48 protein-coding genes are annotated in these 57,671 nt (G+C 66.8%); 30 read left to right on the top strand and 18 right to left on the bottom strand.

Annotation, left to right across the window (positions count from 1 at the left end):
* On the top strand, positions 1–228 hold a 228-nt coding region (locus ABE464_RS07600), incomplete at its 5' end, for a hypothetical protein (protein WP_346471449.1).
* 281 nt (positions 229–509) lie between these two features.
* Here ABE464_RS07600 and tyrS read toward each other — a convergent pair.
* Complete coding sequence (gene tyrS / locus ABE464_RS07605) at positions 510–1,721, bottom strand: tyrosine--tRNA ligase (protein ID WP_346471450.1); 1,212 nt, start codon at positions 1,719–1,721, stop codon at positions 510–512.
* A gap of 168 nt (positions 1,722–1,889) precedes the next feature.
* Between tyrS and ABE464_RS07610 the strand changes: the two genes are divergently transcribed.
* Positions 1,890–3,353: a peptidoglycan DD-metalloendopeptidase family protein gene (locus tag ABE464_RS07610; RefSeq protein WP_346471451.1), complete on the top strand. Its 1,464-nt coding sequence runs from the start codon at positions 1,890–1,892 to the stop codon at positions 3,351–3,353.
* A 66-nt stretch (positions 3,354–3,419) separates the two neighbouring features.
* Positions 3,420–4,547, top strand: a complete 1,128-nt coding sequence (locus ABE464_RS07615; RefSeq protein ID WP_346471452.1) for an anhydro-N-acetylmuramic acid kinase — start codon at positions 3,420–3,422, stop codon at positions 4,545–4,547.
* A 66-nt stretch (positions 4,548–4,613) separates the two neighbouring features.
* On the opposite strand, the gene ABE464_RS07620 is transcribed toward ABE464_RS07615, so the two are convergent.
* The 3 genes from ABE464_RS07620 to ABE464_RS07630 form a co-directional block, all read right to left on the bottom strand.
* The gene (locus tag ABE464_RS07620) at positions 4,614–4,841 is read right to left on the bottom strand and encodes a hypothetical protein (RefSeq protein ID WP_259260452.1); all 228 of its coding nucleotides are present in this window, start codon (positions 4,839–4,841) and stop codon (positions 4,614–4,616) included.
* An 82-nt stretch (positions 4,842–4,923) separates the two neighbouring features.
* Positions 4,924–6,219 carry an MFS transporter gene (locus ABE464_RS07625; RefSeq protein WP_346471453.1) on the bottom strand — a complete coding sequence of 432 codons (1,296 nt, stop codon included), beginning with the start codon at positions 6,217–6,219 and terminating at the stop codon, positions 4,924–4,926.
* The gene (locus ABE464_RS07630; protein WP_346471454.1) at positions 6,216–7,016 is read right to left on the bottom strand and encodes an exodeoxyribonuclease III; all 801 of its coding nucleotides are present in this window, start codon (positions 7,014–7,016) and stop codon (positions 6,216–6,218) included. Before ABE464_RS07630 ends, ABE464_RS07625 begins: the two co-directional genes overlap by 4 nt.
* Positions 7,017–7,222: 206 nt before the next feature.
* Between ABE464_RS07630 and pyrE the strand changes: the two genes are divergently transcribed.
* The 8 genes from pyrE to ABE464_RS07670 all read left to right on the top strand — a co-directional run bounded on the left by pyrE (position 7,223) and on the right by ABE464_RS07670 (position 16,913).
* Positions 7,223–7,882: an orotate phosphoribosyltransferase gene (pyrE, locus tag ABE464_RS07635; protein WP_046272987.1), complete on the top strand. Its 660-nt coding sequence runs from the start codon at positions 7,223–7,225 to the stop codon at positions 7,880–7,882.
* An 18-nt stretch (positions 7,883–7,900) separates the two neighbouring features.
* The gene (locus ABE464_RS07640; protein WP_346471455.1) at positions 7,901–8,563 is read left to right on the top strand and encodes a hypothetical protein; all 663 of its coding nucleotides are present in this window, start codon (positions 7,901–7,903) and stop codon (positions 8,561–8,563) included.
* A gap of 424 nt (positions 8,564–8,987) precedes the next feature.
* A complete protein-coding gene (locus ABE464_RS07645; protein WP_019183961.1) occupies positions 8,988–9,080 on the top strand; it encodes a potassium-transporting ATPase subunit F in 93 nt (30 codons plus the stop codon).
* A gap of 12 nt (positions 9,081–9,092) precedes the next feature.
* Positions 9,093–10,811, top strand: a complete 1,719-nt coding sequence (gene kdpA / locus ABE464_RS07650; RefSeq protein ID WP_346471456.1) for a potassium-transporting ATPase subunit KdpA — start codon at positions 9,093–9,095, stop codon at positions 10,809–10,811.
* An 11-nt stretch (positions 10,812–10,822) separates the two neighbouring features.
* Positions 10,823–12,874 (top strand): potassium-transporting ATPase subunit KdpB, encoded by a 2,052-nt coding sequence (kdpB, locus tag ABE464_RS07655; protein WP_346471457.1) that lies wholly within the window; start codon positions 10,823–10,825, stop codon positions 12,872–12,874.
* Entirely contained in the window at positions 12,871–13,515 is a 645-nt protein-coding gene (gene kdpC / locus ABE464_RS07660; RefSeq protein ID WP_346471458.1) for a potassium-transporting ATPase subunit KdpC, read from the top strand. The genes kdpB and kdpC overlap by 4 nt, the downstream gene beginning before the upstream one ends.
* Positions 13,516–13,552: 37 nt before the next feature.
* On the top strand, positions 13,553–16,213 hold the full coding sequence (locus ABE464_RS07665) for a sensor histidine kinase KdpD (RefSeq protein ID WP_346471459.1): 2,661 nt from the start codon (positions 13,553–13,555) through the stop codon (positions 16,211–16,213).
* Positions 16,194–16,913, top strand: coding sequence for a response regulator transcription factor (locus ABE464_RS07670; RefSeq protein ID WP_346471460.1), 720 nt, complete (start codon positions 16,194–16,196; stop codon positions 16,911–16,913). Before ABE464_RS07665 ends, ABE464_RS07670 begins: the two co-directional genes overlap by 20 nt.
* Positions 16,914–16,943: 30 nt before the next feature.
* Here the strand turns inward: ABE464_RS07670 and ABE464_RS07675 are convergent, their stop codons facing one another.
* The 3 genes from ABE464_RS07675 to coaBC are packed head-to-tail and all read right to left on the bottom strand — an operon-like array spanning position 16,944 to position 21,028.
* Positions 16,944–19,286 carry a phosphomannomutase/phosphoglucomutase gene (locus ABE464_RS07675; RefSeq protein ID WP_346471461.1) on the bottom strand — a complete coding sequence of 781 codons (2,343 nt, stop codon included), beginning with the start codon at positions 19,284–19,286 and terminating at the stop codon, positions 16,944–16,946.
* Positions 19,287–19,298: 12 nt separating this feature from the next.
* Positions 19,299–19,772 (bottom strand): dUTP diphosphatase, encoded by a 474-nt coding sequence (dut, locus tag ABE464_RS07680; protein ID WP_046272982.1) that lies wholly within the window; start codon positions 19,770–19,772, stop codon positions 19,299–19,301.
* Complete coding sequence (gene coaBC / locus ABE464_RS07685; protein WP_346471462.1) at positions 19,769–21,028, bottom strand: bifunctional phosphopantothenoylcysteine decarboxylase/phosphopantothenate--cysteine ligase CoaBC; 1,260 nt, start codon at positions 21,026–21,028, stop codon at positions 19,769–19,771. Before coaBC ends, dut begins: the two co-directional genes overlap by 4 nt.
* Before the next feature lie 194 nt (positions 21,029–21,222).
* On the opposite strand from coaBC, the gene radC reads away from it, so the two are divergent.
* From radC to ABE464_RS07700, 3 genes are all read left to right on the top strand, one after another.
* Entirely contained in the window at positions 21,223–21,912 is a 690-nt protein-coding gene (gene radC, locus ABE464_RS07690; RefSeq protein ID WP_346471463.1) for a DNA repair protein RadC, read from the top strand.
* 101 nt (positions 21,913–22,013) lie between these two features.
* Positions 22,014–23,702 carry an arginine--tRNA ligase gene (argS, locus tag ABE464_RS07695; protein ID WP_346471464.1) on the top strand — a complete coding sequence of 563 codons (1,689 nt, stop codon included), beginning with the start codon at positions 22,014–22,016 and terminating at the stop codon, positions 23,700–23,702.
* Between the two features lie 18 nt (positions 23,703–23,720).
* Positions 23,721–24,590, top strand: coding sequence for an SPOR domain-containing protein (locus ABE464_RS07700; protein ID WP_313208810.1), 870 nt, complete (start codon positions 23,721–23,723; stop codon positions 24,588–24,590).
* Positions 24,591–24,791: 201 nt separating this feature from the next.
* Here the strand turns inward: ABE464_RS07700 and ABE464_RS07705 are convergent, their stop codons facing one another.
* Complete coding sequence (locus tag ABE464_RS07705) at positions 24,792–25,541, bottom strand: SDR family NAD(P)-dependent oxidoreductase (protein ID WP_019185578.1); 750 nt, start codon at positions 25,539–25,541, stop codon at positions 24,792–24,794.
* Positions 25,542–25,638: 97 nt separating this feature from the next.
* The gene (locus ABE464_RS07710; RefSeq protein ID WP_346471465.1) at positions 25,639–26,124 is read right to left on the bottom strand and encodes a hypothetical protein; all 486 of its coding nucleotides are present in this window, start codon (positions 26,122–26,124) and stop codon (positions 25,639–25,641) included.
* Positions 26,125–26,281: 157 nt separating this feature from the next.
* Here ABE464_RS07710 and ABE464_RS07715 point away from each other — a divergent pair, with 157 nt between their 5' ends.
* Positions 26,282–26,752 (top strand): DUF1456 family protein, encoded by a 471-nt coding sequence (locus tag ABE464_RS07715; RefSeq protein WP_088432353.1) that lies wholly within the window; start codon positions 26,282–26,284, stop codon positions 26,750–26,752.
* Here the strand turns inward: ABE464_RS07715 and ABE464_RS07720 are convergent.
* Entirely contained in the window at positions 26,718–27,653 is a 936-nt protein-coding gene (locus ABE464_RS07720; protein WP_346471466.1) for a LysR family transcriptional regulator, read from the bottom strand. The genes ABE464_RS07715 and ABE464_RS07720 overlap by 35 nt on opposite strands.
* 99 nt (positions 27,654–27,752) lie before the next feature.
* On the opposite strand from ABE464_RS07720, the gene ABE464_RS07725 reads away from it, so the two are divergent.
* Positions 27,753–28,934, top strand: a complete 1,182-nt coding sequence (locus tag ABE464_RS07725) for an MFS transporter (protein ID WP_346471467.1) — start codon at positions 27,753–27,755, stop codon at positions 28,932–28,934.
* 139 nt (positions 28,935–29,073) lie between these two features.
* On the opposite strand, the gene ABE464_RS07730 is transcribed toward ABE464_RS07725, so the two are convergent.
* A complete protein-coding gene (locus ABE464_RS07730; RefSeq protein ID WP_346471468.1) occupies positions 29,074–29,772 on the bottom strand; it encodes a TorF family putative porin in 699 nt (232 codons plus the stop codon).
* A gap of 175 nt (positions 29,773–29,947) precedes the next feature.
* Between ABE464_RS07730 and ABE464_RS07735 the strand changes: the two genes are divergently transcribed.
* Positions 29,948–30,337 (top strand): DUF6165 family protein, encoded by a 390-nt coding sequence (locus tag ABE464_RS07735; RefSeq protein ID WP_259260470.1) that lies wholly within the window; start codon positions 29,948–29,950, stop codon positions 30,335–30,337.
* A gap of 21 nt (positions 30,338–30,358) precedes the next feature.
* On the opposite strand, the gene ABE464_RS07740 is transcribed toward ABE464_RS07735, so the two are convergent.
* Together ABE464_RS07740 and ABE464_RS07745 are read right to left on the bottom strand one after the other, a co-directional pair.
* Positions 30,359–31,102, bottom strand: a complete 744-nt coding sequence (locus ABE464_RS07740; protein WP_088432357.1) for a FadR/GntR family transcriptional regulator — start codon at positions 31,100–31,102, stop codon at positions 30,359–30,361.
* A gap of 89 nt (positions 31,103–31,191) precedes the next feature.
* Positions 31,192–34,083: a TonB-dependent receptor gene (locus ABE464_RS07745; RefSeq protein WP_346471469.1), complete on the bottom strand. Its 2,892-nt coding sequence runs from the start codon at positions 34,081–34,083 to the stop codon at positions 31,192–31,194.
* 281 nt (positions 34,084–34,364) lie between these two features.
* Between ABE464_RS07745 and ABE464_RS07750 the strand changes: the two genes are divergently transcribed.
* From ABE464_RS07750 to ABE464_RS07775, 6 genes are read left to right on the top strand one after another with little or no spacing between them, the layout of a single operon-like run.
* Positions 34,365–36,590 carry a polysaccharide lyase 6 family protein gene (locus ABE464_RS07750; RefSeq protein WP_346471470.1) on the top strand — a complete coding sequence of 742 codons (2,226 nt, stop codon included), beginning with the start codon at positions 34,365–34,367 and terminating at the stop codon, positions 36,588–36,590.
* Positions 36,587–38,827 (top strand): oligoalginate lyase, encoded by a 2,241-nt coding sequence (locus ABE464_RS07755; RefSeq protein WP_346471471.1) that lies wholly within the window; start codon positions 36,587–36,589, stop codon positions 38,825–38,827. Before ABE464_RS07750 ends, ABE464_RS07755 begins: the two co-directional genes overlap by 4 nt.
* Complete coding sequence (locus tag ABE464_RS07760) at positions 38,824–40,116, top strand: MFS transporter (protein ID WP_121044130.1); 1,293 nt, start codon at positions 38,824–38,826, stop codon at positions 40,114–40,116. The genes ABE464_RS07755 and ABE464_RS07760 overlap by 4 nt, the downstream gene beginning before the upstream one ends.
* 43 nt (positions 40,117–40,159) lie before the next feature.
* The gene (locus ABE464_RS07765) at positions 40,160–40,915 is read left to right on the top strand and encodes a glucose 1-dehydrogenase (RefSeq protein WP_019185567.1); all 756 of its coding nucleotides are present in this window, start codon (positions 40,160–40,162) and stop codon (positions 40,913–40,915) included.
* Between the two features lie 30 nt (positions 40,916–40,945).
* Positions 40,946–42,127, top strand: a complete 1,182-nt coding sequence (locus tag ABE464_RS07770; RefSeq protein ID WP_346471472.1) for a GDSL-type esterase/lipase family protein — start codon at positions 40,946–40,948, stop codon at positions 42,125–42,127.
* Positions 42,124–43,227: a sugar kinase gene (locus ABE464_RS07775; protein ID WP_346471473.1), complete on the top strand. Its 1,104-nt coding sequence runs from the start codon at positions 42,124–42,126 to the stop codon at positions 43,225–43,227. The genes ABE464_RS07770 and ABE464_RS07775 overlap by 4 nt, the downstream gene beginning before the upstream one ends.
* Positions 43,228–43,246: 19 nt before the next feature.
* On the opposite strand, the gene ABE464_RS07780 is transcribed toward ABE464_RS07775, so the two are convergent.
* Both ABE464_RS07780 and ABE464_RS07785 read right to left on the bottom strand, forming a co-directional pair.
* The gene (locus tag ABE464_RS07780; RefSeq protein ID WP_313208822.1) at positions 43,247–43,672 is read right to left on the bottom strand and encodes an NUDIX domain-containing protein; all 426 of its coding nucleotides are present in this window, start codon (positions 43,670–43,672) and stop codon (positions 43,247–43,249) included.
* Positions 43,673–43,804: 132 nt separating this feature from the next.
* Positions 43,805–44,377, bottom strand: a complete 573-nt coding sequence (locus ABE464_RS07785) for an Ax21 family protein (RefSeq protein WP_346471474.1) — start codon at positions 44,375–44,377, stop codon at positions 43,805–43,807.
* Between the two features lie 621 nt (positions 44,378–44,998).
* Between ABE464_RS07785 and ABE464_RS07790 the strand changes: the two genes are divergently transcribed.
* On the top strand, positions 44,999–45,358 hold the full coding sequence (locus tag ABE464_RS07790) for a DUF1428 domain-containing protein (RefSeq protein ID WP_346471475.1): 360 nt from the start codon (positions 44,999–45,001) through the stop codon (positions 45,356–45,358).
* Positions 45,359–45,374: 16 nt separating this feature from the next.
* Here the strand turns inward: ABE464_RS07790 and ABE464_RS07795 are convergent, their stop codons facing one another.
* Positions 45,375–46,055 carry a hypothetical protein gene (locus tag ABE464_RS07795; protein ID WP_346471476.1) on the bottom strand — a complete coding sequence of 227 codons (681 nt, stop codon included), beginning with the start codon at positions 46,053–46,055 and terminating at the stop codon, positions 45,375–45,377.
* Between the two features lie 72 nt (positions 46,056–46,127).
* Positions 46,128–47,075: a lysozyme inhibitor LprI family protein gene (locus tag ABE464_RS07800; protein WP_346471477.1), complete on the bottom strand. Its 948-nt coding sequence runs from the start codon at positions 47,073–47,075 to the stop codon at positions 46,128–46,130.
* Positions 47,076–47,630: 555 nt separating this feature from the next.
* Here ABE464_RS07800 and ABE464_RS07805 point away from each other — a divergent pair.
* The 6 genes from ABE464_RS07805 to ABE464_RS07830 all read left to right on the top strand — a co-directional run bounded on the left by ABE464_RS07805 (position 47,631) and on the right by ABE464_RS07830 (position 56,388).
* A complete protein-coding gene (locus tag ABE464_RS07805) occupies positions 47,631–48,728 on the top strand; it encodes a hypothetical protein (RefSeq protein ID WP_346471478.1) in 1,098 nt (365 codons plus the stop codon).
* The gene (locus ABE464_RS07810) at positions 48,725–50,200 is read left to right on the top strand and encodes a hypothetical protein (protein WP_346471479.1); all 1,476 of its coding nucleotides are present in this window, start codon (positions 48,725–48,727) and stop codon (positions 50,198–50,200) included. Before ABE464_RS07805 ends, ABE464_RS07810 begins: the two co-directional genes overlap by 4 nt.
* Before the next feature lie 24 nt (positions 50,201–50,224).
* Positions 50,225–50,668 carry a hypothetical protein gene (locus tag ABE464_RS07815; protein ID WP_346471480.1) on the top strand — a complete coding sequence of 148 codons (444 nt, stop codon included), beginning with the start codon at positions 50,225–50,227 and terminating at the stop codon, positions 50,666–50,668.
* Positions 50,669–50,684: 16 nt separating this feature from the next.
* On the top strand, positions 50,685–54,353 hold the full coding sequence (locus ABE464_RS07820; protein ID WP_346471481.1) for a tubulin-like doman-containing protein: 3,669 nt from the start codon (positions 50,685–50,687) through the stop codon (positions 54,351–54,353).
* A 381-nt stretch (positions 54,354–54,734) separates the two neighbouring features.
* Positions 54,735–55,664, top strand: coding sequence for an energy transducer TonB (locus ABE464_RS07825; RefSeq protein ID WP_346471482.1), 930 nt, complete (start codon positions 54,735–54,737; stop codon positions 55,662–55,664).
* Between the two features lie 31 nt (positions 55,665–55,695).
* Positions 55,696–56,388, top strand: coding sequence for a hypothetical protein (locus ABE464_RS07830; protein ID WP_346471483.1), 693 nt, complete (start codon positions 55,696–55,698; stop codon positions 56,386–56,388).
* A 146-nt stretch (positions 56,389–56,534) separates the two neighbouring features.
* On the opposite strand, the gene ABE464_RS07835 is transcribed toward ABE464_RS07830, so the two are convergent.
* A complete protein-coding gene (locus ABE464_RS07835; RefSeq protein ID WP_346471484.1) occupies positions 56,535–57,539 on the bottom strand; it encodes a histone in 1,005 nt (334 codons plus the stop codon).
* Positions 57,540–57,671: the final 132 nt, after the last annotated feature.

The following is a 57,671-nucleotide window of genomic DNA, read 5'->3' on the forward strand; positions in this document are numbered from 1 at the left end:
TGCTTTAAAACAATTGATATGTTGCTTGATCAAACGTCTGCAAGATGGACATACATCCTTCCTGCAGGCGCCTTCACAAGATACCTGCGCATACTGTCAAAGAACTTTGGAATCGGCCTCAGCGCCTTCTTCCGTTTGCCCCGACGTTTCCGTCGTTGCGAGCCGCCCATTATAGCCGGCTTTTCCGCCTCGTCAACACCTTTTTTCAAGGCCGTTTCACCGAAGTGAGACGTTGTTGCCGATGCTGCTTCGTCGTGCGGCCCGAAGGTCTTTTCGTCGAAGCGAGCCGCCTATTATGTCAGGCTTTTCGTTTCCGTCAACACCTTCTTTCGAAGTAGTTGAAGTCCTGTTCCTTCGCGGTTGCCGCCTTGCGGTGGCCCCTGCGTCGGGGGAGGGAAAGTATGTCCCTATCCGGGCCGTTTGTGAAGGGGGTACGTGACATTTTTTCACGTCGCCTCCCTCCCATTCATGCTGAAAGGGGTCCGGATCGCCCGAACCCCTTGTGCCACTTAGGCCGCGACCAGCAACACGCGTGCGAAGGTGCGCTTGCCGACCTGCAGCAGGCCTTCGAAACCGGGCACGAACACCTGCTGGGCATCCTCCACCACCTCGCCATCCACCTTCACCGCACGCTCTTTGAGCTTGCGGGAGGCCTCGGAGTTGCTCGGGGTCAGGCCTGCAGCCGTCAACAGGGCACCAATACGCAGGCCTTCGGCGGGAATGCTCACTTCCTGCAGCGGCAGCAGGGTCACATCGCCCTGCCCGGTCACGGCGGCGTTCCAGCCGGCAATCGCCTGTTCGGCCGCTGCAGCGTCATGGAAGCGGGTGGTCAGCTCACGGGCCAGGCGCAGCTTCACCTCGCGCGGGTTCAACCCGCCCGCCTCGACCTGCTCACGCAGCGCCTTGGCCTCGGCCTGGCTGATATCAAAGGAGAGCAGCTCGATCCAGCGCCACATCAGGTCGTCGCCGATCTTCATGGTCTTGGTGACGATGTCGATGGCCGGTTCGCTGATACCAATATAGTTGTTGAGCGACTTGGACATCTTGGCCACTCCGTCCAAGCCTTCCAGCAGCGGCATGGTCAGCACGATCTGCGGCTTCTGCCCGTAGTGCTCCTGCAGGCCACGGCCCATCAGCAGGTTGAACTTCTGGTCGGTACCGCCCAGTTCGACGTCCGCCTCCAGCGCGACCGAGTCGTAGCCCTGCACCAGCGGGTACAGGAACTCATGCAGGGCGATGGACTGCTGGGCGGCATAGCGCTTGGCGAAATCGTCGCGCTCGAGCATGCGCGCCACGGTGTGCTGGCCGGCCAGGCGGATCATGTCGGCGGCGGCCATCTTGCCGAACCACTCCGAATTGAAGCGCACTTCGGTCTTCTCACGGTCCAGCACCTTGAAGACCTGGTCTTCATAGGTACGCGCGTTGGCCAGCACATCTTCCTTGGTGAGCGGCTTGCGGGTGACGTTCTTGCCCGAGGGGTCGCCGATCATCCCGGTGAAGTCGCCGATCAGGAAGATCACCTGGTGGCCGAGGTCCTGGAACTGGCGCAGCTTGTTGAGCAGCACGGTATGGCCCAGGTGCAGGTCCGGTGCGGTGGGGTCGAAGCCGGCCTTGACCCGCAGCGGACGGCCGCTTTCCAGACGCTGGCGCAGTTCGTCGGATTTGAGGATCTCATCGGCGCCTCGCCCGATCAGGGCAATGGCTTCTTCAATCGAGGACACGTGACAACTCCCGGCAATGCCTTATTTATATGAATGACGTTAAGTACAAGTTAACCGCAGGTGCTTCACAAAAGCCAATAGGCACAAGGGTTTGACGCGGTATTTATACCTGTCTATGTTACCGACGTTTGGGCCCGCGCTCCCGGGCCAGCCAGGAACAGACCGACGATGCTCAATTCCGATCAAGGCCGCGCGCGCAAGCAGCGCTTCAAGGAACGTCTCCACGTCCTCCACGACACCGCCCTCCATCGGAAGCTCAAACAGCATCTTCCTGCGGCCTTCAACCAGCGCTGGACCCGTCGCCACTGGATGCACGCCAGCCTGTTCGCCACCATCGGCGCCCTGGTGGCCACGATCGTTCCGGGCTTCTCGCACACCATCGACTCGCCCTACTCGGTCAGCCATTCGACCCTGGCGCTGCCGTTGCCGCCGCTGTCGCTGGAACGCCAGCAGCAGACCCCTGGCGACAGCTGGCAGGTGCTGCGCGTCCAGCGCGGCCAGACCCTGAGCAACCTCTTCGACCAGGCCGGCATCCCGGCCACGGTGATGCACCAGGTGCTGGAGCACCCTGGTGTGCGCGAATCACTGACCAAGCTGCGCCCCGGTGCGGAAATCGCCTTCGACCTGCCGCTGTCCGGTGAGCTGCGCACGATCCGCTTCGACCGCGATGCCGACAACCGCGTGGAGCTGTCCCTGGCCGGCGACAAGATCACTGAAACGGTGAGCAAGCGCGAGAGTTCGACCCGCCGCGTGGTCGCCAGTGGCGAGATCACCAGCTCGCTGTATGCCGCCGCGCGCAAGGCGGGCCTGTCGCCCTCGGCGATCGCGACGATGACCGACGAGATCTTCAAGTACGACATCGACTTCTCCAAGGACCTGCAGCCGGGCGACCGCTTCAGCGTGGTGCTGGATGAAACCTGGCGCGAAGGCGAGAAGGTGGACACCAGCAAGATCCTCGCAGCGACCTTCAGCTCGGGCGGCAAGACCTACAGCGGCTTCCGCTTCGACCGCAACGGCAAGTCCGAGTATTTCGATGCCAGCGGCCGGCCGCTGAAGAAGAGCTTCATCCGCATGCCGATCCAGTTCGCGCGTTTGAGCTCGAGCTTCGGCGCACGCAAGCACCCGGTGCTGGGCAAGATGCGCATGCACAAGGGTGTGGACTACGCCGCGCGCACCGGCACCCCGATCATGGCCGCCGGCGATGCCCGCGTGCAGTTCGCCGGGACCCAGCGCGGCTACGGCAACGTCGTGATCCTGGACCACGGCCGCGGCCACACCACCCTGTACGGGCACATGTCCCGCTTCGGCAAGATCAAGACCGGCCAGCGCGTGGCCCAGGGCACGGTGATCGGCTATGTCGGCTCGACCGGCCTGGCGACCGGCCCGCACCTGCACTACGAATTCCGCGTCAACGGCGTGCACCGCAACCCGCTGTCGGTGACGATGCCGCCGCCGGAGCCGCTGCAGGGCGCCGAGCTGGCCGCGTTCCGCGCGCAGACGGCACCGGCGCTGGCCCGCATCCAGGGCATGGAGAAGCTGATCTACGCCGATGCCAGCCCCGCGCCGGATGCCAAGGCTACCGATACGGCCACGGCGAAGGCCGGCAAGCCGGTCAAATCCAACCGCGGCTGATCGCTGCGATTGACGGCGGCAACGGGTTGCGCGGAAGCTGCACGCAACCCGTTGGACCGCCTGGCCATGACCTCTGCTGTTGATCCCACCACCCCGCTCTACCTGGGCCTGATGTCCGGCACCAGCGCCGACGGCATCGATGCCGCGCTGGTGCAGTTCCCCGCCGAGGGCGGCTGCCGCTTCATCCATGGCCTGACCCACGACTGGGAGCCGGCGGTCCGTGCCGAGCTGATCGCGCTGGGCGAAGGCGGCACCATCACCTCGCTGGATGCACTGGGCCGCCTCGATGCCCAGGTCGGGATCACGTTCGCCGCGGCCGCCAACCGGCTGCTGGACAGCGCGCGCATCGACCGCACCCAGGTCCAGGCGATCGGCTCGCACGGGCAGACCGTGCGCCACCGGCCGCTGGCCGATCCCGCCTTCACGATGCAGATCGGTGACGCCAACCGCATCGCCGAACTGACCGGCGTCACCACCGTGGCCGATTTCCGCCGCCGCGATGTCGCCGCCGGCGGCCATGGCGCGCCGCTGATGCCGGCCTTCCACCTGGCGATGCTGGGCGACAGCGATGAAGACCGCGCGGTGCTCAACCTGGGTGGCATCGGCAATCTCACCCTGATCCCGCGCGAGGGCACGCCGCGCGGTTTCGATACCGGCCCGGCCAACGCGCTGATGGATGCCTGGTGCCAGCGCCATCGCGGCGAACCGTTCGATGCCGACGGTGCGTTCGCGGCCAGCGGCCAGGTGGATGCCGCACTGCTGGGGCGCTGGCTGGCCGACCCGTGGTTTGCGCTGCCGCCGCCGAAGAGCACCGGGCGCGAGCAGTTCCACCTGGACTGGGCGCAGGCCCAGCTGGGCGAGGGGCAGGTCTCCGGCGCGGATGTGCAGGCGACCTTGCTCGAACTGACGGCCGCCACCGTGGCCGATGCGCTGCTGGCCCACCTGCCGGGCGCGAAGCGGGTGCTGGTGTGCGGCGGTGGCGTGCGCAATCCTCAGCTGCTGCGGCGCCTGCGTGCGCGGCTGCCGGGCGTGGTGATCGAATCCAGCGCGGTGCACGGGCTGGACCCGGACTATCTGGAGGCGATGGGCTTCGCTTGGTTGGCGCAGCGCACGCTGACCGGATTGCCGGGCAATCTGCCGAGCGTGAGTGGGGCGCGGGGGCCGCGGATTCTCGGGGCGATCCACCCGGCCTGAGGGGCCACGGCGGCGGGCGCTGCGTGCGGCGGTGATCGCCGATGCGCGGTTCGGCGCGTGCCGCCGTTACAGCCCCTGCGCGTCCGGTAGCGCCTGCAGGGCGGCGATCGCATCGGCGAGCGCATCGACTTCGGGATCGTGGAAGCCGCTGCGGACCTCCAGTTCGCTGGCGAACAGGCCTTGTTCCAGCAGCGCCACGCAGGTCTCCTCGCGGGTCCAGCCACGCGCGACCGCAATCCGGCGGATACGTTCCAGCAACAGCGGGTCGACCTCCCGCAGCAGTAGATCAGCCATTGTTTCTCCCCGTTGGCGCAGCGCCGTCCCCACGGCCGTTGTGCCGGCATGATCCATCAGGCCCTGCCGGCACGCAAACCAGTCAGGCCGTGCTGCGGTCCCGGATCCGTGGCCACAGCCAGATCAGCAGCAGCAAGGTCGGGATGACAGTGGTGGCGCTGAGGATGAAGAAGGTGCTGTAGGAGCTCGCCTCCACGATGTAACCGGAGACGCCGCCGACGAACTTGCCCGGCAGATTGGCCAGCGAGACCAGCAGCGCGTACTGGGTAGCGGTGAAGTTGCGGTCGGTCAGCGAGGACATGAAGGCGACCAGCACCGTGCCGGCAAAGCCCTGGAACAGGTTGTCCGCACTCAGCGCCGCGTAGAACGCCCACAGCTGGCCCGGGTTGTGCGCCATCAGCAGGAACGCCAGGTTGGACAGCGCCACGCCCAGCGCGGCGACCAGCAGCATGCGGCGGAAGCCGAACGCGGCCACCGCGATGCCACCGAGGAAGGCACCGCCGATGCCCATCCACACGCCGAACAGCTTGGAGACGGTGGCGATGTCGGCCTTGGTGAAGCCCGAATCCAGATAGAACGGACCGGCCATCACCCCGATCACCTGATCCGGGAACTTGTACAGCCCGACGAAGGCCAGCAGTACCAGCGCCAGCACCACGCCGTTGGTGCTGAAGAAGCTGGCGATCGGCTGCCAGAACGCACCGAAGAAATCGATCCGGCGCTGGATGCGCACCTCGGGCTGCTCCGGCTCGCGGCACAGCAGCGTGGTGATGATCGGCAGGATCATCAATGCGGCCATGGCCAGGTAGGCCACGATCCAGCTCTCGAACTGGGCCAGGTACAACGCGCCCGCACCCGCCAGGATCAGGCCGATGCGATAGCCCAGCGTGTAGGTCGCGGCGAGTGCCGCCTGGGCGCTCTCCGGCGCGATCTCGATGCGGTAGGCATCGACCACCGAATCCTGGGTGGCGCCGGCGAACGAGGCCACCAGCACCCACAGGACCAGCGGGGTGACGCCGAGTTCGGGGCGGACGAAGGCCAGCGCGAACAACCCGCCGGTGACCGCGATCTGCGAGGCCAACAGCCAGGAACGACGGCGGCCGAGGAAGCCGATCAGCGGGAACGCATACCGGTCGATCAACGGCGCCCAGACGAACTTCATCAGATAGAAGAAGCTGGCCAGGCTGATCAAGCCGATGCTGCCCAGATCCAGGCCGACATCGCGCAGACGGGTAGAGAGGGTCTGGGAGGCGATCAGCAGGAACGGCAGGCCGCTACCGAAACCCAGGAAGGCCATCGTCAGCGCCGAGGGCGTGCCGAAGGCGCGCTTGATCCCGGCCCAGCCCTTGTAGGACACCGGCTCGACCGCTTCACTCATGGGGCGTAGTCCACCGTGAACGGCGCATGGTCGGAGAAGCGCTCATCGCGGTAGACCGAGCAGCTGCGCAGGCGGTCGCGCAGGCCCGGGCTGACGAACTGGTAATCGATGCGCCAGCCGACGTTGTTGGCGCGCGCCTGGCCGCGGTTGCTCCACCAGGTGTAGTCCTCGCCCTGCGGGTGCAGCAGGCGGTAGGCATCGGTCCAGCCCTGGCCGGCGGCGATGTCCAGCGCCTGGTCGGCGTCCACGCACTGGCCGTTGAGCCAATCGCGCTCGGGCGGCAGGCAACCGGAGTTCTTCTGGTTGGATTTCCAGTTCTTGATGTCCAGCGCGGACCGCACGATGTTCCAGTCGCCGCACAGCACGTAGTCGCGGCCGCTGGCCAGCCACCCGGCCAGGATCGGGCGCAGCCACTCCATCACTTCGTACTTGAAGCCCTGGCGCAGATCGCCCGAGCTGCCCGAGGGGATATAGAAGGAGACCACGCTGAGGTTGCCGTAGCGGGCCTCGATGTAACGGCCTTCATCGTCGAACGGGCCCCAGCCCAGCGAGGTGATCACCTGGTCCGGCTCGCGCTTGCTGTAGATCGCCACGCCGCTGTAGCCCTTCTTCGTGATGGCGTCGCGGTAGAAGCAGTGGTGGCCGTCCGGGCGGAACATCGGGTCGGTCAGCTGGTCTTCCTGGGCCTTGGTTTCCTGGATGCACAGGACGTCGGCGTCCTGGGCGCGGAACCACTCGAGGAAGCCCTTGGTGGCGGCGGAACGGATGCCGTTGGCGTTGAAACTGATGATGCGCATGCTGACCCGGGTCTGGAACGATACCCGCAAGAGCATACCGTTTCGGCCCTTGCAGGGGCTGGCTGGAAACGGACGCGATTACTGCCGCCGGGGCCTTTGCGGGTCGTCTCGTCGCCCTGTGCGACAACGGGCCACAGGGCGCGGCAAGCGGAAAAGTGCGGCCATGCATTACGATTTGCGCTCCAAATGAATTGAATTGAGTCTTGATGAGCGACCATCGCCACCGTTTCCTGCAACTGGCCCTGACCGCCGATGCCCTGCGTTTCGGCCAGTTCACCCTGAAGTCCGGCCGTCTGAGCCCCTACTTTTTCAATGCCGGCCGGTTCGATTCCGGCGCGCGCATGTCCCAGCTGGCGGCCTGCTACGCCGATGCCGTGGAAGCGACCGGTCTGAAGTTCGATGTCGTGTTCGGCCCGGCCTACAAGGGCATTCCGCTGGCCACCGCGACCGCCTGTGAATTCGCCCAGCGCGGCCGCGACCTGCCGTTGTCGTTCAACCGCAAGGAAGCCAAGGACCACGGCGAAGGCGGCAACCTGATCGGCGCCGACATGAATGGCAAGCGCGTGCTGATCGTCGATGACGTGATCACCGCCGGCACCGCGATCCGCGAGGCACTGGCGATCATCAAGGGCGCCGGTGGCACCCCGGCCGGCATCGTGGTGGCACTGGACCGCCAGGAGATCGCCTCGGAAACCGACCGCCGTTCGGCCGCACAGGCCGTGGCCGAAGAAGCCGGGATTCCGGTGGTGGCCGTGGCCACGCTGGCCGACCTGCTTGATTTTGCCTCCGGAAATCCGGAACTTGTCGGCTACCGGCAGCCGCTGGAGGACTATCGTTCCCGCTACGGCAGCCGTCCTACGCGTTGAGAGCAGGGGGCTTTCACCATGTCCAGGTTTGCCACGTTCACCGTTGTCGGCCTGTTGCTGGCCATGCCGCTGTTGCCTGCCCAGGCGCAGAAGCGCGCGGCCGATGCGACGCCGAAGAAGCTGTACTGCTGGAACAAGGGCAGCGAGCGCATCTGCAGTGATGCGCTGCCCCAGGAGGCGGTGAACAACGCGCGCGAGGAGTTCAATCTTCGCAGCGGTATGCGCAGTGGCGAAGTGCAGCGTGCGATGACCGACGAGGAACGCGCGGCTGCGGCGGCGCAGGCCACGCAGCAGCGCCTGGACCTGGCCGCCGAGCAGACTCGCCAGCGCACCGAGCAGGCGATGCTGGCCACGTATGAAAGCGAGGATGAGCTGCGTCGGGTGTTCGCCGAGCGCAGCGGGATCCTGGACAACAACATCCATACCGCCAGTTACAACGTGGCCAGCGTGCGTGATGCGCTGGTGACCCTGCTGGCCACTGCGGGCAATCGTGAACTGGATGGTCAGCCGGTGCCGGAGAAGCAGGCCGAGCGCATCCGCGCGCGGCATGCCGAGCTGGTCGCGCAGCGGCGCATGCAGGCGTCGTTCGAGCAGCAGCGCCAGGCGCTGGACGTGGAGATCGAGAGCACGCTGCAGCGCTATCGGTTGCTGAAGGGTGTGGGGAGCGATCCGCGCGGGTAAGGGTGGATGTGCGATAGCGTTGAAACGAAGGCGGCCTTTGGGTCGCCTTTTCTGTTTTTGTCCTCGCGGCAGGTACGGAGCGCGCTCTGGATTTTTCCGGAAGCAGGAGCGGTGGGTTGGTCGGGCGCTGGGCAAAATCAAGGAGGAGGTTGTCGCCGTCAGGCGGCGGCCGGGGGACATTTGCCGAGGGGCCTGCCGGTCGCTGCGGGGCGTGACGTTCGCACCAAAGACGCACCTTTTTATGCACTTTTTACGGGAGTCGCGGGTTTCGGGCGTGGAGCGTTTATGCCGGGCAGGCAGACCATGAGCGCCTGACGTGGAGTGGTTCCACCTGGACGTCCCATGAGCCCGTATCTGCCTGTGTTCCCTGCCGCCGGTGCGCCCCGCACCGCCGCCCTTCTTTCCCGCGTTTGAGGCCACGACCATGTCTGCCTGGCTTTCCCTGCTGTGCGGCGTGCTGGTGCTCGTTGCCGCCGCCTACCTGTTGTACGTCGTGCTTCGGCCCGAAACCTTCTGACCGGAGCCGACCATGACCCAGATCCTGTTGATCCTGCTGGCCAGCATCGTGCTGGCCTTTCCGCTTGGGCTGTACCTGGCCCGGGTGATGCGCGGTGGCCCGATGCGCGGCGACGCGCTGTTCGGGTGGATTGAAAAACCGCTGTACCGGCTGCTCGGGGTGAACCCGGCGCGCGGCATGTCCTGGCGTGGCTACGTGGGTGCCTTCCTGCTCAGCAACGTGGTGATCGCGGTGCTGGTGCAGGCGGTCTTCATGACCCAGGCCTGGCTGCCGTTCAACCCCGATCAGATTCCCAACATGCGCTGGGATACCGCGCTGCACACGATGGTGTCGTTCCTGACCAACACCAACCAGCAGCACTATTCCGGCCAGGCGCAGCTGTCCTATTTCTCGCAGATGACCGCGATCACCGGGCTGCAGGTGGTAACGCCAATGATGGGCCTGGCGCTGGTGGTGGCTACGCTGCGTGCGCTGTTCGGTGCACGCCCCGAGGAGGTGCCCGCCGACCAGGCCGCGCTGCTCAGTGCGGACCGCCGCGTCGATGTGGGCAACTACTACGCCGATGTGGTGCGCTCGTGCGTGCGCTTCATGCTGCCGCTGTGCCTGCTGTGGGCGGTGCTGCTGACCAGCCAGGGGGTGCCCGCCACGCTGGCCGGGGGCCCTCAGGCCACGCCGATCGATGCCGCGGCCGGCATGGAGACGCAGAAGCTGCCGCTCGGCCCGGTCGCGGCGATGGTCGCGGCCAAGCAGCTGGGCACCAATGGCGGTGGCTGGTATGGCCCCAACAGCGCGATGCCACTGGAGAACCCGACCCCGCTGTCCAACGCGCTGGAACTGATCGGCATCCTGCTGATCCCGATCGCGGTGATCTTCATGCTCGGCGCGTTCACCGGGCGCAAGCGCCTGGCCGGGCTGGTATTCGGCTGCATGCTGGCGATGTCCAGCGTGTCGATTGCCGCCACGGTGTGGCTGGAGGGTCACTCGGCCACGGCGGCCAGCCCGCTGCTGATGGAGGGCAAGGAAGTGCGCTTCGGTGCTGATGGCACCGGGTTGTGGGCCGCGATCACCACCCAGGTGTCCAACGGTTCGGTCAACGGCATGCATGACTCGCTCAGCCCGCTGGCCGGGGCTGTGCCGATGGTCAACATGCTGGTCAACGCGATCTGGGGTGGCATCGGCTGCGGCCTGCAGCAGTTCATCGTGTACCTGCTGCTGGGCGTGTTCCTGGCCGGGCTGATGACCGGTCGCACCCCGGAACTGTTCGGCCGCAAGCTGGAAACACCGCAGGTGCGCCTGCTCGCGCTGCTGGTGCTGCTGCAGCCGATCACCATCCTGGGCTTCACCGCGCTGACCCTGGCGATCCCGGCGATCACCGGCACCTCCAACCCCGGCTTCCACGGCATCAGCCAGGTCTTCTACGAGTACACCTCGGCGTTCGCCAACAACGGCTCGGGCTTTGAGGGCCTCGGTGATGCCACGGTGTGGTGGAACCTGAGCTGCACCCTGGTGCTGCTGCTGGGTCGCTATCCGGTGCTGGTGATCCCGTTGATCGTGGCCGCGCAGCTGGCGGCCAAGCGGCGTGCGCCGGAATCGGCCGGCTCGCTGCAGATCGAAACCCCGACCTTCGCGCTGACCCTGATCGCGCTGATCGTCATCCTCACCGTATTGCAGTTCATGCCGGCGCTGGTCCTTGGCCCGGTGGCCGACCACCTGTCGCTGACGCTGCACTGAGACCTCATCCCATGAGTACGTATCCGTTGAACGTTTCTTCCCACCGCCGCCAGCGCCTGCTGGATGGTGCCGGCTGGCGCCGTGCCCTGCGCGATGCCGTGATCAAGCTCTCGCCGCGGCATCTGCTGCACAGCCCGGTGATGGCCGTGGTGATGGTCGGCACGGTGGTCAGCGCGCTGGTGACGCTGACCGGCAATGCGCCGCTGGGCTTCGGCCTGGCGGTCACCGCGATCCTGCTGCTGACCGTCCTGTTCGGCAACTTCGCCGAGGCCGTTGCCGAAGCACGTGGTCGTGGCCAGGCCGCCTCGCTGCGGCGGGCCCGACAGGATCTCAGTGCGCGCCGGCTGGCCGCCGCGCATGCCGGGGCCAGCGAGACCCAGGTCCCGGCGGCCGAACTGCGTCCGGGCGATCATGTGATCGTCAGTGCCGGTGAATTGATCCCGGCCGATGGCGAGATCGTGCAGGGCCTGGCGACCATCAACGAAGCGGCGGTGACCGGTGAATCGGCGCCCGTGCTGCGCGAGGCCGGTACCGACCGCAGTGGCGTGATCGGTGGCACCAAGGTGTTGTCCGACCAGATCATCGTGCGCATCACCGCCGAGCCGGGCCACAGCTTCCTGGACCGGATGATCGCACTGGTGGAAGGCGCGAACCGCCAGAAGACCCCGAACGAGGTCGCCCTGACCCTGCTGCTGGCGGCAATGACGCTGACCTTCCTGGTGGTGGTGGCGACGCTGCCGGCGATCGGGGCGTTCGTTGGCGTGCAGGTCGATCCGCTGCTGCTGATCGCGCTGCTGGTGTGCCTGATCCCAACCACCATCGGCGGCTTGCTGCCGGCTATCGGCATCGCCGGCATGAACCGTGCGCTGGCCGCCAACGTGCTGGCCAAGTCCGGCAAGGCAGTGGAAGTGGCTGGCGATGTGGACGTGCTGCTGCTCGACAAGACCGGCACCATCACCTACGGCGACCGCCAGGCCACGCACTTCCATGCACTGGCCGGTATCGACGCCAGCCAGCTGCGCGAGGCAGCGCTGCTCTCCTCGCTGGCCGACCCGACCCCGGAAGGCAAGTCGGTGGTGCGGTTGGCGCGTGAGCAGGGCTGCACCACCGCCGAGCCGGACCATGCGGACTATCTGGCCTTCAGTGCGCAGACCCGCATGTCCGGTGTGGATCTGGACGGCGGGCGCCGCATTCGCAAGGGCGCCTCCGATGCGATCACCGCGTATGTGCGTGAGCTGGGCGGCACCGTGCCGTCGGAGCTGCCCGGGCGCGTTGAGCAGGTGGCGCGCAATGGCGCCACCCCGCTGGTGGTATGCGAAGGCCGGCATGTGCTGGGCGTGATCGAGCTGTCGGACGTGGTCAAGCACGGCATGCGCGAGAAGTTCGCGCAGCTGCGCGCGATGGGCATCCGCACGGTGATGATCACCGGCGACAACCCGCTGACCGCTGCGGCGATCGCGGCCGAGGCCGGCGTGGACGATTACATCGCCGAAGCCCGCCCCGAAGACAAGCTGGCCCGCATCCGTGCCGAGCAGGCCGGTGGGCGGCTGGTGGCGATGGTCGGCGACGGCACCAACGATGCACCGGCGCTCGCCCAGGCCGACATCGGGCTGGCCATGAACTCCGGTACGCAGGCCGCCAAGGAGGCCGGCAACATGGTCGATCTGGATTCGGATCCGGCCAAGCTGCTGGCGGTGGTGGAAGTGGGCAAGCAGCAGCTGATCACGCGTGGTGCGCTGACCACCTTCTCGCTGGCCAACGATGTCTCCAAGTATTTCGCGATCCTGCCGGCGCTGTTCGCCTCCACCCTGCCGGCGATGGCGGCGTTGAACGTGATGCACCTGTCCAGCCCGCGCAATGCGGTGCTGGCGGCGCTGATCTTCAATGCCCTGGTGATTCCGGCGCTGATCCCGCTGGCGCTGCGCGGGGTACGTTTCCGCCCGGCCACGGCCACCGCGCTGCTGCGCCGGAACATGCTGGTGTACGGCCTGGGTGGTGTGCTGCTGCCGTTCGCGGCCATCAAAGTGATCGACCTCTTCCTTGTCTCGGTATTCGGCGCATGAACCGCTCGCTTGCTACGTCCGCTCCCCGCTCGGCGCGCAGCCGCGCTGCCGCCTCCACCCAGCTGCAGCAGGACAGCACCTGGCGCCCGGCCCTCGTGCTCGGCGTGAGCAGCCTGCTGCTGCTCGGGCTGGCCTATGCCGTGGCCACCACCAGCGTGAGCCGGCTGCTGTTTCCGGCGCAGGCCGATGGCAGCCTGCTGATCCGCGGTGGGCAGGTGCGCGGCTCGCAGCTGATCGCGCAGCCGTTCGTCGGCGATGGCTACTTCCAGGCGCGGCCGTCGGCGGCCAGCTATGACCCGATGGCAGCGGCCGGCAGCAACATGGCGCGCAGCAACCCGGCGCTGCAGGAGCGCGTGCAGGCCGCCATCTCTGCGGTGGCCACACGCGAGGGCGTACCCGCTGCGCAGGTGCCCGGCGATCTGGTCACCCAGTCCGGTGCGGGCATGGACTCGGAGATCTCCCCGGCCGCCGCGCAGGTGCAGATCGCCCGGGTGGCACGCAGCCGTGGTCTTCCGGTCGATCGCGTGACTGCACTGGTGCAGGCCAACACCCTGGGTCCGCAATGGGGCGTGTTCGGCCAGCCGCGGGTCAACGTGATGACGTTGAACCTGGCGCTGGATGATCTCAAGGCACGGCCGTGATGCGGGGATCGCGCGAACCGGCGCACAATCTCCGCCCATGAGCGACTCCCGTACCCGCCAGGCCGATGCCCTGGTCGACACCCTGCAGCGCGAAGCCGGCGGCAAGCTCACCGTATTCCTGGGTGCGGCCCCCGGTGTGGGCAAGACCTTCAGCATGCTCACCCGCGCGCATGAGCAGCTGCACCGCGGCGTGGATGTGGTGATCGGGCTGGTGGAAACCCACGGCCGCGCCGAGACCTCGGCGCTGCTGGCAGGCCTGCCGCAGGTGCCGTTGCTGCAGCGCGAGTATCAACAGCACGCGCTGCAGGAAATGGACCTGGATGCGGTACTGGCGCGCCGCCCGGCATTGGTGCTGGTCGACGAGCTGGCGCATCGCAATGTGCCCGGCAGCCGGCACGAACGGCGCTGGCAGGACGTGATGGAACTGCTGGATGCCGGCATCGATGTATGGACCACGGTCAACATCCAGCATCTGGAGAGCCTCAATGACGTGGTCATGCGGATCACCGGGGTACGGGTCAGCGAGACGGTGCCCGATGCGGTGCTCGACCGTCTGCACGACATCGTGCTGGTGGACCTGCCCCCGCGCGAACTGATCGAGCGCCTGCAGCAGGGCAAGGTGTATGTGCCCGAACAGGCGGAGCAGGCGCTGCAGGCCTTCTTCTCGCCGGCCAACCTGACCGCGCTGCGCGAACTGGCCATGCAGGAAGCGGCCGATCGCGTGGACAGCAGCCTGCGCGAGACCCGCGCCGCGCGTGGTGAAGGCAACCTGCCGCTGCGTCGGCGGGTGCTGGTGGCGATCGATGGCGGCGGCCAGAGCGAGTACCTGGTGCGGGTCGGCCGGCGTATCGCCGAGCGGCGCGATGCGCCGTGGACGGTGGTGACGGTGCAGGCGCGCGCGCAGGACGAGCAGACCCGACGCGAGATCGATGCGGCGTTCGCCCTCGCCCGCCGTCTCGGTGGCGAGGCCGAGCTGCTGCACGGCTCCAGCATCGCCGATGCACTGCTCGACCATGCCGCACACAACGGCGTGTCCACGCTGGTGCTCGGCCGGACACGCGAGCGGCCGCTGGCGCGCATGCTCAACCGCACGCTGACCCAGCAGCTGATCCGGCGTGGCGCGCACTTCGAGATCACCATCATCGGCACGCCGCAGGCACGCGCGCGGGCGCGCCGCACCGGGCTGTCGATGCCCAGTCGCAGTGCCGGCAAGGATGCGCTGCTGGCGCTGGGCGCCACCGCGGCCGCCTGCCTGGTGGCGCTGGTCGCCGAGCGCTGGATAGGCCTGTACGACCTCTCCATGGTGTTCATCGTGGCGGTGGTGATGGTCGCCGCACGCAGTCGTACCAGCGCGGCCGTCATCGCGGCAGCGCTGTGCTTCCTGGCCTACAACTTCTTCTTCATCGCGCCGCGTTTCACCTTCGCGATCAGCGCGCGCCAGGGCGTGATCACGGTCTTCCTGTTCCTGGCCGCCGCGTTGGTGGCAGGGCGGTTGGCCTCGCGCCTGCGGATGCAGGTGGTGGCGTTGCGCGCGGCCAATCGGCACGCGCATGCGCGCCAGGCCCTGGGCCGGCAACTGGCCAGTGCGCCCAGCAACGAGCACGTCGCGCAGGCCGGCCGCGAAGCGCTGGAGCAGGCGATGGATGCCCCGGCGTGGCTGCGCATCGGGCAGCACACCAGCGCCAGTGGCAGCGCCGCGCCGGGCGATACGGATCTTGCCGCGGCCGACTGGGCGCACCGGCATGGCCAGCCCAGCGGCCGCTTCACCGATACGCTGGCCGGTGCAGGCTGGTGGTTCCTGCCGCTGCTGGACGGCGATGACCGCGCGATCGGCGTGGCCGGCATGCGCTTCCCGCGCGAGGCGCCGCGGCTGACGCCTGAGCAGCGGCAGCTGGCCGAGGCGATGGTGGATGACATCGCCCAGGCCGCGCTGCGCACCCAGTTGGTGGCCGATCTGGAAAAGGCACATGTGAGCAACGAGACCGAGCGACTGCGTTCGGCGTTGCTGTCGTCGGTCTCGCATGACCTGCGCTCGCCGCTGGCGGCGATGATCGGCTCGGCCGACAGCCTCTCCAGCTATGCCGATGCGATGGATGCCAGCGACCGGCGCGCCCTGCTCGATACCATCCTGGTCGAAGGCGAGCGCCTGGACCGCTACATCCAGAACCTGCTGGACATGACCCGGCTCGGCCATGACGGCCTGCAGATCAACCGCGACTGGATCGGCGTGGACGAGCTGGTCGGTTCGGCCGCGCGCCGCCTGCAGCGCTATCAGCCCGACGTGCTGCTCAAGCTGGATATTCCCGCTGAACTGGCCCCGATCTGGGTGCATCCGGCGCTGGTCGAACAGGCCGTGTTCAACGTGATGGAGAACGCGGCCAAGTTCTCCCCGTCCGGCGCGGCGGTGGAGGTGCAGGCGCGGCTGGTGGAGGGCGAGCTGCGCATCGACGTGCTCGATGCCGGCCCCGGTATTCCCGACGACGAGCGCGCACGCATCTTCGATATGTTCTACAGCGTGGAGCGCGGCGATCGTGGCCGACATGGCACGGGCCTGGGCCTGACCATCTGCCAGGGGATGATCGGCGCGCACGGCGGCAGCGTGCAGGCGCTGCCGGGCCGCGACGGACGCGGTACCCTGATCCGCATCACCCTGCCCTTGCTGCAGCCCCACCCTGCCGATGACAACGACGATTCCTGAGGCTTCCCACGGCGTGCCCCCGGCGCGTGTGCTGGTGATCGACGATGAAGCGCAGATCCGGCGCTTCCTGGAGATCAGCCTGCGCGCGCAGGGCTACCGCGTGTCCCAGGCCGCCACCGGCCAGGCCGGGCTGGAAGCGCTGGTTGGCGAAGGCGCGGATCTGGTGATCCTGGATATCGGCCTGCCGGACATGGAAGGCCATGACGTGCTGGGCGAGCTGCGCCAGTGGAGCCAGGTGCCGGTGATCATGCTGACCGTGCGCGCCAGCGAAACCGAGAAGGTGCGGGCGCTGGATGCCGGCGCCAACGACTACGTCACCAAGCCGTTCGGCACGCAGGAACTGATGGCGCGTGTGCGTGCACTGCTGCGCTCGCGCACGGTCTCCAGCGAGGGCGTACTGCCGCAGTTCGATGATGGGCACCTGCATATCGACCTGGTGCGGCGCGAGGTGATGCTGGACGGTGCGCCGGTGGCGTTGACGCGCAAGGAGTACGCGCTGTTGTCGCTGCTGCTGCGCAATGCCGGGCGGGTGGTGACCCAGCCGCAGATCCTGCAGGAGATCTGGGGGCCGACGCATCAGCACGACACGCATTACCTGCGCATCCTGGTCGGCAAGCTGCGCCACAAGCTGGGCGACTCGGCGCTGGATTCGCGCTATCTGTTCACCGAGCCGGGCGTGGGGCTGCGGTTCAAGGGGTAGGTACCGACCGTTGGCCGGTACCCGTCCAGATCAGAAGCCCAGATCCACACCCGGCAGCAGCGGTTGCAGCTGCGCGCGGAACAGCGCCTTGATGCGCTCCAGCGCCGCCTCGTCATCGGCTTCGAAACGCAGCACCAGCACCGGGGTGGTGTTGGACGCGCGCACCAGGCCCCAGCCATCGGGGAAGTCGGCACGCAGGCCGTCTATGGTGGACAGGCGCGCACCGGCGAATGGCGAGTCCTCCACCTGGACCGAGGACACGAACAGCGACACCAGCGCGTGCGGGGTGCCCGCATCGACCGGTACCTTCAGCTCCGGGGTGGAGACGCTGTCGGGCAGTTCGTCGAGCACCTCCGATGGGGTCTCCTCGCGCTGCGCCAGGATTTCCAGCAGGCGCGCGGCGGCGTAGAGACCGTCGTCGAAACCGAACCAGCGCTCCTTGAAGAAGAAGTGGCCGCTCATCTCGCCCGCCAGTTCGGCGTCGGTCTCGCGCATCTTCGCCTTCATCAGCGAATGGCCGGTCTTCCACATCAGCGGACTGCCGCCGTTGCGCAGCACGTAATCGGACAGCTTGCCGCTGCACTTCACGTCGTAGATCACCAGCGCGCCCGGGTTGCGCATCAGCACATCGGCGGCGAACAACATCAGCAGGCGGTCGGCGTAGATGATCTTCCCTTCGCGGGTGACCACCCCGAGACGGTCGCCATCGCCATCGAAGGCCAGGCCGATATCCGCGTCGAAGCGCTTCACGGTCTGGATCAGGTCTTCCAGATTGTGCGGATCGCTGGGATCGGGATGGTGGTTCGGGAAAGTGCCGTCCACATCGCAGTACAGCGGAATGACCTCGGCACCGATCGCTTCCAGCAGCGGCTGGGCGAGCTCGCCGGCCACACCATTGCCAGCATCGGCGACCACCTTGAGCGGGCGGTCCAACTGCACGTCATCGGCGATGCGCTGGATGTAATCCGCATTGACCTCGCGGGTCTGGAAACTGCCCGGCTCGGGCGCCACGTGCAGTTGGCCATCGCGGATGCGGTGGTACAGCTCGGTGATCGCATCGCCGGACAGCGTTTCGCCGCCGACCACGATCTTGAACCCGTTGTAGTCCGGCGGGTTGTGGCTGCCGGTGACCGCCACGCAGCTGCCGGCGCGCAGGTGGTAGCTGGCGAAGTAGACCACCGGCGTCGGCGCCAGCCCGATGTCGGTGACGTTGCAGCCGGCGCGGCGCAGGCCTTCGATCAGGCCGGCGGTCAGCTCGGGGCCGGAAAGACGGCCATCGCGGCCCACCACGATGTCGCGCAGGCCCTGGACCTGCAGCACCGAGCCGATCGCCTGGCCGATCAGGGCGGCGACCTTGGGGGTCAGCTCGCGGCCGACCACGCCGCGGATGTCGTAGGCGCGGAAGATCTCTGGCGCGACCGTTTCGCCCGGCAGGGCCGGCGGCGGCGGTGCGGTCTCTTCGAGGGTCTCGACGGCGGCCACCGCGAGCGGTGCCTGGGCCAGACTTTCACTCAAGGTCGGGCCGACGTCGGCACCACTGTCGGCAGCACCGCGGCGACGCGGCAACGGCACCTTGCCCTTGCCCAGCACCAGCAGCACGGCAATGAGCAGCAGCAACGCGGCCACGATGGCGCTGGAGATCGCGCCCAGCCCCAGCGGACCCGGCTCGATGTCCGGCACCGCCGCCGACAGACGCAGTCCGCTGCGGCCGATCGGGCGCGCCAGCGCCTCAGCACCACCGGACAGCGCGCGGCTGCCCTGTTCGACGACATTGTGGTTGCCCTGGCGCAGCGCGAGGTAACCGTCCCCCGGCACGGCAACCTGATCGAACACACCGGTCAGGCGCAGCAGCGGCTGGCGCACGTAGACGACGGCGGCACCCTGCGGGCCCAGATCGACCGCGGCAGCCAGGCCGAGGCGCTGCCCACCGGCATCGCGCACGACGCGGGCGACGGGCTTGTCATCGGCGATGGCGGCTTCGAGCAGCGCCAGGCGCGAGTAACCGAAGGCTTTCGGATCGGCGTAGGCCGCATCGAGATCGGCGGTAAGGATCTGGACGTCTTCCACGCCTGGCCAGCCTTCGCGGATCGCAACCGCGGCGCCCTGCGCATTGCCGCTGGCCAGCGCGCTGGCCACCCGCTCGGTCTTGATGACCTTGCCGAGCTTGCCCAGCTGGCCGGTCAGGGCCGTCTGCAGGCCGTCGACCACCCGGTCGCGCGACTGCTCCAGCGCATCACCCACGGCAGCCTGACGCCATTGGCGTATGCCACTCCAGCCGAACCAGACCGCCAACAGCACCAGCAGCACGGCCAACAGCGGCACCGAGCGCCCTGTCGTGAACCGCGGCCGTCCTTCCGCCTTCGCCTTGCTCATGACGCTCCCCTGTCAGCGCACCCCGGTATGGCCGAATCCACCCGTTCCCCTGGCGCTGTCGGTGAAAGTATCCACTACCTGAAGGGCCACGCGTGCAATCGGCAGCACCACGAGCTGGGCGATGCGATCGCCGGGCTGCAGGGTGAACGGCTCACGGCCACGGTTCCAGGCGCTGATCAGCAGGGGGCCCTGGTAATCGGCGTCGATAAGGCCGGTGCCGTTGCCCAGCACGATGCCGTGGCGATGGCCCAGGCCGGAGCGCGGCAGCACCACGGCGGCCAGGTTCGGATCGGCGATATGGATGGCGATACCACTGGGAATCAGCGCGGTGTCGCCGGGCTGCAGCGTGAGCTCGGTCTCCAGCGCCGCGCGCAGATCGAGGCCGGCGCTGTGTTCGGTGGCGTAGGCCGGCAGCGGCCATTCGTCGCCGAAACGCGGGTCGAGCAGCTTGACCTGCAACGGCTGAAGGGAGGAATCGATGGTCATGCGTGCAACCTCTGGGCAATCAGGGACAACAGTTGTTCGGCCAACACAGCCTTGGAGGTGCCGGGGAACACCTGTTCACCGCCCTGCCAGTAGGCCGTGGCGGCGTTTTCATCACTTTCGAAACCGCCGGTGGCAATGCCCACCTGATTGGCGATGACCAGGTCCAGGCGCTTGTCCACCAGCTTGCCGCGCGCGTACTTCTCCACATCGTGGGTTTCGGCGGCAAAGCCGACCACCAGCTTGAGCGCGTTGGTCTGCGTGGCCACTTCGGCCAGGATGTCCGGGGTGCGCACCAGCTCCAGGGTCAGGCTCTGGGTGTCGGCGGTCTTCTTGAGTTTCTGCGGCGCGATCTGGCGTGGGGTGTAATCGGACACGGCGGCCGCACCGATATAGATGTCGGCCGGCAACGCCCCCAGCACGGCTTCGCGCATCTGTGCGGCCGAGCGCACATCGATCCGCTGCACCCCGGCGGGCGTGGCCAGCTGGACCGGGCCACTGACCAGCACCACCTGCGCGCCCAGGCGGGCGGCCGCGGCGGCCAGGGCATAGCCCATCTTGCCGCTGCTGCGGTTGCCGACGTAGCGCACCGGGTCGATATCTTCATAGGTGGGGCCGGCGCTGATCAGCACGCGCAGACCCTTCAGTTCACTACTCGCCGGCGGCTCGGCGGGGACGGGCGCGTGCAGCCCGGCCAGCGCGGCCACGATGGCGTGCGGTTCGGTGAGCCGGCCCGGGCCGGACTCGCCTTCGGCCAGCGGACCGTCTTCCGGCCCGATCACCTGGGCGCCGCGCTCGCGCAGCAGGTCGATGTTGGCCTGGGTGGCCGGGTGCAGCCACATGCGATGGTTCATCGCCGGGCATACGGTCAGCGGCGCGGTGGTCGCCAGGCACAGGGTAGTGACCAGGTCATCGGCGTGGCCGTTGGCCAGGCGCGCGAGCAGATCGGCCGTGGCCGGCGCCACCACGATGCGGTCGGCCCAGCGGGCCAGCTCGATGTGGCCCATGGCCTGCTCGGCCGCGCTGTCCCACAGGGTGGTGCGGGTCGACTGACCGGACAGCGCCTGGAAGCTCAGCGGGGTGACGAACTGCTGGGCCCCGGCGGTCATCGCGACCTGCACCTGGGCCCCGGCATCGCGCAGGCGGCGCACCAGTTCCAGCGACTTGTAGGCAGCGATCCCGCCACCAACGCACAACAACAGCTTCTGGCCTTCCAACGGGCGCGCGGCCGCCGGAGAAGCCTGGGGGGAGTCAGCCACCTTGGGTGTTCCTGTCGAACCGAGGCGATTAGCTTACCCGATGGTCCGCAAGCCGCCTGATGCGCCAGCGGCATAAGGAGGCAGGTTTTCGTCATAAGCAATCGCCGAACCGGGCACGATGCCCTGCATTTACCGACACGATGCCACCCGGTTCACCGATGGTGGTCTGCTCGGCACCGATGGAGACTGAGGCCATGTCGATTCGAGACTGGCCCAGTGCCGAGCGCCCCCGCGAAAAGCTGCTTGCCCAAGGTGCCGGCGCGCTGTCCGATGCCGAACTGCTGGCGATCTTCCTCGGCTCCGGCCTGCGCGGCCGCGATGCGGTCGAAACCTCCCGCGATCTGCTGCAGTCCCACGGCCCCCTGCGCAACCTGCTCGACCTGCCAGCCACGGCGCTGGCCGCCCTGCCGGGCCTGGGCCCGGCCCGAAGCTGCAAGCTGGTGGCCGGGCTGGAACTGGCCCATCGGCATCTGGCCGCCGAGCTGGCACGGGGCGAGAGCCTGCGCGACCCTGCCGCCGCCGGGCGCTATTTCAAGCAGCGGCTGCGGGCCCGGCCCAACGAGGTCTTTGCCGCGCTTTTCCTGGACAACCAGCACCGCACGCTGGCCTGCGAGGAACTGTTCAGCGGCACGGTGGATGCCGCGGCCGTCTACCCGCGCGAAGTGGTCCGCCGCGCCCTGCTGCACAACGCGGCCGCGGTGATCGTCAGCCACAACCACCCTTCCGGCAGTGCCGAGCCCTCGCTGGAGGACCGCCGGATCACCGTGCTGCTGCAGCAGGCCTTGGCCTTGGTGGATATCCGCCTGCTTGACCATGTCGTGATCGGCGACGGGGCACCGGTATCGATGGCCGCACGCGGCTGGATGGGCGCGGAAACCGCCTGATCCTGCTCGGGAAGCGCGCCGCTCGGCCCCGGTTCAATGGATCGGGGTGGCTTCTGGGCTAAAATTACCGATTCCGCCGCTCCAGTCCCAAAGCAGGCCTTGTGAAAAATCTCCTCCGCGCCCTGATCAGCCAAGGCATCGAAGCCTTGCGCGCCAACGGCACTCTGCCGGCCGATACCCTGACCCCGGAATTCGTGGTCGAACGCCCGAAGACCCGTGAGCACGGCGATTTCGCCACCAATGCCGCGATGCTGCTGGCCAAGCCGGCGCGCAGCAACCCGCGCGCCCTGGCCCAGGCGCTGCTCGATGCGCTGCCCAAGAGCAATGATGTGCTGCGCGTCGAGATCGCCGGCCCGGGCTTCATCAATTTCCACCTCGCCCCCAGCGCCTACCAGCGCGAAGCGGCCAGCGTGCTCAAGGAAGGCGCCGATTACGGCCACAACCTGAGCGGCAACGGCCGCACCGTGGGCGTGGAATACGTGTCGGCCAACCCGACCGGCCCGCTGCATGTCGGCCACGGCCGCGCGGCGGCGATCGGTGACTGCCTGGCGCGCCTGCTGGAAGTGAACGGCTGGAATGCCAAGCGCGAGTTCTACTACAACGACGCCGGCGTGCAGATCGAGAACCTGGCACTGTCCACCCAGGCGCGTGCGAAGGGCCTCAAGCCCGACGACGCCGGCTGGCCGGAAGCCGGTTATCGCGGCGATTACATCGAGGATGTGGCCAAGGCCTACCTGGCCGGCGCCACGGTGGAGCTGGAAGGCCACTCGGTGGTCGGCGAGCGCGACCCGGACAACCTCGATGCGATCCGTCGCTTCGCGGTCGCTTACCTGCGCAACGAGCAGAACCAGGACCTGGCCGCGTTCGGCGTGGATTTCGACATCTACTTCCTGGAAAGCTCGCTGTACAAGGACGGCAAGGTCGAAGAGACCGTCGCCCAGCTCAACGCGGCCGGCCATACGTATGAGGAAGGCGGCGCGCTCTGGCTGCGCTCGACCGACTTCGGTGACGACAAGGACCGCGTGATGCGCAAGTCCGACGGCACCTACACCTACTTCCTGCCGGATGTGGCCTACCACCTTTCCAAGTGGCAGCGCGGCTACGAGCGCGCGATCACCGAGCTGGGCGCGGACCACCACGGTTCGCTGGCGCGCGTGCGTGCCGGCCTGCAGGCGCTGGACGTCGGCATCCCGAAGGGCTGGCCGGAATACGTGCTGCACCAGATGGTGACGGTGATGCGCGGCGGCGAAGAAGTGAAGCTCTCCAAGCGTGCCGGCAGCTACCTGACCCTGCGCGACCTGATCGAAGAAGCCGGCCGCGATGCCACCCGCTGGTTCCTGATCGCGCGCAAGCCCGATTCGCAGCTGACCTTCGATATCGATCTGGCCCGCCAGCAGAGCAACGACAACCCGGTGTTCTACGTGCAGTACGCGCATGCGCGGGTGTGCAGCCTGCTGCGCCAGGCGCAGGAGAAGAAGCTGAGCTACACGCCGGCCGAAGGTCTGACCGGGCTGTCCTCGCTCGGCGATGAGGCATCGCTGTGGCTGATGGTGGAAATGTCGCGCTTCCCGGAAGTCGTTGAAGCGGCCGGCCTGGCGCTGGAACCGCACATGATCGCGCAGTACCTGCGTGAATTGGCGCATGCCTTCCACACGTGGTATCACGGCACGCAGGTACTGGTGGCCGACGAAAGCGAACGCAATGCCAAGCTGACGCTGGCCTGCGCCGCGCGCCAGGTCCTGGCCAATGGTCTGAACATCCTGGGCGTTTCCGCCCCGGAAAAAATGTAAGCAGTGGAGAAGCAGTAAATGGCAGCACGACGCGGCAAGAGCCAGGCACGGCGCAACAGCAACCAGGGCACCCCGGGATGGGTGTGGCTGGTCGCGGGTGTGGCGATTGCGGCCGTGGTGTTCCTGGCGGCACCGAACCTGTTCAAGAACGACGGTGATGGCTTCCTGCGGGTCGGCCCGCAGCCGGACCCGAACGCCCAGCCGGCCCCGGTGAGCGACGCCGATACGGACGTCGGCACCGAGCTGCCCAAGCCCGGCGCCGCCAAGCCTGCCGAACCGGCCAAGCCGGCGGCGACGCAGTACGACTTCTACACCCTGCTGCCCGGCAAGGAAGTGGAAATGTCCGATGCCGAGCTGGCCGCCAGCGCACGCGCCGAAGATCAGCGCCGCGCCAAGGCCGATGCGCAGCGCGCGCAGGCGGCGCTGGAAGGCCGTCCGTTGCCGCCGGCACCGGCGCCGACCAGCACCGCCGCGACCACCACGCCTGCGCCGGTCAGTACCGCTGCGTTGCCAGCGCCGGTGAACGAACGTCCGGCCGCCACCCCGGCACCGGCGGCATCGGCTCCGGCCACGGTGGCCACCGCGCCGAAGCCGGATGCAGCGGCCGCCACCGCCCCGGCTGCCGCCGCTGCAGCCGCAGCGCCGGCCGCGGGCAACGTGCGTTACATCCTGCAGGCCGGCGCGTTCGGTGCCTCCGGCGATGCCGAAGCGACCAAGGCCAAGCTGGCCATGATCGGCCTGGCCGCGCGCGTGGAATCGGCGCAGATCAACGGCAAGACGGTGTATCGCGTGCGCATGGGGCCGTATGGCAGCGCGGGCGAGCTGGCCGAAGCCAAGCAGAAGCTGGATGGGACCGGGCTGCAGGCGATGGCGATCAAGGCGCAGTAGCCGCGCGCCGCGCGACTACCCCAAGGTTGCGCTACGCGAAACCTCGGGCCCCTGCTGGTACCTCCACATCCCCGCGCCTGCCGGCGCGCCCCCTTGCACTCCAAGGGGGCTGTTGCTCCAGATGCACCCCGAATGCCGGCCCTTTGGTCGGCGTTGTTGTTTCGGACAGCACCCCTCGCTGGCGGCAAGCGGATGATGCGCTCAGTCGCGCGCGACCTGGAAGCCGGCGAACGACTGGCTGACCGGCATCACTTCGAGGCGATTGATGTTCAGGTGCGCCGGCAGCGAGGCGACCCAGAAAATCTGCTCGGCGATGTCATCGGCGGTCATCGGGTTGGCACCGGTGTAGAGCTTGTCCGAAGCGGCCTGGTCGCCATGGGTGCGGACCACGGTGAACTCGGTTTCGGCCATGCCCGGCTCTATCGTGGTCACGCGCACGCCGCTGCCGTGCAGGTCCGAGCGCAGGCCGAGCGAGAACTGGCTGACGAAGGCCTTGGTGCCGCCGTAGGCGTTGCCGCCCGGGTACGGGTACACACCAGCCACCGAGCTGATGTTGATGATCGCGCCCTTGCGCGCGACCAGCTGCGGCAACAGGCGGTGGGTCAGCGTCACCAGGGCGGTGACGTTGGTGTCGATCATGGTGCGCCAGTCCTCCAGCGAGGCGCTCTGGGCCGGGGCGGTGCCCTGGGCCAGGCCGGCGTTGTTCACCAGCAGGTCGATGTCGGCGAACCCGGCCGGCAGGGCGGCCAGTGCCGCTTCCATCGCCACGCTGTCGCGCACGTCGAACACCGCTGCGTGCACGCGCTCGGGACCGTAGGCATCGACCAGCGGCTGCAGGCGCTCGGCACGGCGCCCGGTGGCGATCACACGCCAGCCGGCCTGGGCGAAGCGGTGGACAGCGGCGGCGCCAAAGCCGGAGGTGGCGCCGGTAATCAGAGCGGTACGGGTCATCGAGGTACTCCGTGAAGATCCCGACCATTTTCGCACCGATGCCCGCCCGGTGCAGGGCCCGGCGCTGCTCCGCTACCCGGTGTTGCGAGCCGTCGCGTCAGCGGATGCGGAACACCCGTGCCTTGGGCAGGTCTTCATCCACCTGCAGGAACCAGCGGCCGGCAATGCCCGGCACCACGACAATCTCGGGGTTGCTGCGGGCGGTCTTGAGCGTCATCTCGCCCTTGAGCACCTGCCATTGCTGGCCGTTGTCGAGGGTGAAGACGGTGCCGGGGGCCCAGCCGTCCACCTGGCCGGTGACCTTGGCGGTGATGGGGCCGTCGTCCAGCCCGGGGAACATCGGCGCCGGTGTCGGCACACCCGGGCCTGCGGCGGGTGGCGCCGCGATGGAGACCGGTGCCGGGGCATCGGCCTCGGCCTGGCGCAGCAGGCGGTTCAGCGTCTGCAGCTGGGCCGGCGTCAGCCCGACCTCGGCCAGCGCCTGCGGATCCAGCCGCTGCTCCAGCGCCACATACGGGACCTGCGCCCCTGCCTGGCCCGCCAGCAACATGCCCACACACCCGAGTACCTGCCACCTGCGCATTGCCTGCTCCACTGCCTGTCGATGCCTGATCGCGGCACTGTGCTTCACTTTCATGGCAGCCAGATGACAGCGACCACCGGTCGCAGCCGGCCACGCGCCCGCCACGGGGTAAAATGGCCGCCAGCCGCGCAGCCGCGCCGGCGGTATTGGACGTCCCATGATCAACAACGATGTACTGCGCAGCATCCGCTACATGCTCGACCTCAGCGACGGCATGATCGCCGACACCTGTGCCCTGGCCGATCCGGCCTTCGTGGTCGACAAGGCCGATGTGGCCGGCTGGCTGCGCAAGGAAGACGAAGAAGGCTTCGTGCCCTGCGACGACCGCACCCTGGCGCATTTCCTGGATGGCCTGATCGTGCATTTCCGTGGCCGCGACGAGAGCCAGCCGGTGCGCCCGGTGGAAAAGCGCATCACCAACAACCTGGTGCTGAAGAAGCTGCGCGTCGCCTTCCAGCTGAAGGATGTGGACATGCACGAGGTGTTCGACGCCGCGGGTTTCTCGGTCTCCAAGCCGGAACTGTCCGCACTGTTCCGTCAGCCGGACCACAAGAACTACCGCGCCTGCGGTGATCAGATGCTGCGCAATTTCCTCAAGGGCCTGACCCTGCGCGTGCGCGGCGCCTGAGTGAGGCCTTGGTGCGTGGCTCCGGTGCCGGGGCCACGTGCTGCAGCAGTACCTCAATGAAGGCCCGCGCCGCCGGCGTGGGAAGGTGTGACCAGACCGCATGCACGCGCCGCGTCGGTGCGCCCTGGATCGCCACACAGGCAACATCGCTGAAGCCGGCCGCGATGGCCTGCGGCACGATGCCCACCGCCAACCCCTGCTGTACGAAGCGCTCGACCAGCGCCATGTGATTGATCTCGAACGGCACCGGATGGGGCAGTCCGGCGGCGGCGAAGGCTTCATCGGTCTGTCGGCGCGCACCGCTCCCGTGCGGGAAGTCCACCAGAGGCAGCTCGGCCAGTGTCGCCAGCGAGAGCCGTTTACGCCTCGCCAAGGGATGGTCCGAGGGCAGCACGGCCACCATCGCCTCCTCGGCCAGCAATCGGTGCTGGGCGCCCTCGATCAGGGTACCCGGCGACAGCCCGACCAGCGCCACATCCAGCCGCCGCTCGCGCACATCGGCCATCAGCACTTCGCTCTTGTCCATGCGCAGGCGGAACTCGACCTGCGGATAGCGCTGGTGAAAGGCCGCAAGGCAAGCGACCAGATCCACGGCAGTCAACGAGGTGATCTGGCCGATGTGCAGGATGCCGCGCACCTGGCCACCGACGGCAGCAACGTCCTCGCGCAGATGCCGCAGCGAGGCAAGCACCTGGCGTGCGTGCGTCAAAAGTGCTTCACCGGCCGGCGTTACTCTGACCTGACGCGGCAGGCGCTCGAACAGCGTGGCCTGCAGTTCGTCTTCGAGATGGGCGATCTGGTGGCTCAGCGCCGACTGCACGACGTGGCAGCGCTGCGCGGCACGGGTGAAATTGCCTTCCTCGGCCAGCGCCACCGCGAACTCGAGCTGCTTGAGGTTCATCGTGCCATCTCATTTTCAGATGCATTGGATGATAACTATTCATTTCCCTCATTTGCCGATCGGGCGGACACTGGGGCCCCTTCTCTCCTGGAGCCCGTCATGAGCCACGACGTGCCCTCGCCACTCAGCCGCTGGCAGGTCCTGCTGATGGCCTTCGCCACCGGTGTCGCCGTGGCCAGCAACTATTACGCGCAGCCGCTGCTGCATACCATCGCCGGGCAGTTCGGGGTGTCCTTCGCGCGTGCCGGTACGGTGGTGACCGTGGCCCAACTGAGCTATGCGGCGGGCCTGATCCTGCTGGTGCCGCTGGGCGATCTGTTCGAACGGCGCCGGCTGATCGTGGTGATGTCGCTGCTGTCGGCGGCGGGGCTGGTGCTGAGCGCGCTCAGCCATCAGTTTGTCTGGCTGCTGGTGGGCACCGCGCTGACCGGGCTGTTCTCGGTGGTGGCACAAGTACTGGTGCCGTTCGCAGCGACGCTGGCGCGGCCGCAAGAGCGCGGCCAGGTCGTCGGTACGGTGATGAGCGGCCTGCTGCTCGGCATCCTGCTGGCGCGCACCGTGGCCGGGGCGCTGTCCTCGCTGGGCGACTGGCGTACCGTGTACTGGATCGCAGCAGCGGCGCTGGTGCTGACCACGGGCATGTTGTATCGGCATCTGCCGCGCTTCCACCAGACCGCCGGGCTGGGCTATCTGCAGCTGCTGCGCTCGATCGGCACGCTGTTCGCGCAGGAACCGGTGTTTCGCCTGCGCACCGTACTGGGCGCGTTGAGCTTTGCGATGTTCGCGATCTTCTGGACACCGCTGGCGTTCCTCCTCGCGGCAGAACCGTATGGCTACAGCGACGCGACGATCGGCCTGTTTGGGCTGGTGGGTGCGGCCGGCACGCTGGCCGCCGGTGTGGCCGGGCGCATGGCCGACCGTGGCAAGGCGGCGTTGGCGACGACCGTGGCGCTGGTGCTGCTGGCCGCGTCATGGCTGCCGCTGGGCTTCTCCACGCACTCGCTGATCGCACTGGTGCTGGGCGTGATCGTTCTCGATCTGGCCGCGCAGCTGCTGCATGTGAGCAACCAGAACGTGGTGTATGCGCTGCGCCCGGAGGCACGCAACCGGCTCAATGCCGGCTACATGACCGGCTATTTCATCGGTGGCTCGCTCGGCTCACTGGTCTCGGCGCAGGTGTTTGATCGTTTCGGCTGGATCGGCGTGTGCGTCACCGGTGCCGGCGTTGCGCTGGTGGCGATGGGCATCTGGGCGGTGTCGCAGGCAAAGCGGAAGCTTTGAAACCACGCCACTGCGGGACGTGGGCAAGGGAACGGTAGATCCACGCCGTGCGTGGATGCGGAACGCGGTGTGATCGCAGCGTGCGATGGCGACGGAACCAAGCGCATCCACGCATGGCGTGGATCTACCCGAACGCGCCTCAGAAGGCGGTCTGCACGGCGAACTCGACGCGCGATCCCGCATTGCCCGGGAACAGGCGTTCCGCGGCACCGTCGGTGTCATGTCCGGTCACCCGCAGCTCCCAAGGCCCGTGCACACGCCACACCACGCTGAGCTGGCCGTGCAGGTAGTCATCGGCCTGCGCGCTGTCCAGCCAGTAGTGGCCTACCGCGCCCTCGACACGCCACTGCTCGCCCAGCGGCAGACGCGCGCCGAGCTGCGCATAGGTGCCGCCGTGGCCACCGGCCAACGCGTTGTCGGAGACGCCGACCTGCAGCCAGGCGCGTTGCCGCCAGGTCACCGTGCCGTTGAGCTCGGTCCAGTCCAGATCGACGGTGGTCGAGGGATAGAGGTAACGGGTCAGATTGACGTCCACGCTCCAGTCCGGCGTCACCGCCCCGTTCCAGCCGGCGATGAGATCGAATTCGCTGCGCGCGCCGTTGTCCGTCTTGAACGAGACGCCCGAGCCCCACGCCGAGGCATACCAGCCGGTGGTCGTACTGAGCTTCACGCCGGCCTGCGCGGCCGGATCGCCGTCGCTCTGCGAGCTGCCGCGCCAGACGTAATCCGAGGTCAGCGTCGCATTGCCTTCCACCGCGGCCGATGCCGCACCCGTCACGACCAGCCCCACCAGCACCGCGCCGCAGCGCAGGCGCTGTTTCAAAGGTTTACCCACCACGTGCCCTGCTCCAGATGACGGCCGCGCCGTCGAGAGCGACAGTGTCGTCAGGCGGGGCGTAACGCCGCCATGGCGTACCCGCGCGATCGGCGCAACGTTTCTGTAAATCCTGCGTCAGGGTGGTGCCCAGAGGTGCGCGGTATCATGGCCGCTCTGACCTGTTGCGAGTAATGGCGTGGACGCGATCCTGACCCCGGTATCGATTGGCGAGCTGATCGACAAGATCACCATCCTGGAAATCAAGGCCGAACGCATCGCCGATGCGGGCAAGAACGCCAACGTCCGCAAGGAACTCGAGGGCCTGTGGCCGCTGTGGCAGCAGCAGGTAAGCGCCCAGCCGGGGCTGGAGGCGTTGAAGACGCAGCTCAAGGCAATCAACGAGCGCATGTGGGAGATCCAGGATCAGCTGCGCGACAAGGAAGCCGCGCAGGTGTTCGACGATGCCTTCATCCAGCTGGCGCGCGGTGTCTATGGCACCAATGGCGAGCGGGTCAAAGTGAAGAACGAGATCAACCGCATCGCCGGCTCGCAGCTGGTCGAAGAAAAGCAGTACCAGGGCGAGTAAGCCCGCGGGTACGCGCCGGGCTCAGTGCCCGGTCGCGGCCATGAAGCGTTCGCGGTCCTGCTGGGTACGCCGGCGGATTTCGGCCAGCGCTTCATTCTCGGTGGCTTCCAGCATCGATTCGAACAGCCGCTGGAAGTGGTTGCGCATGGCCGACCGCGCCGCTGCCGGGTCGCGTTGGCGCAGTGCATCCAGAATCCGGGTGTGTTCCTCGTCGCGGGTGTCATCGTCGTTGTGGCAGACGTTGGCGTAGACCTGCTTGACCCGCGGCAGCTCGTTGCGCATCCGCCAGATCAGCTGCACGCAGTGCTCCACCACCGGGTTGCCGGCGATCCGCGCGATCGACAGGTGGAACTGACGATCCGCCTCGCTGGCCGCCGCCTCGCCCGAATTCGGGTCGACCATGGCCGCGATCAGGCCGGCCAGGTCCTCCAGTTCGGCATCGGTGATGCGGCTGGCCGCCATCGCGGCGGCCTCGGCCTCGATCACCGCACGTGCCGCGGTCAGGTCGAACGCCGAGACGTCGGGCAGTGCGCCCGGCGCCTGCGACGGCTTGGCCTTCACGTAAACGCCGGAGCCGGTCTTGATGGTGATCAGGCCCTGCGCTTCCAGCGCGATTTCCGCCTCGCGCACCGTCACCCGGCTCACGCCCAGGCGTTCGGCCAGGTCGCGCTCGCCCGGCAGGCGCGAGCCCGGCGGGAATTCGCCCTTCTCGATCAGCGCGACGATTTCGGCAGCAATGGACTGGTACAGACGGGGTTCGGACATCATCAAAGGCCTGCTGACAGGTGGCTGGGGACCGACACGCGACCGCGCCTTCAGAGAGCGGCGCGGTCGGAAAAACCGCGCCACTGACCTCAGAAGCGGTAGCGCACCCCCAGATAATACCGCCGCCCGTACGTGGTGTACTCGCGGAAGCTGCCGAGGATGGGCATATCCGACACCCGCGGCTCATCGGTGAGGTTGCTGGCCGACAGCGACAACGACAAGTGCTTGTTCACTTTGTAGGTGGCGCGGAAGTCCAGCGAGCCATTGTCCCGCACATAGCGGTTCTGCGACGGGTCGCCGACAAACTGCTGGTAATAGTCGGAGCGGTACTTGTAGATCGCCTGCAGATCGAGCTTGCCCAGGCCCCAGTACACCTGTGCCGACGCCACATGCTTGGACAACCCGAAGATATTGGCCGGCTCGACGATACCCGGGGTCACCACGCCGGTCGAGGGGTCGGTGGACTCGCCCAGGCGCAGGTCTTCGGTCTTGAAGTTGGAATCGGCGTAGTTGTAGCTGGCCTTCACGCCCAGCCCGGAGAAGATCCCCGGCAGGTAGGAGAAACTGTGCGAGGCGGTGAACTCCACGCCGAACAGATCGCTCTTCTGGTCGCTGGTGGCCAACTGCTCCACCGGCACGGTCACGCTCTGGCCGTCGATATCGAACGATTCGTTGACGATCACCGGCATCGAGCCGCCGTTGAACTGCTTGTAGTACAGCGCACCGGACAACATGGTGTCTTCGTTGGCATACCACTCCAGCGAGAGGTCGCCGTTCCACGACATCAACGGCTTGGCGCGCGGGTTGCCGGTGGCGGTGATGCTGCGCAGCGCATCGCCCACGCTGTTGAACTCGGTATCCACCTCGCCCAGGTTGAAGGTGCGGCCAAAGCCTTCAGCGGCCAGGTCCGGACGCGACATCGCCCGATACGCGCCCACGCGCAGCAGCAGGTCCGGGCGCAGTTCGAAGGCCGCGTTGAAGCTGGGCAGCCATTCGGTATTGCTGGACTTGAGCACCTGCGAGGTGAAATCGCCGGTCGGCTGCAGGGTCACGGTGCCGTCGGGATTGTTGATCACATCCAGGCCGCTGCGCAGCCCGACCGAGCGCACCTCGGTGCGCACACCCCGCACGCCGATGTTGCCGGTCACCGGCAGGCCGAACCATTCGGCGCTGTAATCGCCCATCAGGTACAGCGCGCTGGTTTTCTCGGTGACATCGTTGTTGGCCGGGTTGCGCAGGTCCGCGCTCAGCCCGGTATCGTCCACGCCGGTGAAGGCCTTGAACAGGCAGCGGCTGTCGAAGCTGGCCCACTGGTCGATGGTGTTGCCACTGGCGTTGGCCAGGAAATCGTCCTGCGGGAACGCCTGGCGGCAGGCCAGGTTGGCAGCGCGGATCGCGGCGACATTGGTGGTGGTGACATCCACGGTGTCGGTGTAATCGGTGTAGGTCGCCTCGGAGCGGCGCAGGCCCCCCTTGATCGCGGTGAAGAAGCCGCTTTCCGGGGTGAACGTGGCATCGAAGCGGCCGGCACGGATGGTGTGCTCGCGGTGCTGCTGACGTCGACGCACCAGCGCCGAATCGGTGAAGTTGTCCGGGTTGTTCACATCGAACGCCGGATCCAGGTAAATGCTCGGCACATCACCGCTGTAGTCATAGGTGTAATCGACGTAGCGGGTGTTCTTGATGCCGCCGACCGGCCTGCCGTTGACGTCGGTGCGGCCGGCACGCAGGCGGGTGCTGCGTTCGATCTGATCGCGCTCGGTGTTGGAGTAGGACAGATCGGTGGACAGCGTCCACGCCGGGCTCGGCCGGAAGATCACGTTGAGCCCGCCGCCGGTGTATTCCTCCTGGCGCTCCAGGAAATTGCCGGTGGAATCGACCGTGGTGCTGCCGGTGTGGTGCAGCAGCGCGCCATCGTCGGTGACAACGCGGTTGTTGAGGTTGCGCATCATCGAGGACAGCGACAGATCCGAGCGGTCTTCGGTGTAATCGCGCTTGGAGTGCTGGTAATCCAGGTTCACTTCCACCGTATCGCTGGGCCGCCACTGGAGTGCGGCGAACTGCGAATCGCGCTTGTCGTGCTCGATGAACTGGCGGTAGATGCGGCTGCTGGGCACCAGGTAATACGGCACGCCGTTGGCGACCTGGTTGCCGTTGACCTGGGTGCAGTTGCGCGTTGCGCCAACCACTTCACGGCCATCGCAGGCCACCCAGGTGGAGCTGCTGGAGAACATCTCTTCCGGGTTGCTGCCTTCCAGCGCCTGCACGCCGATGGAGACACCGAGCTTGCCGGCGTTGCCCATGTCGAACTGGTCGATGTAGCTGGCGGTACCGCGCCAGCCGACGCCGTCCTTGTCCTTCAGACGGTCATCGTAGTCCTGCCAGGTGCCCCGGCCATCGAGCTGGAACGTGCGCTTGCCGTACTCCAGTGGTTTGACCGTCTCCATGTTGATCGTGCCCGCCACGCCACCTTCGACGAAGTCGGCGCGCTGGGTCTTGTAGATCGCCACAGTGTTGATCAGCTCGGACGGGAACTGGTTGAAGTTCACCGAGCGGTCGCCACTGCCGTTGGTGGCCTCGCGGCCATTGAAGGTGGACGAACCGAGGAACGGGCCCAGGCCACGGATCGAGATTTCCGACGCACCGCCCTTTTCGCGGTGGGTGGAGGCACCAGTGATCGTTTCGATCGCTTCACCGATCGACAGCGCCGGCAGATCACCGATGTCGTCGGCGGCCAGCACATCGGAGACCACGGTCTCCTCGCGCTTCTTGTCGATCGAGGTCTGGATGGTGCCGCGGATGCCGGTCACCTGGACCTGATCCAGCGTGGTGGCTTGCCCCGGCGGCGAGGCCGGTGCATCGGCGTCCTGTGCGTGGGCCAGCGGCAGGGCCGCGGTGGCACACAGGGCATAGAACAGCGCGCTGTGCAGCGCGGTGCGGCGGAGGCCTCGTGGTGAGGCCGTACGGCGGTCATGCAACATCGTGATCTCCCTCCCAGGATGGATCGTCCGATTACACGGATTCGATCCGGAAGATTCACGACTGATGAACCAATGTCAATGAATTGGTACTAAAGTCTACCCCGCACCACCATCCAGACCACTTTGCATGGAATTAATGTGCGGACGCAGCAGAAAAATGCGCAAACCACATACCACATGCACCTAAAGTGGTATGCGATTGTGGTTGACGTTCGCGCACGGCAACCTGTTAGGATCGTGGCTCGCGTCAGTCGCCACGGTTCATCTGGGAGGGTAAGCCCGTGACTTTGCAACACTCGCATGCGCCGTTGGCGCGGCGTCCCATGGCCAAGGCCTTGCTGTTGAGCCTGTCCCTGGCGGCATTCCCTGCCGTGGCGGCCGATTATCTGGTGCACGACGCTGATGCCTATGCCACCGCCGTACGCGCCCTCGCCCCCGGCGATACGGTGATCCTGGCGGACGGCGTCTGGCGCGACGTGGACCTGCTTTTCCGGGGATCCGGCAAAATTGGTCAACCAATTAAGTTGACGGCACAGACCCCCGGCAAGGTGATTCTCAGCGGCCAGTCCCAGCTGCGTCTGGCCGGTGAGCACCTGGAGGTCTCCAACCTCGTCTTCCGCGATGGTTGGGCGCCGGGTGGCGAAGTGGTGTCGTTCCGGCGGTCAGCCAGTGAGTGGGCCAACCACAGCCGGGTGACCGGGATCGTGATCGACCGCTACAACAAGCCGGATCGCCAGCAGTCCGATCACTGGGTGGCGCTGTACGGCCAGCACAACCGCTTCGACCACAACCAGCTGGTCGGCAAGACCAATGCGGGCACCACCCTGGTGGTGGTGCGCAACGCCACCAGCGGCCTGGACAACCAGCACCGCATCGACCACAACTGGTTCGGCCCGCGCCCCAACCTCGGTTCCAACGGCGGCGAGACGATGCGCATCGGCACCAGCCACGATTCGCAGTCCGATTCGCGCACCGTGGTGGAGAACAACTGGTTCGAGCAGTGCGATGGCGAGGTGGAGATCGTCTCCAACAAGTCCGGCGGCAACACGTACCGCGGCAACGTCTTCCAGGACTCGCGCGGCTCACTGGTGCTGCGTCACGGCCATGGCAACCGGGTCGAACGCAATGTGTTCCTCGGCCATGGCAAGGCGCATACCGGCGGCGTGCGCGTGATCAACCGCAACCAGACGGTGCGCGACAACTACTTCGAAGGCATTGCCGGCGACAACTTCGCCGCGGCCTTGAGCGTGATGGCCGGTACCCACAACGCGCCGTTGAACCGCTACGAGCAGATCGATCACGCGGTGATCGAACGCAACAGCTTCATCCAGGTCGGCACGCTGTTGCTGGGCGCGGGGCTGGATGAGGAGCGCAACGCGATGCCAGTGAACAGCCGCATCGCCGGCAACCTGTTCATCGGCGATGGACACCGCGAGCTGCTGCGCACGCAGGGCGATCTCTCCGGCATCAGCTTCGCGGGCAATGTGCAGAGCCCTGCCGCGTCTGCCGGCTTTCCTGGCGGTGTCAGCGGCCAGACCCTGACCCTGCAGCGCGCGGCCAACGGCCTGCTCTACCCCACCGCCGCCATCGATGCCGGCGCCCCGCGCGACCTGACCCCGATCCCACGCGACCAGGTCGGCGTGGACTGGTATCCCAAGACCCTGCCGGCCACCGCACTGGACAGCGGCGCGGTGCGCACGGTCGCACCGGGCGAGGACACCCTCACCGCCGCCGTGGCCGCCAGTGCGCCAGGCGACCGCCTGCAGCTGCAGCGTGGCCGCTACAGCGTGAGCCAGGTGCTGGCGGTGGACCATCCGCTAAGCGTGGTCGGCCCCGCCCGTGGCCAGGCCAACGTGCAGTTCTCGCGGCCCAGCCTGTTCGAGATCGGCGCGAGGGGTTCGTTGCGCCTGGCGCGGCTGGATATCGACGGCGCGCTCGCCCCGGATGCCGCCGGCAATGCGGTGATCCGCGTGCCGCCGGGCAGCCAGGCCTTCAACTACACGCTGCGCATCGAGGACAGCCGCGTACACGGGCTGACCGCCAACAAGGCCTTCGATGTGATCGCCACCGGCAAGGGCAGCCTGGCCGCGCGGATCGCACTGACCCACGTCACGGTGGAGGACATCACCGGCAGTGTGATCGCCGCGGCCGCCGAGACCGATGACCTGGGCACCTACAACGCCGAGCAGGTGGATCTGCTGGACTCCACGTTCCGCCGCATCGGCGGGCCGGTGGTGAACCTGTATCGCGGCGGCACCGACGAAAGCACCTTCGGTCCGGCGCTGCAGGTGCACGGCAACCAGTTCGAGCAGGCAGGGGTGGCCGATGACACCAGCCTGCGCCTGCATGGCGTGCAGTTCGCCAGCATCCGCGACAACCGCTTCGACCGCAGCGGCCGCATCCGTTTCAGCCATCGCGTCGGGGAACCAACCCTGCGCATGGGCGACAACCCGCTGACGGCCACCGCGCCGTTGCTGTCCGATACCCCTGTTGAGGCCCTGCCATGAATCACGCCCCGCCCCTGATGCTGCTGCTCGCCGCCACGCTTGGCGGGGCCGCGTTGCCCGCTGCGCAGGCCGCACCCGCCGCCCGGCAGGCGCCCGCGGCGTCCGCCACCGCACCGGTGCTGGTCACCGCCGCGCAGTGGACGCAGATGCGTGCCGAGGGTGCGCGCTCGCCACTGTTCGCCAAGGAACAGCAGCGTGCCGAACAGCGCGTGCGCGCGATGATGAAGGCCGGCATCGACGTGCCGGTGCCCAAGGACAAGGGCGGCGGTTACACGCACGAACAGCACAAGCGCAATTACCAGGCCATCCAGGCCGCCGGCGCGCTGTATCGGCTGACCGGCGACAAGGCCTATGCCACCTTCGCCCGCGACCTGCTGCTGGGCTACGCCAAGCTCTACCCGGGCCTGGGCGCGCACCCGCAGGGCCGCGGCCAGATTCCCGGCCGGCTGTTCTGGCAGACCCTCAACGATTCGGTGTGGCTGGTCAGCGCGGCGCAGGGCTACGACGCGATCCGCGACACGCTCAGTGACGCCGACCGCAAGACGATCGACGACAACGTGTTCCGCGCGATGGCCGACTTCCTGTCCGACACGCCGGAGAACTTCGACAAGATCCACAACCACGCCACCTGGGCGGTCGCTGCGGTGGGCATGACCGGCTACGTGCTGCGCGACACCAACTACGTCGACAAGGCGTTGCAGGGCAGCAAGCGCGATGGCAGTGCCGGCTTCCTGAAACAGGTTGATCAGCTGTTCTCGCCGGACGGGTATTACGAAGAAGGCCCGTACTACCAGCGCTATGCACTGGCCCCGTTCATCCTGTTCGCCAACGCCATCGAGCGCAACGAACCGCAACGCGGCATCTTCAAGCGCCGCGACGGCGTGCTGCTCAAGGCGGTCGATGCGCTGGTGCAGAGCAGCTACGGCGGCTACTTCTTCCCGATCAACGACGCCATTCTCGACAAGGGCCTGGACACCGAGGAACTGGTGGCCGGCATCGATATCGCCTACGCGCAGACCGGTGATGCACGCCTGCTGTCGGTCGCCAAAACACAGAAGCGCGTGCTGCTCTCGCCCGAGGGCCTGCAGGTGGCCCAGGCGCTGGCGGAGAACAAGGCCAAGCCGTTTGCCTTCGTACCGACCCTGCTGCGCGATGGCCCGGACGGCACCGAAGGCGCACTGGCGATCCTGCGCATGGGGGGCGAGAACGGCCAGGCGCTGGTGATGAAGAACACCAAGCAGGGCATGGGCCACGGCCACTTCGACAAGCTCAACTGGTTGTTCTACGACAACGGCCAGCGCGTGGTCACCGATTACGGCGCGGCGCGCTTCCTCAACATCGAGGCGAAGGCCGGTGGCATCTACCTGCCGGAGAACAGCAGCTGGGCCCGGCAGACCATCGCGCACAACACGCTGGTGGTGAACGAACAGAGCCACTTCGGCGGCGACTGGAAGAAGGGCCAGCCACTGGCACCGACGCCGCTGCTGTTCGCGGTCAGTGACGATACCCAGATCGCTTCGGCACGGATGGAGGGTGCCTACGACGGGGTCAGCTTCACCCGTACCCAGGCGCTGCTCTCGCACCCCTCGCTGGGCGAGCCGGTGGTACTGGATCTGCTGCGCGTCACCGGCAGCAAGGCCGCGCGCTATGACCTGCCGCTGCACTTCAACGGTCACATCATGGACGTGGGCTTCAAGAGCCAGTCCGCGCTCGCCGCACGTCCGGTGCTGGGCAAGGCCAACGGTTACCAGCACGTCTGGATCGATGCGGCGAGCGAGCCGACCCGTGACGCACGCAGCCTGACCTGGCTGCTGGACGGCCGCTTCTATACCTACCGTTTCGCCAGCACCGCGCCCTCACGTGCGTTGATCGGCGAGAGCGGCGCGAATGATCCCTCGTTCAACCTGCGCCGTGAGCCGATGCTGCTGCAGCGGGTGGATGGGCAGGCTGCCACCACGTTCTACGGCGTGCTCGAACCGCACGGCCAGTACGACGGCACCGCCGAAACCGTGCGGGGCGCCAACAGCCGCATCGACCGCCTCACCCACTACCGCGGCAAGGATGCAGACGTGCTGGTGCTCGACCTGGCCGGCGGCAAGCAGCTCGCCGTGGGCATCGCCGATGACCCGGCCAAGGGCGGATCGCATGAAGTGAGCGGCGGCGGCCACAGCTGGCGCTGGGACGGTGGCTGGAAGCGCTTCGATACCGGCACCCGCACCGGCAAGGACGGCAAATGAAGGTCACCACCCAGGCCCGCACCTATGTCCGTTGGCTGATCGTGGCACTGATCGCCATTGCCACGGTGATCAACTACATCGACCGCAACGCCCTGGCCGTGATGTGGCCGCAGATTTCCAAGGACGTCGGCGCGACCAAGGAAGACTACGCGCTGCTGGTCACGGTCTTCATGCTGTTCTATGCCGCCGGCCAGTTCGTGTTCGGCCGCCTGTTCGACATCATCGGCACGCGGCTGGGCTTTGCGCTGTCGATCGCGGTGTGGTCGATCTCGATCGCGCTGCACTCGGTCACCCATTCCATCCTGTCCTTCAGCATCGTGCGCGCCATGCTCGGCATCAGCGAAGCCGGCGCGTGGCCGGGCGCGGTCAAGGCCAATGCCGAGTGGTTCCCGGCGCGTGAGCGGGCGCTGGCGCAGGGCGTGTTCAATGCGGGCGCGTCGATCGGGGCGATCGTGTCAGCACCGTTGATCGCCGTGCTGTTCCTGTGGCTGGGCTGGCGCGGCACCTTCATCCTGATCGGTGCGATCGGCTTCATCTGGCTGCTGCCGTGGCTGATCATCTACCGCGCCGGCCCGGACAAGCACCCGTGGGTGAGCGCCGCCGAGCGCGCGTTGATCCTGGATGCGCCCACCGAACAACCGGCCGTGCCGGTCCCCGAGTACGTGCCCAGCATGCGCCAGCTGCTGGGCCATCGGCAGACCTGGGGCATCCTGATCTCGCGGTTCTTCCTGGACCCGATCTGGTGGCTGTTCGTGTCCTGGCTGCCGCTCTACCTGGCCGACACCTTCGGCTTCGACATCAAGCAGATCGGCATCTTCGCCTGGGTGCCGTATGTCGGCGCGATGATCGGCAGCCTCGGCGGCGGCTGGTTGTCCGGGCGCCTGATCGGCGCGGGCTGGAGCGTGGACAAGGCCCGCAAGGTGGTGATCACCCTGGGCGGCGCGATCATGGCCCCGGCGCTGCTGGGCGCGGTGCTGGCCACCGATCCGGTCTGGGCCGTGGTGACCATCGCCTTCGTGCTGTTCGGCTTCCAGATCGCCATCGGCAACATCCAGACCCTGCCCGGCGACATCTTCAGCGGCAAATCGGTCGGCTCGGTCGCCGGCCTGGGCGGCATGGCCGCGGTGGCCGGCACGCTGATCACCACGTGGCTGGTGCCGGCGATGACCCACGAATCCTACGCACCCATTTTCATCCTGGTGGCCGCCCTGGTGCCGGCCTCCCTGCTGGCGCTGTGGCTGGTCACCGGTCGCGTGGAAAAACTCCACGGCCCGGTCGAGCGCCGTTGAGCCCTCTTCTTCCCTTTCCCCTAACGCATCACAGGAGTGTTTCATGACCCAATTCAAGGACAAGGTGGCGATCGTCACCGGTGGCGGCCGTGACATCGGCCGCGAGATCTCGCTCAAGCTGGCCGCGGCCGGTGCCAAGGTCTGCATCAACTACGCCAACGACGAGGCCAGCGCGCAGGAGACCCTCAAGCAGGTCGAAGCCGCCGGCGGCACCGCGATCGTGCATCGCGCCGATGTCACCGATGCCAAGGCCGTGGCCGCGATGGTCGCTGCAACGCAGGCCGCGTTCGGCCCGCAGATCGATGTGCTGGTGAACGTCGCCGGTGGCATGGTCCAGCGCCGTCCGCTGGCCGAGATCGACGAGGCGTTCTTCCACAAGGTGATGGACCTCAACATGAGCTCGGTCTACCTGACCACGCATGCGGTGGTGCCGCACATGCCCGAAGGCGGCGCGATCGTGAACTTCGCCTCGCAGGCCGGGCGCGATGGCGGTGGACCGGGCGCGGCGATCTACGCCACGGCCAAGGCTGCAGTGATGACCTTCACCCGCGCCATGGCCAAGGAACTGGGCCCGCGCGGCATCCGCGTCAATGCGCTGTGCTGCGGCATGATCGCCACCCGCTTCCATGATGAATTCACCAAGCCGGAAGTGCGCACCGCGGTGGCCGGCAATACACCGCTGCGCCGCCAGGGCCGACCGCAGGAAGCCGCCGATACCGCGGTGTACCTGGCCTCGGATGCAGCTGGTTTCATCACCGGTGCCAACGTCGACGTCAATGGCGGCACCTACTTCTCCTGATTGACCCGCTGACCGCCTGGGAGGGCCGCCATGCTGCGCTGGATCACTGCATTCTCTCTTGCACTTGCCACCAGCGCCGCGGCGCTGCCCGCCCAGGCCCAGGTCTGGGTGCCGGCCTGGACCGCCTCGCCGGCACCGGACCGTCTTGATGGCACCCCCGAGGCCCCGGTGCAGTTCGCCAACCAGACCGTACGCCAGGACATGCGCCTGGGCAGCTCGGCCCGCGCCCTGCGCTTCCGCATCAGCAATGAACTCGGCCAGGCCCCGCTGCATATCGGCGGGGCCTCGGCCCACCTCACCGGCACCGCCACCGCGGCCAGGCCGGTCACTTTCAATGGGCGTGGCGAGATCGTGGTGCCGGTCGGCGCCGCGCTGCTCAGCGATCCGGTCGCGATCACGGCGCCGGCGCTGGCCGACGTCTCGCTCACCGTGTATTTCCCCGATGCCACACGGCCGGCCGTGCGGCGTACCGCGCTGCGCATCGCCGATGGCCGCGCAGCCACTGTGGGCGACGCGGTCAAGCTCGCCTACCGCCAGAATGTGGTCTCCGCCGTGCTCGCCGAACGCGCCAGCAAGCCGGTGGTGGTGGTCGCCCTGGGCGACTCGATCACCGAAGGCGCCACCGCCACCCGCGGCAGCAACGGCGACTGGCCCGCACTGCTGTCCGCCCGTCTGCAGCAGGCGTGCCCGGACCAGGTGGTGGTGGTCAACGCCGGCATCAGCGGCAACAAGGTGATGGATCACGGCCGCAGCCACAGCGCGCTGGCGCGGCTGGACCGCGATGTGATCGCGCTGCCGAACGTGGACCGCGTGATCCTGTTCGAAGGCATCAACGACATCCGCCACGACGGTGGGACCCCGCCCGTGGCCGGCCGCAACGCCGAGGACATGGTGCTGGGCTACCGGCAGATCGCCGAACGCCTGCACAGCAACGGCATCCGCCCGATCGCTGCCACGATCACCCCCTTCGGTGGTTCGGACCGGTACGAGCCGATCGCCGCCGCCACCCGCACCACGCTCAACACCTGGATGCGCGGCGGGCGCAGCGGCTTCGATGGCCTGATCGACTTCGACCAGATCCTGCGCGATCCGTCCCACCCGGAAAACCTGCCCGAGGACATCACCCGCGACCACCTGCATCCCAACGACGAGGGCTACCGGCGCATGGCCGAGGGCATCGATCTGGCGCTGCTCGGCTGCCCGGCGCGATGAGTGCCCAGACCTTCCAGGTTGCGGCCGACAACGGCCAGCGCTGGGACGCGCTGGCGCTGGGGGAGGTGATGCTGCGCTTCGATCCCGGCGAAGGCCGGATCCGCAGCGCGCGCCAGTTCACCGTGTGGGAAGGCGGCGGCGAGTACAACGTCGCCCGCGGCCTGTGCAGCACCTTCGCTCATCGCACCGGGGCGCTGACTGCCCTGCCGCGCAACGAGCTGGGGCTGCTCGCCCAGCAGCTGATCCAGGCCGGCGGGGTGGATGCCAGCCAGATCGTGTGGCGCGACTACGATGGCATCGGCCGCAACACCCGGATGGGCCTGAACTTCACCGAGCGCGGCTTCGGGGTGCGTGCGCCGCTGGGTATGTCCGATCGCGCGTACTCGGCGGCCTCGCAGCTGCAGCCGGCGGCGTTCGACTGGGATGCGCTGTTCGGGCAGCACGGCGTGCGCTGGCTGCACACCGGGGGGATCTTCGCCGCGCTGTCCGAGCACAGCGCGCAGACTGCGATCACCGCGGTGCGGGCCGCGCGCCGGCACGGCGTGGCGGTCTCCTACGATCTCAACTACCGCGCCAGCCTCTGGAACAGCCATCCCGACCCGGATGCCGCGCGTCACGCCAACTGCGCCATCGCGGCCGAGTGCGACCTGTTGATCGGCGATGAGTATTCGTTCGCCGCATGCCTGGGCATGGACCTGAGCGATCTCGGTCGCCGCCACACACCGATGGATGTCGGTCCGGCCGAGGCAGCCGCCGTGCGCGCGATGACGCAGTTCCCGGCGCTGCAGGCGGTGGCGTTCACGCTGCGCGACGCCGCCAACGCCGCCCGCCACGGCTGGGCCGGTGCGCTGCGCACCCGGTCGCAACTGTATGTCTCCGCCGCACGCGAAGTAGACCTGCTCGACCGTGTCGGCGGTGGCGACGCCTTCGTGGCCGGCGTGGTGCATGCCCTGCTCAGCGGCAAGGGCGAGCAGGCAGCGGTGGAGCTGGGCGCCGCGCATGGCGCGCTGGCGATGTCCACGCCGGGCGACTGCGCTGTCACCAGCCTGGCTGAAGTGGAGGCCGTGGCGCGCGGCGATGGGGCCGCCGCACGACGCTGAGCGCCCTGCGCGCGAGGACTCAGTGCGCGATCGAGAGGTGTTCCAGGGCCTTGCGCGTGGAGAGCGTCAGCGGCGCGGGCAGTGCATCCGCGGTGAACCACCCCAGCCCGAGCAGTGCCTCGGGCTCCTGAACGGACGCGATCGTGGTGTCCTGCGCCCGCACCAGATACACCGGGGCGACCCAGTGCTGGCCAAGCGCCGGCTCGAAGTGGTCGACCACGCACAACAGACGCTCCACCGTCACCTGAAGTGCGGTTTCCTCCTCCACCTCACGGATCACCGCGTGTTCGACGGTTTCCATCCAATCGACCTTGCCCCCCGGCAACCCCCAATGCCCCTGCTCAGGCGGACGCCCGCGCTGGACCAGCAGGATCGCGCCGTCGGCGCGCTGGATGACGGCACCACAGCCGAGGCGAGGCTGCTGCAGATCGGTGGATGGGGACATCGGGCATCTCCATGGAAGTGACTCATTATCTCTCGGGCCCCGTGCCTGGATAGCGCCCACGAAAAAGGCCCGGCGATGCCGGGCCTTTCCTGCCACGCCGATCAGGCACGTGGCGATGCGGTCACGCTGGAATTACCAGCTGAAGCGCGGGCCGACCGACCATTCCTTGTCACCGTGGCGATCCATCTTGATGTCGCCATTGATGCCCCAGTTCTGGTTCAACTTCACCTGGCCGCCCAGGCGGCCGTAGAACTGGCCATCCGGATTGACGCCGCGCTTCTTGCTGTAATCCTCGTAGCCGGCCATCGCATAGACTTCGGCATGCTGGCCGAACGCGGTACGGATACCGGCTTCAGCGCTGTAGCCGTTGAAGTCCAGGCCTTCCTTCGGGTCGAACTTGTTGTAGGCAACGCGGCCCACGAAGTCCGTGCTGGTGGCGATTTCGTGGTTGTAGCCCACGCCGACACGCCACTGGTCAACCTTGAAGTCACCGATGTCGGTCTTCTGCTGGTTGTACTCACCGAAGGCGTGGAAGTTCGGGTGGAAGGCATAGGAACCCTTCACGCCCCAACCATCGGCCTTGCCGCCATCTGCGTCGGTCTTGACGTAGTCGGCTTCAGCGTAGTTGTAGGACAGCCCTTCAGCCGCCGAAGCGGTGAACGGGAGGGCGGCAGCCAGGGCCAGAGCAATCAACGAAGTCTTCATGGGGGTACACCTTTATGTCTTGGACTACTTGCACCCGGCATGGAGGCCGGACTGCATCGGGAATGTAAATTCTCCGTTATTCGACACAACCCGCCCTGAAGTTGACCGGGTGCACAAAAGTGAATTTTGGGGCGTCGTTCAGACCCGCTCTGGCATACGCGCGTGGCATTTCTTCAGGCGATGAAGGCGTGAACGCCCATCCTGTGCGGCCATCACGTGGGCAACTGAAAAGAGGGGCCGAAGGCCACGCACGGGAACCGTGCGGGGAAAGGACTCTGGTCACGACGGTGCCCTTGCGGGGCGTCACGCGCTGGGGAAGCCGCTCTTGGGGAGTAATCGGCTAACGCGTCCATCCTCCTGAATGCACCGAGGTCCGTGCCGTGGGCGTTGGACCGCAGGGCGCCGTGGGGCGTCCTGCCCGGCATCGCCATCATGTGCTGAATGCGTCAGCTGCAACATCAGGAAGTTCCTCACTCTGATTCAGAGTTTTCTGACCCAAGGCCCCGGACCAGAGGCGTTCACCCACCGCGAAGGGCCCTCGGCGCACTGTCGATGTTCCGCCCCCTGATTCGTCGTATGCCTTGAAGGCGCCCATTCCGGCGCGTCATCTGGAGCTCTGCCATGGCGTATATCGATGGTTTCGTACTGGCTGTCCCGACCGCGAACAAAGAGGCCTTCCTCAAGCACGCCCGGATGGGCGATGCGATCTGCATCCAGCACGGCGCCCTGCGCGTGGTGGAGTGCTGGGGTGATGATGTCCCGCACGGCAAGCAGACCGACTTCCATCGCGCGGTGGAAGCCAAGGAGGACGAGACCGTGCTGTTCTCCTGGATCGAGTGGCCGGACAAGGCCACGCGCGATGCCGGCATGCAGAAGATGATGGACGATCCGCGGATGGATCCAGAAAGCAATCCGATGCCGTTCGATGGCAAACGGATGATCTACGGCGGCTTCGTACCGGTGGTGGAACTCAAGGGCTGAGCGGCGCTGCCAGCGCTCAGCGTGGGTGCGCGGATTCGTCGTCACTCTGGAATCCGCCGCCCATGCCGCCCCCACCGCCCATTCCACCGCTACCGCCGCCGGCTTTTCCACCGCCTTTGTCTGCCACGTCGCCCTTGCCCTTCGCACCCGCCGAGGGTCTTGCCGGGCCTTGGCGAGGGATGACCACCGTGGTTGGAATCGGATCCAGATCCAATGCCTGACGGATGAAATCGCGCAGCGACACCACCAGCTCGGCCGTGGGAACGACGCGGCCCTGGGCCATCTCGTTGGCCGCGTGCGCGGCCAGGCGCACCTGCTCATCGGTGCCCAGCAGGATGATGTCCGACAGGGCCGCTTCCACTGCGTCACGGATGCGGCGCGCGCGTTCGCTACCGCTCTCTGCCTCTGCCGGTAGATGCAGCGCATCGCCCTCTTCGCTCCCGTCGGGCAGCGCGCGGACATCACGGCGATGGCGTGGGTCGACGTCGAGCGTACCGGTGAACGAACCGCCAAGGACTTTGTAGGCAGCGATCAGTGTGCGCAGTCGCTCGTTGATCTGCCGGTTCTCGCGCTCGCGGCGCTGCTGCATGGTCTGCATGACCAGCAGCCGGATGCCGACGCCGATCAAGGTAATGACCGCCAACCCGACCAGGGTGGAGAGCATGGCCTGCCAGGAACTGAAGTCGAGACCGCGCATTGGAATGCCTCCAGAAGCCGGCGGTCAGACTAACAAGACCGTCAGCTCCGCATCGTCAAGACTGCGCCATGCTCAACCTGTGCAGTACTGCTCCAGTTGTGCGATACGTGCCTGATAGGCGTCTTCCAGACAGGCCGCATCGCTGCACTGGTTGCGCCGATGCTGCAGCCACTGCCGCTGATCGGTGCGCAATGCGGTCCGGTCACCCCCACATGCAGGTGCATCGGCATAGGCCCGCGCCATGCGAACATCCATCGCTGCCAGATTGGGGTGAGTGCATAGCAGGTGTTCGGCAGGATGGCTCGCCCGCGCGCAGTCGAAACTGGGCCGCGCCGCTGCCTCCTCAGCCTCCTCAGCCTCCCGGGCCATGCGCGCCATCATGCCGGCGTAGCCGCTTTCATCTGCAGGCCCGGCTTGTACAGCGATCCGCTCGACGGCAGCGGTCTCACTCTGCGGATCACTGGTCGCTGCGGATTCCGGGCCCAGGTCGAAACCATCGGTCGTCGCCGCCGTCGGAGGCACTTCGGCGTCGGGATCCGCATCGCTCAGCTCTGGCGCGCCAGCCTCCTTGGGGTGGCCATCGGCCGCAGCCACGTTACGTCGCCGCTTCTCGTTCTCGGCAGCCACAGCAGCAAGTTCCGAGAGTTCGTTGGGCGTCACCAGGAACTGGCCCGCCGCCAGGCCGTAGGTCACCTCGATGTTGTTCATCAGAATACGCCGCCACCACCCTGGGCGATCCTGTTCATTGCGGTCGATCACACGCTGCAGTGCCTGCCGGGCAGCCGCGTAGGCCTGCGGATCCGGCTCGGGAATCTGTGCATAGGCATCTTCCAGGCGATCAAGCATCAACTGCGTGGCAGCAACGTTGTACTTGACGCGCATGGAAACGCACTTTGTGGTCGCCCCCGCACCGAAACACTCGGACCGGAACTCCATCGCCAGCATGTCCAGGCGAATCGCCCGACCCTGCTGGCAACCAGCAAGCACGACTACCAGCACAGCCAACAGAATTTTCTTCAATGCGTTTCCCCTGATGCGTCCAATGCTTGATGATCTGCGACAGCCGTCGTTTCGCAGACATACTCCTTCATGCGCGGGCGATAATGCGAGATCGGGCCGAATACGTCACGTCAGGAGTTTCCCTACAAACTCCATGCGCAGGCGTTTGTTCCCGGCCGTTGACTTTAGGATATCCTTGCCCGCGAAAGGATACAGGGGGACGGCGTGGCCGCCGGAGCAGAACGAGGTGCCCATTGGCACCTGGATAATGAGTCGTGGGTGCAGGATGGAACCGGATTTTCTCTGGTCGCCATCGACACTGCCGTGCCTCCACCAACACTGAGCGATCTGGACTATCTGTCTGGCGCGCATCGTATGCCCGATGGTGGTTATCTCCCGGGCGGCTTCCGGTTTTCTCCCTTTACCGGCCAACCGCTTGCGCGGCGCCCGGTGCAGCAATGGCGAACCCCGTTTGGCGGGGATGACGGTGGACGCAGTTGCACCGCCGCCGTGACGGCCTCAGTTCCCTCAACGCTTCAGGCGTTGTTCGATCAGCTGCAGCGAAGCAGCCAGTCAATGCAGGACACCGCCGAGCTGATCAAGTCACCGCAGCCGAGCGGTCTGTTCTTCTTCACCAGCCGCGCCGGCGGCCATCGCGACGGGTTGTTCGCGGCGAGCCGTTCCGGCCAGCTTTCGCTGTGGCAGAACGGTCACCGTCATTGGGTGACGCTGGCACCCCGCGGTGTCTCACTCGGCCGCAGCCATCTTGAAACATGGGCGAATGCGACATTGACGCTACCGCGCGATGATGGCGATCAGATGATCCTGGCGACCGACGCAGGTGCCGATTGCGTCAGCATTGATGCGATGACGTTGAGCTACCAGATCGATCGCGCGGTCGGCCGCACCTTGGGTGCCCCCGGTCTGTTGGACGATATCGCCCTCGTGCCACAGGAGCATGAGGGCCGATGGGGCCTTGCGATCCGTCGGCCCGGTGAGGCGTGGCAGCAGCAGATGCTGATGCTGGACGCGCCCCTGCAGTTGCTTTCGGCACCGATCAGCGATCCGGCGCACCGGAGCCTGTTCTGGATCGGCACGCAGGGTGTGCTGAGCGTGCGTCTGGACGGCCAGGGCGACGCTTCCGCCCGCTGGCAGAGCTGGCCCGAGGGCTACCAGGCCAACCCGGTTCTGGGGCCTCCATATCGCGATGGCGAAGGCTTCTGGCAGCTGCTGTACGACACCCGGGACAAAAAGTGGATCGTCATCCGGTTGGACGCCGCCCTGCCCGAGCAGCGTGCCGCGCCACGCGGATCCACCAGCACCGGCCGTACCAGTTTCCAGTTCAACGTGCGCCTGGAGCGGCCGTGGGACGAGTTCGACCATGACCTGTATGCGGTGAGCCATGTGGTCTATCCGTTCCTGGAGGTCGTCGAACCGCAGTTGATGCTGTCACTCCACGCGCCGCTTCCGCAGCAGCGCAGCCTGCTCTCATTCTTCGAGAGTCAGGCGACCGTGCATGCGACGTTCCGCCTGGAGCGGATCGGTGGTCACGCGCACACCTTTGCCGTGGATACGCCCTCACCTTGGAACGCGCAGTGGTTCGTTCACGATGACGCGCTGTGGCTGTGGGTGGACGCGCGCGGCACCTTGCTGCGTTGGAGCCTGCCGCAATGACCGGTTGCGTACTGAAGCGTCTGCTGGGCGTCGCGGTGCTGCTGGCGAGCAGCGTAGGCACGACCGTCGGGGCCGCCGAGCTGCGGCAGGCGGTCCTGGTACAGAACTCCGGCTGGATGGAGCCGTTCTACGTCGATGCCGAGTCGCCATTCAAGCCACTTGTCGCACAGCTGGCCAAGGCTGCGGCTGGTCAGGGCGAGGTCGTGGTGGGCGCGTTCAACCAGTCCGACACCACCCATCCCTCGCCGGAGTGGGTGTATCGCGGACCGGGGAACCACCCGGGGCTTGCCCAGGCGATGACGCGCCTGCAGATGGCACGCAAAGGCAGCGGCGCACTCGCCGATACCGACTTCAAGGAAGCGCTGCTCGGTGCGATCGAGGTGGGTCTGGAGGGTCGCCCGGGCATCATCTGGATCGTCACCAACAACAAAAACAGCCCCAACAACAGTACCGAGGTCGTGGCCCGCAACCGCGAGTTCTACGAGTTGCTGCACGGTGAGTACGTCATCAGCCGGATCGTTGCGTTCCCGCTGAAGATGCCGGTACAGGGGCAGCACTACCGCGCCAACGGTTTGATGCTGTACGCCCTGGCTTACGGGGAGCCGGCGTCGGCCGCGCTGGATGCGGTACTGGCGCAACCGGCTCTGACCACACTGCTTCCCGAGGGACATGTGCGCCTCAAGCCGCTGACCGAAGCGGCCGTGCGCTTCAGCCCGACCGGCGTGACGGATTCGCCGGGCATCGCTGCTGGCCTCGCCGGCGACGGCCACACCCTCGTGCTGTCGTTCGATGCCAGCACGAGGGTGCGTACCGCACAGGTGCAGGGCCGGTTCGAGAATCTGTTCAATCCCTACCGCATCGTCAGTGCTGACACCTCATTGGTGACGCCGCCGGCGATCGGCCTGCAGGGCGAGATGTCCACGCGCTCGCTGCAGGCGCTGGATCCCGGCAAACAGAGTGATCCGTTGACCCTGCGTCTGTCGCTGCCTCCTTTGCCGTCGCAGTGGTCGCGTGAGGTGCTGCTGCGGAGCGGCTATGAACGGCGCGGGGCGATCGATATCCACCTGGATAACCAACAGCTGGAAGTGTCGCCGCAGTTCCGCGCGCACATGGCCGACCTGTTCCCCGGGGATGCACTGCCCGAGGTCTTCCTTCCTCCCGTCACGGCCAATGCCTCGGTCACCCGGGTCCCGCTGCTGCTTCGTGTGCAGTATCCGGTGTGGCCGGCCGTAGTGGTGTATGGCGGCGGCCTGCTCGCGCTGATCGCTGCGCTGCTGTTTCTCGTGCTGGTGACCGGCGCACGCAAAGCAACGGTCTGGATCGACGATCAGCCCCAGCACCTCAGGCTCAGACCGTTCACCACAACCGAAGTGCGCGACGCCAACGGCACGCACGTTGCCACGGTCCGACGCGGCGCGTTCAAGCCTCGTGTGAGCTGGGCCCAACCCGATACCTCCATCCGCATCAACTAAGCGTTTTACCGCCAAGGACAGAGCATGAGCCAGAAGAGTTCCCTCCCCGCGCCAGTGACCGATCAGCCGGCCACCGCCACGCCGTCCGAGCAGGCCGCGCCAGCGACAACAGCGGGAACGCAGCAGCCGACGGCTACCTTCACCGGTGACTGGGACATCCAGGTCGGCGAGCAGACCAGCGGTCGCGATGCGCTGATTGGTGGTGTGGTACTGCTGGTCCTGGCCGTCGTCTTTTTCGTGGTGAAGAACGCGTACGCCAACTGGCGGGTCAAGGAGCGCGTCGCGCCGAGTCGCGCCAATGCGTCGGGCTGGTTTCTGTTCATCGGCCTGATGGCGGTCGCCACCGTGACCGTGCTGGCCTTCGTCAACGCCGGGCGGTTCCTCGCGCCGTTGTATCTGGTGCCGATGAGCGCCTTGGCCGGCGTGTCGTTGATCGCCTGGCTCGCCACCTTCTCCGCCAAGCGTTGATCCAGGGGTCCGCCGCATGAACGATGCCACCGAAAGCACCTCCCTGCCCGGCCAGCCGCCGCAGGTCACCGAGAAGATCCGTCCGACGCTGTTCATCGCCCTCGGCGGCACCGGCATGAAGGTCAACATCCGTCTGCGCCGCCGCATTCTCAATGCGATCTGGGGCGGAAACGCGAAGGTCGAGAACGTCGCTGACTTCCCGGTGGCACAGTTCATCAACTTCGATCTGGATGCCGGTGAGGTCACCCAGGACGGCAAGTCGGTCAAGACCGATGTTCTGGCCGAGCAGGTGGCCTTCACGCCCGAAGAGAAGATCATCGAGCGGCTGGATCTCAACAAGTACACCCAATCCGACGACGAACTGCGGCGTCACCGGGAGGTAGCCGAGTGGTTCCCGCTCACGCCCGAGCGCATCCGCCTGCTGGGCGTGGATCCAAGCAAGGGCGCGGGCCAGATCCGTGCGCTGTCGCGCCTGTACTTCTTCGACAAGTATCCGGTGATCCGGGACAAGCTGCGGGACAAGATCGAAACCCTGCTGAGCAACATCGGCGCACGCGCGGACAAGCTCAAGAAACTGGGGCTGGAAGTGGAACCGGGCAAGGTGCGGGTGGTCATCACCGGCTCGGCGGCCGGCGGCACGGGCTCCGGCTCGTTCCTGGACATGGGCTACCTGGCCAAGGCGATCCTCAAGGAGAAGAATGTCGAGGGCAAGGTCGACCTGTACATGGTCCTTCCCGGCGGGTTCATCACCACCACCAACCCTGACCGTATCCAGGCCAACGGCTACGCCGCCTTGATGGAGCTCGAGACGGCGCTGCGTGGCAATGTCCTGGTCAAGCATTGGGATGCCTCGGACAACCTGCACATCGACAGCCGTCCGTACGATGATGTGTACATCGTCGACAACACCAACGTGGCGATGGCCAAGACGAGTGAACAGGAAGACATCTACGAGATGCTCTCGGATGTGTTCTTCACCGACTTCACCTCACAGGACTTCGCCAACCGCAAGCGTTCGGTGGCCGTCAACCAGAATCAGCACAAGATCCGCGCCTATTCGGTCCCGCTGCCGCAGGATTATGGTGACGATACGGAACTGCGCTTCACCGCCAGCTATTCCGGCGTCGGCCAGGCCGTGCTTGATACCCAGGTGGAGGCGCGCCAGAACGTGCGCATGAACCGCCAGGTGCAGGCAATGCTCAAGGCGTTCTTCGGCATCGCCAACATCCAGGCCCCGGGCAACCGCCCCACCGATAAAGAGCGCGATGATTTCCTGCGCGAGCAGCTGGCCATCGTGCCGCGTACCTTCACTGACATTCCGCAGTTCCTGTCCCGCGGCGATCTGGCCACGCTCAATGGTGAGTTCACGCACTACCAGGTGGCTGATGATCTGTTGAAGGTGACCGGCGACGCCAGCATCGGCGCGCAGATCGAACAGAAGGTCGAGAATGCGTTCCAGCAGCTGATGCACGGCAGCGCTGACCGTGACCAATGGCCGCTGCACGTCCAGGATGTGATCAAGCAGCTCGAGCGCGATACCAAGGGCAACCGGGTAGACAGCGCCGACCGCAACCATGAAGTCCGCATCAAGGAGAACCGCCAGCGGGTGTTGCTGTCCATCACCGATGAAGCCGAACTGCCTGCGCAGATCTTCCGCCGACTTGACGATGATGAGCGCGGTGGGCTGGACTACACACTGGCCTTGGTGGAGATGATCAAGGACCGGCTGGAGAATGAAGGCACCGGTATCGTTCCTGCGCTGGAACGCAATGCACAGCGCTTTGCCGAGATTTCCGAGAAGCTGCAGAACGCCGAGCTTGCGCACGAGTTCGAACGTCTCAAGGAAACCACCGGCAAAGGCCTGCTCGCACGGATCAGCGGCAAGGACAAGCAGGCCGAAACCGTGCTGGCGCAGATCAAGGAGACCATCCGGGACAGCCTGCTGTTCTACGTGCGCTCGGTCGCTTCGCGCGAGGCGGCCAACCTGCTGCGCGACGTCTCGGCCTGGCTTGGTGTCAAGGAAGCGGTCGACGCCCACGGTCGCCCCCTGTGGAGTGGATTTGTCGGGCGCCTGCAGGACGGCCGCCAGTCGGTCGAGTCCCTGCTGCAGCACGTCGAACGTGACATCGGCAAGATCGAAGCGGCCATCGCCGAGAAGCATGCGACCCTGATCGCACTCAAGGCGCCGCAGGATGAGGAGCAGCCGGCCATCGATCCGGCCGAGTTCCGTCAGTGGGCCAAGGAGGCGTTCAAGGACTTCGGTGGCTCCCAGACGCTGTTCCAGAAGCTGCTCAGCGACGAAGGCGCCCAGGAAGTGTTGGGCAAGCTGCGCAACAAGGCCGTGGCACAGCTGCCCCAGGCCGATACCCGTACCCAGACCGATCCGCTGATGCAGGCGCTGGCCGCGCTTACTCCCGAGCAGCTGCGCGAGACCTTCCGCCTGCTGCTGCAGCGCGCGATGCCATGGGTACCGTTGAATCTCAATGGTGGCTTCGACATCTCCAAGGATCGCTATACCTGCCTTGTCGGCGTAAAAGATGCGCGCCTGTTCCGCCGCCAGTATGGTGCGCTGCTGGAGCAGGCCGTGCCGCAGGGCACCGGCATGACCGCCAGCCAGATCGACTTCGTCGAGTCCGGCATTCCTGGCAAGCTGATCTGCTTTACCGAGCTGTCCGGCTTCCCGGCACCCGCACTGACGCCACTGCCGACCTATCAGGCCGCTTACCGCAAAGAGGCGGCGCGTATTCCGCTGCACATCCACAAGCGGGTCAGCCAGTTCGTGCAGCCCATCCAGTTTACTCAGGGCCAGTACCGGCAGTTTGCTGAAGATTTCAAGGTTTACCTGCATGCCCTCGGCCTGGGGGTGCTCAAGCGCCGTGCCGATGGCAAGTACGAAATCACGCTGGAAGGCGACGGCTTCAGCATCGGCGATGAATTCTCCGTGCGGCAGAGTGGCCTGGACGGTAATGACAAGCGCAACATCGAAGAGCAGCTCCGCCAGCGCTCGGCCAATGTGCGCGACCCGCTGCAGCTCGCATTGCTGGCGCAGCTGTTCAGGCATTACGCCACCGTGGCCTACAAGCCGATCAAGCAGGAAGATCAGCAGGGTCGCGAAAGCCTGAAAAAGCGTTTCCCTTACAAGCTGAGCGAAATGTTGGCCACCGACTATCGGCAGAAGCTTGTGCAGGCCGCCGGCGACGACGCCGACCGGATCGAAGAACGCGCCCGTGCATTGTTCGACGCCTGGACGCAGCCGGTTTCCGGCTCGGCGGCGGATGTCTATGCTGACGAGGTCGCCACCGACCGGGGCGACAAGCGACAGGTGAATGATGCCTTCGCCCAGATGCTCGGCGCTACGTCCCTTGCCGGCGCGGGCATGGCCGGGCAGGCCCCGGGTGCGGTCCCGCCCCCTCCACCGCAGGGCAGCCTGCCGGGCGCCCCGCCGCCGCCCCCGATGGTCGATTACAGCTACTACGTCGGCTATAACAACCAGTCGCTGGGACCGTACACGGTTCAACAGCTGCAGCAGTTCGTGGGCACCGGCAACATCAACCGCCACAGCCTGCTCTGGCGCGAAGGAATCGAGTGGAGCGCAGCGGGTGCACTACCTGAGCTGGGTCATCTGTTCGGCGTTCCATCGGCCCCGCAACCGCCGGCTCCCCCGCCGCCGCCCTCCGGGTACTGAGGCTGCATCACTGCAATGACTGACGCCACCGCCGCCTCCCCGATCAGCTGTGTCAACGACCAGTGCATGAAGCCTCTGCCCGGGGAGGTACGCTTCTGCCCGTTCTGTGGCGTATCCGCGCCTGTGGTGGTGACGCCGCCGGTCGTGACGCCGCCGGGCCCGGTCGCGGCCCCGGCGGCCGCCGGACCGCCGCCCCCGATTCCTGCGGCACCCTCGCCAGCGGCCCCGGCCGTGGTGGAAACAGCGCCTCCACCGGTCACTGTGGCGCCTCCGCCTGCATCTCCGGAAGTGGCACCTGCACCGCGACCGAAGCGCTCGGCCAAGCCCGCTGCGCCTGCCGCGCCGATCTCTCCTGCGCCTGCATCCCGACCGCGCTCACGCGTGCCGCTGGTACTGGTCTGCCTGGTGCTGGGCGGGGTGTTCTGGACAATCTTCCTGCGCGATCGAGGTGGGCAGCCCACCGTGCCTGCTGGCCGCATCGAGCAGCACCGTGCGGCTGTGGAGTCATGCCTCGCGCGCGCAGACCTGGCCTGTGCGCGCATCGCCTTGATGGACATGCAGCGCGAGCTTCCGGGTGAAGAAAACTGGCGCGACCTGCAGGTCCGGATGACCACCTTGGAAGCCAAGCTTGCCAAGCAGTCAGAACCAGAGCGCCCTAACCGCGCACCTGCATCTGCAACTGCACCGGCGCCGACCAATGCACCGGCGTCGGTCCACAATGAAGTTGCCCAGGCACCACCCGCACCTGCATCGGCCCCGGACCGGGCTGCACAGGTGGATGCGGCGTCACGCGAGCGCGCTCCCGTACGCTATCCGCCGGATGCAATGCGTACGGGTGCACGCGGCACCGTTGTGCTTACGGTCGATGTTGCCGAGGACGGCACTGCAACGGCCCTCTCGGTGACGCGATCCAGTCGGGAGCGGTCACTGGACCGTGCCGCGCTGGAAGCCGCGCGTCGCTGGCGTTATCTGCCAGCCATCCGGGATGGACGTACGTATGCCAGCACGATGCAGCTGGAGGTGAACTTCAGCCCGGACGCGGGTAACGCCTCCGACATGGCCGACCTGCGCCAACCTGACAACAGCTACCCGCCCAGAGCGCCGACGATCGCGCCGCCGCCGGCAGCGGCGCCGGAAGCCGGCTTGCTGAACAAGGCCCGGGTTGAACTGCAGCAGGGCCGTTACGACGTCGCGGTGGCCTTGGGCGAATCGGCCCTGCAGGTCAATCCTGATTCAGCGGCTGCCCGCTCGCTCATCCGCCAGGCAAAGGCAGAACGCGACCGTGTCATGCGCGAAACCACCATTGAATGATGCCCGCCCCACTTCCCACCAGGTGTTGACCATGAAAAAGGAATATTTCGCCCCCGCCTCGCTCGGCAAGGTGCTGTTGATCGGCCTCGCTACCGCCGGCACGCTTACCGGTTGCACCACGGGCAATCAGATGACCCGGTCGGACTGGGGCAAGTGCCTGGGCGCGATCGCGCTGGGCACTGGTGCTGGCGCGCTGGTGAACGGAGAGAAGGGTGCCTATGTCGGCGCTGCGGCGGGCATCGCCGCCTGCTTCGTGATCAACGCACAGAGCCGCCGCACCCGCAGCGCGGCCCAGGTGGAGTCGGACTACCGGTCTCGCTACTCGCAGCTGCCGGAGTCTGCCGAAGTCGTGCATTATCAGACGAGCCTTCCAGGCAACAGCGTAAGGCGTGGTGAACCGCTGAAGATCGTATCCAACATCGAAGCGGTCAGTGGCCGCCAGCAGCCGATCCGCGAGGTCAAGGAACAGATCCGGATTTACGAACCCGGCCAGACCGAGCCGTTCAAGACCGGTGAGAAGATCGCCAGCGAGAGTGCAGGCAGCGGTGCATACGAGAACACCTTCACGGTGACCTTCCCGTCCAACATGCCTCAGGGTCGCTACAGCATCCAGACCGACGTGTTCGTCAACGGCGAACGGTTGGACAAGGGCAGCAACCAGATCCAGGTGGTCTATGACGGCGAGCGCCTGATGCGCGAGTTCGCCGCGATCGCGGCGCGCTGATGTTGCCGGGGTGCCCCTCCGGGCGCCCTGTTTCCTTCTGAGGGACGACCACCCCGGCCACGTGCCGGGTTCGGCGATGTACCCATCGCATGGCATCCCACCATGCTGCTCCTGCCGTCAGGCAGGAGCAGCACGTAACTACTGACTTACTTGCGCGCGCGCTTGGCCGTTGCCTTGCGGGCAACCGGCTTGGCGGCAGCACGCTTGGCCGGGGCGGCCTTGCGGGCCGGGGCCTTCTTGGCCACAGCCTTCTTGGCGGTAGCGACCTTCTTGCCGACGGTCTTCTTGGCGGCGGCGGTCTTCTTGGTCACGGCCTTCTTGGCGGTGGCGACCTTCTTGCCGACCGACTTGCGGGCGACGGCGGTCTTCTTGCCGGCCACCTTCTTGGCGGTCGCGGTCTTCCTGGTCACGGCCTTCTTGGCGGTTGCCGACTTCTTGGCAACGGCCTTCTTGGCGGTGGCGACCTTCTTGCCAACGGTCTTCTTGGCGACGGCGGTCTTCTTGCCGGCGACCTTCTTGGCCGTTGCGGTCTTCTTGGTCACGGCCTTCTTGGCGGTCGCCGACTTCCTGGCAACAGCGGTCTTGGCAGCGGCGACCTTCTTGCCAACGGTCTTCTTGGCGGCGGCGGTCTTCTTGGTCACGGCCTTCTTGGCGGTCGCGGTCTTCTTGGCGACAGCCTTCTTGGCGGTGGCGACCTTCTTGGTCACGGTCTTCTTGGCAGCAGCGGCCTTCTTGGTCACGGCCTTCTTGGCGGTCGTGGCCTTCTTGCCGGCAGCCTTGGTGGTCTTGGTCACAGCCTTTTCAGCGGCGGCCTTCTTCTTGGCGACCTGCTTCTTGATGGCGGTGGCTTCGGCCTTGGCGTTCTTCTTGGCCGCTTCCAGCTTCTGCTTGGCGGTGGCCAGGGTCTTGCCGACCGACTTGGCGGCCTTGTCAGCCTTCTTGGCGACGGTCTTCTCGACCTTGGTCACGGCCTTCTTGACCTTGGCGACCTGGGTGGTGGCGGCCTTGCGTGCGCGCTTGGCGGTCTTCTTCACCGAAGCGACTGCATCTTCCGCAACGTGTGCGATGGTCTCGCCCACATTGGTGGCGGTTTCTTTTGCATCTTCGACGGTCTGCGAGAGAACCGTGGTCACACCATTACCGTTGCTCATTGAGTGCCTCCTAAGGGGCCTGGTTAGTCAAATCGCTGGCGATGCTATACCGGCGCGGTCCATCGTGGAACGGTCTTGATGCGATGCTCGTGCCAAGCCGACAGTAGCATTGTCATCGTCGGCAGCAAGCAA

This window comes from Stenotrophomonas sp. TWI587, assembly GCF_039674145.1.
GTDB classification, from domain to species: domain Bacteria; phylum Pseudomonadota; class Gammaproteobacteria; order Xanthomonadales; family Xanthomonadaceae; genus Stenotrophomonas; species Stenotrophomonas maltophilia_AY.

Excerpts from the sequence above, each read along its gene's own strand:
- ABE464_RS07610 (WP_346471451.1), top strand. The coding sequence starts at position 1,890 with ATGCTCAATTCCGATCAAGGCCGCGCGCGCAAGCAGCGCTTCAAGGAA.
- ABE464_RS07615 (WP_346471452.1), top strand. The coding sequence starts at position 3,420 with ATGACCTCTGCTGTTGATCCCACCACCCCGCTCTACCTGGGCCTGATG.
- ABE464_RS07620 (WP_259260452.1), bottom strand. The coding sequence starts at position 4,841 with ATGGCTGATCTACTGCTGCGGGAGGTCGACCCGCTGTTGCTGGAACGT.
- ABE464_RS07625 (WP_346471453.1), bottom strand. The coding sequence starts at position 6,219 with ATGAGTGAAGCGGTCGAGCCGGTGTCCTACAAGGGCTGGGCCGGGATC.
- ABE464_RS07630 (WP_346471454.1), bottom strand. The coding sequence starts at position 7,016 with ATGCGCATCATCAGTTTCAACGCCAACGGCATCCGTTCCGCCGCCACC.
- pyrE (WP_046272987.1), top strand. The coding sequence starts at position 7,223 with ATGAGCGACCATCGCCACCGTTTCCTGCAACTGGCCCTGACCGCCGAT.
- ABE464_RS07640 (WP_346471455.1), top strand. The coding sequence starts at position 7,901 with ATGTCCAGGTTTGCCACGTTCACCGTTGTCGGCCTGTTGCTGGCCATG.
- ABE464_RS07645 (WP_019183961.1), top strand. The coding sequence starts at position 8,988 with ATGTCTGCCTGGCTTTCCCTGCTGTGCGGCGTGCTGGTGCTCGTTGCC.
- kdpA (WP_346471456.1), top strand. The coding sequence starts at position 9,093 with ATGACCCAGATCCTGTTGATCCTGCTGGCCAGCATCGTGCTGGCCTTT.
- kdpB (WP_346471457.1), top strand. The coding sequence starts at position 10,823 with ATGAGTACGTATCCGTTGAACGTTTCTTCCCACCGCCGCCAGCGCCTG.
- kdpC (WP_346471458.1), top strand. The coding sequence starts at position 12,871 with ATGAACCGCTCGCTTGCTACGTCCGCTCCCCGCTCGGCGCGCAGCCGC.
- ABE464_RS07665 (WP_346471459.1), top strand. The coding sequence starts at position 13,553 with ATGAGCGACTCCCGTACCCGCCAGGCCGATGCCCTGGTCGACACCCTG.
- ABE464_RS07670 (WP_346471460.1), top strand. The coding sequence starts at position 16,194 with ATGACAACGACGATTCCTGAGGCTTCCCACGGCGTGCCCCCGGCGCGT.
- ABE464_RS07675 (WP_346471461.1), bottom strand. The coding sequence starts at position 19,286 with ATGAGCAAGGCGAAGGCGGAAGGACGGCCGCGGTTCACGACAGGGCGC.
- dut (WP_046272982.1), bottom strand. The coding sequence starts at position 19,772 with ATGACCATCGATTCCTCCCTTCAGCCGTTGCAGGTCAAGCTGCTCGAC.
- radC (WP_346471463.1), top strand. The coding sequence starts at position 21,223 with ATGTCGATTCGAGACTGGCCCAGTGCCGAGCGCCCCCGCGAAAAGCTG.
- ABE464_RS07700 (WP_313208810.1), top strand. The coding sequence starts at position 23,721 with ATGGCAGCACGACGCGGCAAGAGCCAGGCACGGCGCAACAGCAACCAG.
- ABE464_RS07705 (WP_019185578.1), bottom strand. The coding sequence starts at position 25,541 with ATGACCCGTACCGCTCTGATTACCGGCGCCACCTCCGGCTTTGGCGCC.
- ABE464_RS07710 (WP_346471465.1), bottom strand. The coding sequence starts at position 26,124 with ATGCGCAGGTGGCAGGTACTCGGGTGTGTGGGCATGTTGCTGGCGGGC.
- ABE464_RS07715 (WP_088432353.1), top strand. The coding sequence starts at position 26,282 with ATGATCAACAACGATGTACTGCGCAGCATCCGCTACATGCTCGACCTC.
- ABE464_RS07720 (WP_346471466.1), bottom strand. The coding sequence starts at position 27,653 with ATGAACCTCAAGCAGCTCGAGTTCGCGGTGGCGCTGGCCGAGGAAGGC.
- ABE464_RS07725 (WP_346471467.1), top strand. The coding sequence starts at position 27,753 with ATGAGCCACGACGTGCCCTCGCCACTCAGCCGCTGGCAGGTCCTGCTG.
- ABE464_RS07740 (WP_088432357.1), bottom strand. The coding sequence starts at position 31,102 with ATGTCCGAACCCCGTCTGTACCAGTCCATTGCTGCCGAAATCGTCGCG.
- ABE464_RS07745 (WP_346471469.1), bottom strand. The coding sequence starts at position 34,083 with ATGTTGCATGACCGCCGTACGGCCTCACCACGAGGCCTCCGCCGCACC.
- ABE464_RS07755 (WP_346471471.1), top strand. The coding sequence starts at position 36,587 with ATGAATCACGCCCCGCCCCTGATGCTGCTGCTCGCCGCCACGCTTGGC.
- ABE464_RS07760 (WP_121044130.1), top strand. The coding sequence starts at position 38,824 with ATGAAGGTCACCACCCAGGCCCGCACCTATGTCCGTTGGCTGATCGTG.
- ABE464_RS07765 (WP_019185567.1), top strand. The coding sequence starts at position 40,160 with ATGACCCAATTCAAGGACAAGGTGGCGATCGTCACCGGTGGCGGCCGT.
- ABE464_RS07770 (WP_346471472.1), top strand. The coding sequence starts at position 40,946 with ATGCTGCGCTGGATCACTGCATTCTCTCTTGCACTTGCCACCAGCGCC.
- ABE464_RS07775 (WP_346471473.1), top strand. The coding sequence starts at position 42,124 with ATGAGTGCCCAGACCTTCCAGGTTGCGGCCGACAACGGCCAGCGCTGG.
- ABE464_RS07780 (WP_313208822.1), bottom strand. The coding sequence starts at position 43,672 with ATGTCCCCATCCACCGATCTGCAGCAGCCTCGCCTCGGCTGTGGTGCC.
- ABE464_RS07785 (WP_346471474.1), bottom strand. The coding sequence starts at position 44,377 with ATGAAGACTTCGTTGATTGCTCTGGCCCTGGCTGCCGCCCTCCCGTTC.
- ABE464_RS07790 (WP_346471475.1), top strand. The coding sequence starts at position 44,999 with ATGGCGTATATCGATGGTTTCGTACTGGCTGTCCCGACCGCGAACAAA.
- ABE464_RS07795 (WP_346471476.1), bottom strand. The coding sequence starts at position 46,055 with ATGCGCGGTCTCGACTTCAGTTCCTGGCAGGCCATGCTCTCCACCCTG.
- ABE464_RS07805 (WP_346471478.1), top strand. The coding sequence starts at position 47,631 with ATGCAGGACACCGCCGAGCTGATCAAGTCACCGCAGCCGAGCGGTCTG.
- ABE464_RS07810 (WP_346471479.1), top strand. The coding sequence starts at position 48,725 with ATGACCGGTTGCGTACTGAAGCGTCTGCTGGGCGTCGCGGTGCTGCTG.
- ABE464_RS07815 (WP_346471480.1), top strand. The coding sequence starts at position 50,225 with ATGAGCCAGAAGAGTTCCCTCCCCGCGCCAGTGACCGATCAGCCGGCC.
- ABE464_RS07820 (WP_346471481.1), top strand. The coding sequence starts at position 50,685 with ATGAACGATGCCACCGAAAGCACCTCCCTGCCCGGCCAGCCGCCGCAG.
- ABE464_RS07830 (WP_346471483.1), top strand. The coding sequence starts at position 55,696 with ATGAAAAAGGAATATTTCGCCCCCGCCTCGCTCGGCAAGGTGCTGTTG.
- ABE464_RS07835 (WP_346471484.1), bottom strand. The coding sequence starts at position 57,539 with ATGAGCAACGGTAATGGTGTGACCACGGTTCTCTCGCAGACCGTCGAA.